The 57,671-nt window shown below is 47.6% G+C and carries 54 protein-coding genes and 1 pseudogene (1 of these 55 running past the window's edge); 31 read left to right on the top strand and 24 right to left on the bottom strand.

Annotated features, from left to right (window positions below; translation table 11 throughout):
• The 20 genes from Q4488_RS13775 to rlmB form a co-directional block, all read left to right on the top strand.
• Positions 1-52 carry the end of a MucB/RseB C-terminal domain-containing protein gene (locus tag Q4488_RS13775; protein WP_303581055.1) on the top strand. It extends 797 nt beyond the left edge of the window, so 52 of the gene's 849 nt are visible here — the last part of the coding sequence; the start codon falls outside the window, past its left edge; the stop codon is at positions 50-52.
• A 6-nt stretch (positions 53-58) separates the two neighbouring features.
• The gene (locus Q4488_RS13770; protein ID WP_303581054.1) at positions 59-493 is read left to right on the top strand and encodes a SoxR reducing system RseC family protein; all 435 of its coding nucleotides are present in this window, start codon (positions 59-61) and stop codon (positions 491-493) included.
• A 37-nt stretch (positions 494-530) separates the two neighbouring features.
• Complete coding sequence (locus tag Q4488_RS13765) at positions 531-1,931, top strand: DegQ family serine endoprotease (RefSeq protein ID WP_303581053.1); 1,401 nt, start codon at positions 531-533, stop codon at positions 1,929-1,931.
• A gap of 160 nt (positions 1,932-2,091) precedes the next feature.
• Positions 2,092-3,891 (top strand): translation elongation factor 4, encoded by a 1,800-nt coding sequence (gene lepA, locus Q4488_RS13760; protein ID WP_303581052.1) that lies wholly within the window; start codon positions 2,092-2,094, stop codon positions 3,889-3,891.
• An 11-nt stretch (positions 3,892-3,902) separates the two neighbouring features.
• A complete protein-coding gene (gene lepB, locus Q4488_RS13755; protein ID WP_303581051.1) occupies positions 3,903-4,712 on the top strand; it encodes a signal peptidase I in 810 nt (269 codons plus the stop codon).
• Between the two features lie 20 nt (positions 4,713-4,732).
• Positions 4,733-5,107, top strand: coding sequence for a DUF4845 domain-containing protein (locus Q4488_RS13750; RefSeq protein WP_303581050.1), 375 nt, complete (start codon positions 4,733-4,735; stop codon positions 5,105-5,107).
• Positions 5,107-5,787, top strand: coding sequence for a ribonuclease III (gene rnc / locus Q4488_RS13745; RefSeq protein ID WP_303581062.1), 681 nt, complete (start codon positions 5,107-5,109; stop codon positions 5,785-5,787). The genes Q4488_RS13750 and rnc overlap by 1 nt, the downstream gene beginning before the upstream one ends.
• The gene (era, locus tag Q4488_RS13740; protein ID WP_303581049.1) at positions 5,784-6,719 is read left to right on the top strand and encodes a GTPase Era; all 936 of its coding nucleotides are present in this window, start codon (positions 5,784-5,786) and stop codon (positions 6,717-6,719) included. Before rnc ends, era begins: the two co-directional genes overlap by 4 nt.
• A 13-nt stretch (positions 6,720-6,732) precedes the next feature.
• Entirely contained in the window at positions 6,733-7,446 is a 714-nt protein-coding gene (recO, locus tag Q4488_RS13735) for a DNA repair protein RecO (protein WP_303581048.1), read from the top strand.
• Positions 7,447-7,498: 52 nt separating this feature from the next.
• The gene (locus tag Q4488_RS13730) at positions 7,499-7,840 is read left to right on the top strand and encodes a DNA repair protein RecO (RefSeq protein ID WP_303581047.1); all 342 of its coding nucleotides are present in this window, start codon (positions 7,499-7,501) and stop codon (positions 7,838-7,840) included.
• Between the two features lie 115 nt (positions 7,841-7,955).
• Positions 7,956-8,726 (top strand): pyridoxine 5'-phosphate synthase, encoded by a 771-nt coding sequence (pdxJ, locus tag Q4488_RS13725; RefSeq protein ID WP_303581061.1) that lies wholly within the window; start codon positions 7,956-7,958, stop codon positions 8,724-8,726.
• Positions 8,723-9,097: a holo-ACP synthase gene (gene acpS, locus Q4488_RS13720; protein ID WP_303581046.1), complete on the top strand. Its 375-nt coding sequence runs from the start codon at positions 8,723-8,725 to the stop codon at positions 9,095-9,097. Before pdxJ ends, acpS begins: the two co-directional genes overlap by 4 nt.
• 165 nt (positions 9,098-9,262) lie before the next feature.
• Complete coding sequence (cysM, locus tag Q4488_RS13715) at positions 9,263-10,159, top strand: cysteine synthase CysM (RefSeq protein WP_303581045.1); 897 nt, start codon at positions 9,263-9,265, stop codon at positions 10,157-10,159.
• A 271-nt stretch (positions 10,160-10,430) separates the two neighbouring features.
• Complete coding sequence (gene relA, locus Q4488_RS13710; RefSeq protein WP_303581044.1) at positions 10,431-12,692, top strand: GTP diphosphokinase; 2,262 nt, start codon at positions 10,431-10,433, stop codon at positions 12,690-12,692.
• Positions 12,692-13,507, top strand: coding sequence for a nucleoside triphosphate pyrophosphohydrolase (gene mazG / locus Q4488_RS13705; protein WP_303581043.1), 816 nt, complete (start codon positions 12,692-12,694; stop codon positions 13,505-13,507). Before relA ends, mazG begins: the two co-directional genes overlap by 1 nt.
• A 48-nt stretch (positions 13,508-13,555) precedes the next feature.
• On the top strand, positions 13,556-13,969 hold the full coding sequence (locus Q4488_RS13700; protein ID WP_303581042.1) for a hypothetical protein: 414 nt from the start codon (positions 13,556-13,558) through the stop codon (positions 13,967-13,969).
• Positions 13,970-14,129: 160 nt separating this feature from the next.
• Positions 14,130-16,736, top strand: a complete 2,607-nt coding sequence (gene ppc / locus Q4488_RS13695) for a phosphoenolpyruvate carboxylase (RefSeq protein ID WP_303581041.1) — start codon at positions 14,130-14,132, stop codon at positions 16,734-16,736.
• Between the two features lie 453 nt (positions 16,737-17,189).
• On the top strand, positions 17,190-17,846 hold the full coding sequence (adk, locus tag Q4488_RS13690; RefSeq protein ID WP_303581040.1) for an adenylate kinase: 657 nt from the start codon (positions 17,190-17,192) through the stop codon (positions 17,844-17,846).
• A gap of 98 nt (positions 17,847-17,944) precedes the next feature.
• Positions 17,945-18,991, top strand: a complete 1,047-nt coding sequence (gene hemH, locus Q4488_RS13685; RefSeq protein WP_303581039.1) for a ferrochelatase — start codon at positions 17,945-17,947, stop codon at positions 18,989-18,991.
• A complete protein-coding gene (rlmB, locus tag Q4488_RS13680; protein WP_303581060.1) occupies positions 18,981-19,721 on the top strand; it encodes a 23S rRNA (guanosine(2251)-2'-O)-methyltransferase RlmB in 741 nt (246 codons plus the stop codon). The genes hemH and rlmB overlap by 11 nt, the downstream gene beginning before the upstream one ends.
• Positions 19,722-19,767: 46 nt before the next feature.
• Here the strand turns inward: rlmB and Q4488_RS13675 are convergent, their stop codons facing one another.
• On the bottom strand, positions 19,768-20,964 hold the full coding sequence (locus Q4488_RS13675; protein WP_303581038.1) for an acetate/propionate family kinase: 1,197 nt from the start codon (positions 20,962-20,964) through the stop codon (positions 19,768-19,770).
• Between the two features lies 1 nt (position 20,965).
• Positions 20,966-21,907, bottom strand: a complete 942-nt coding sequence (locus Q4488_RS13670) for a bifunctional enoyl-CoA hydratase/phosphate acetyltransferase (RefSeq protein WP_303581037.1) — start codon at positions 21,905-21,907, stop codon at positions 20,966-20,968.
• Positions 21,908-22,279: 372 nt separating this feature from the next.
• Between Q4488_RS13670 and Q4488_RS13665 the strand changes: the two genes are divergently transcribed.
• Positions 22,280-22,645, top strand: coding sequence for a histidine triad nucleotide-binding protein (locus Q4488_RS13665; protein WP_303581036.1), 366 nt, complete (start codon positions 22,280-22,282; stop codon positions 22,643-22,645).
• Positions 22,646-22,705: 60 nt separating this feature from the next.
• On the opposite strand, the gene Q4488_RS13660 is transcribed toward Q4488_RS13665, so the two are convergent.
• The 7 genes from Q4488_RS13660 to Q4488_RS13630 form a co-directional block, all read right to left on the bottom strand.
• On the bottom strand, positions 22,706-24,223 hold the full coding sequence (locus Q4488_RS13660; protein WP_303581035.1) for a SpoVR family protein: 1,518 nt from the start codon (positions 24,221-24,223) through the stop codon (positions 22,706-22,708).
• Positions 24,224-24,227: 4 nt separating this feature from the next.
• Positions 24,228-25,502 (bottom strand): YeaH/YhbH family protein, encoded by a 1,275-nt coding sequence (locus Q4488_RS13655; RefSeq protein WP_303581034.1) that lies wholly within the window; start codon positions 25,500-25,502, stop codon positions 24,228-24,230.
• A gap of 39 nt (positions 25,503-25,541) precedes the next feature.
• Positions 25,542-27,464 carry a PrkA family serine protein kinase gene (locus tag Q4488_RS13650; RefSeq protein WP_303581033.1) on the bottom strand — a complete coding sequence of 641 codons (1,923 nt, stop codon included), beginning with the start codon at positions 27,462-27,464 and terminating at the stop codon, positions 25,542-25,544.
• Between the two features lie 178 nt (positions 27,465-27,642).
• Positions 27,643-28,758 carry a dihydrolipoamide acetyltransferase family protein gene (locus Q4488_RS13645; RefSeq protein WP_303581032.1) on the bottom strand — a complete coding sequence of 372 codons (1,116 nt, stop codon included), beginning with the start codon at positions 28,756-28,758 and terminating at the stop codon, positions 27,643-27,645.
• On the bottom strand, positions 28,755-29,738 hold the full coding sequence (locus Q4488_RS13640; RefSeq protein ID WP_303581031.1) for an alpha-ketoacid dehydrogenase subunit beta: 984 nt from the start codon (positions 29,736-29,738) through the stop codon (positions 28,755-28,757). The genes Q4488_RS13645 and Q4488_RS13640 overlap by 4 nt, the downstream gene beginning before the upstream one ends.
• Complete coding sequence (gene pdhA, locus Q4488_RS13635) at positions 29,731-30,819, bottom strand: pyruvate dehydrogenase (acetyl-transferring) E1 component subunit alpha (RefSeq protein WP_303581030.1); 1,089 nt, start codon at positions 30,817-30,819, stop codon at positions 29,731-29,733. The genes Q4488_RS13640 and pdhA overlap by 8 nt, the downstream gene beginning before the upstream one ends.
• 10 nt (positions 30,820-30,829) lie before the next feature.
• The gene (locus Q4488_RS13630) at positions 30,830-31,876 is read right to left on the bottom strand and encodes a Glu/Leu/Phe/Val dehydrogenase dimerization domain-containing protein (protein WP_303581029.1); all 1,047 of its coding nucleotides are present in this window, start codon (positions 31,874-31,876) and stop codon (positions 30,830-30,832) included.
• Positions 31,877-32,453: 577 nt separating this feature from the next.
• Between Q4488_RS13630 and Q4488_RS13625 the strand changes: the two genes are divergently transcribed.
• Positions 32,454-33,677, top strand: a complete 1,224-nt coding sequence (locus Q4488_RS13625; RefSeq protein WP_303581028.1) for a L,D-transpeptidase family protein — start codon at positions 32,454-32,456, stop codon at positions 33,675-33,677.
• 70 nt (positions 33,678-33,747) lie between these two features.
• Here the strand turns inward: Q4488_RS13625 and Q4488_RS13620 are convergent, their stop codons facing one another.
• The 5 genes from Q4488_RS13620 to dusB form a co-directional block, all read right to left on the bottom strand.
• Positions 33,748-35,133 carry a tetratricopeptide repeat protein gene (locus Q4488_RS13620; RefSeq protein ID WP_303581027.1) on the bottom strand — a complete coding sequence of 462 codons (1,386 nt, stop codon included), beginning with the start codon at positions 35,131-35,133 and terminating at the stop codon, positions 33,748-33,750.
• A gap of 155 nt (positions 35,134-35,288) precedes the next feature.
• Positions 35,289-36,572, bottom strand: a complete 1,284-nt coding sequence (gene purD / locus Q4488_RS13615; RefSeq protein ID WP_303581026.1) for a phosphoribosylamine--glycine ligase — start codon at positions 36,570-36,572, stop codon at positions 35,289-35,291.
• Positions 36,573-36,646: 74 nt separating this feature from the next.
• Positions 36,647-38,230, bottom strand: coding sequence for a bifunctional phosphoribosylaminoimidazolecarboxamide formyltransferase/IMP cyclohydrolase (gene purH / locus Q4488_RS13610; protein ID WP_303581025.1), 1,584 nt, complete (start codon positions 38,228-38,230; stop codon positions 36,647-36,649).
• 37 nt (positions 38,231-38,267) lie between these two features.
• Positions 38,268-38,552, bottom strand: coding sequence for a DNA-binding transcriptional regulator Fis (gene fis, locus Q4488_RS13605; protein ID WP_241235033.1), 285 nt, complete (start codon positions 38,550-38,552; stop codon positions 38,268-38,270).
• Positions 38,553-38,582: 30 nt separating this feature from the next.
• Positions 38,583-39,587 (bottom strand): tRNA dihydrouridine synthase DusB, encoded by a 1,005-nt coding sequence (gene dusB / locus Q4488_RS13600; RefSeq protein ID WP_303581024.1) that lies wholly within the window; start codon positions 39,585-39,587, stop codon positions 38,583-38,585.
• Here dusB and Q4488_RS13595 point away from each other — a divergent pair.
• Positions 39,586-39,774 (top strand): hypothetical protein, encoded by a 189-nt coding sequence (locus Q4488_RS13595; RefSeq protein WP_303581023.1) that lies wholly within the window; start codon positions 39,586-39,588, stop codon positions 39,772-39,774. The genes dusB and Q4488_RS13595 overlap by 2 nt on opposite strands.
• 39 nt (positions 39,775-39,813) lie before the next feature.
• Here Q4488_RS13595 and Q4488_RS13590 read toward each other — a convergent pair whose 3' ends face one another.
• From Q4488_RS13590 to aroQ, 5 genes are all read right to left on the bottom strand, one after another.
• Positions 39,814-40,938: a zinc-ribbon and DUF3426 domain-containing protein gene (locus Q4488_RS13590; RefSeq protein WP_303581022.1), complete on the bottom strand. Its 1,125-nt coding sequence runs from the start codon at positions 40,936-40,938 to the stop codon at positions 39,814-39,816.
• A gap of 12 nt (positions 40,939-40,950) precedes the next feature.
• Complete coding sequence (gene prmA, locus Q4488_RS13585) at positions 40,951-41,844, bottom strand: 50S ribosomal protein L11 methyltransferase (RefSeq protein WP_303581021.1); 894 nt, start codon at positions 41,842-41,844, stop codon at positions 40,951-40,953.
• Between the two features lie 101 nt (positions 41,845-41,945).
• Positions 41,946-43,289 (bottom strand): acetyl-CoA carboxylase biotin carboxylase subunit, encoded by a 1,344-nt coding sequence (accC, locus tag Q4488_RS13580; RefSeq protein WP_303581020.1) that lies wholly within the window; start codon positions 43,287-43,289, stop codon positions 41,946-41,948.
• 25 nt (positions 43,290-43,314) lie between these two features.
• Positions 43,315-43,764: an acetyl-CoA carboxylase biotin carboxyl carrier protein gene (gene accB, locus Q4488_RS13575; protein ID WP_303581019.1), complete on the bottom strand. Its 450-nt coding sequence runs from the start codon at positions 43,762-43,764 to the stop codon at positions 43,315-43,317.
• Positions 43,765-43,793: 29 nt separating this feature from the next.
• The gene (aroQ, locus tag Q4488_RS13570) at positions 43,794-44,237 is read right to left on the bottom strand and encodes a type II 3-dehydroquinate dehydratase (RefSeq protein WP_303581018.1); all 444 of its coding nucleotides are present in this window, start codon (positions 44,235-44,237) and stop codon (positions 43,794-43,796) included.
• A 357-nt stretch (positions 44,238-44,594) separates the two neighbouring features.
• On the opposite strand from aroQ, the gene Q4488_RS13565 reads away from it, so the two are divergent.
• From Q4488_RS13565 to Q4488_RS13530, 8 genes are all read left to right on the top strand, one after another.
• The gene (locus Q4488_RS13565; RefSeq protein WP_303581017.1) at positions 44,595-45,638 is read left to right on the top strand and encodes a DUF2333 family protein; all 1,044 of its coding nucleotides are present in this window, start codon (positions 44,595-44,597) and stop codon (positions 45,636-45,638) included.
• Between the two features lie 65 nt (positions 45,639-45,703).
• Positions 45,704-46,468, top strand: coding sequence for a ParA family protein (locus tag Q4488_RS13560; RefSeq protein ID WP_303581016.1), 765 nt, complete (start codon positions 45,704-45,706; stop codon positions 46,466-46,468).
• Positions 46,469-46,704: 236 nt separating this feature from the next.
• Positions 46,705-47,331 (top strand): uracil phosphoribosyltransferase, encoded by a 627-nt coding sequence (gene upp, locus Q4488_RS13555; protein WP_303581015.1) that lies wholly within the window; start codon positions 46,705-46,707, stop codon positions 47,329-47,331.
• Positions 47,332-47,342: 11 nt separating this feature from the next.
• Positions 47,343-48,653 (top strand): uracil-xanthine permease family protein, encoded by a 1,311-nt coding sequence (locus tag Q4488_RS13550; RefSeq protein WP_303581014.1) that lies wholly within the window; start codon positions 47,343-47,345, stop codon positions 48,651-48,653.
• A gap of 179 nt (positions 48,654-48,832) precedes the next feature.
• Positions 48,833-49,684: a 3-hydroxybutyryl-CoA dehydrogenase gene (locus Q4488_RS13545; protein WP_303581013.1), complete on the top strand. Its 852-nt coding sequence runs from the start codon at positions 48,833-48,835 to the stop codon at positions 49,682-49,684.
• A 663-nt stretch (positions 49,685-50,347) separates the two neighbouring features.
• Positions 50,348-51,394, top strand: a complete 1,047-nt coding sequence (locus Q4488_RS13540; protein WP_303581012.1) for a hypothetical protein — start codon at positions 50,348-50,350, stop codon at positions 51,392-51,394.
• Positions 51,379-52,422: a DUF262 domain-containing protein gene (locus Q4488_RS13535; protein ID WP_303581011.1), complete on the top strand. Its 1,044-nt coding sequence runs from the start codon at positions 51,379-51,381 to the stop codon at positions 52,420-52,422. The genes Q4488_RS13540 and Q4488_RS13535 overlap by 16 nt, the downstream gene beginning before the upstream one ends.
• A gap of 68 nt (positions 52,423-52,490) precedes the next feature.
• Complete coding sequence (locus Q4488_RS13530) at positions 52,491-53,141, top strand: hypothetical protein (RefSeq protein WP_303581010.1); 651 nt, start codon at positions 52,491-52,493, stop codon at positions 53,139-53,141.
• 75 nt (positions 53,142-53,216) lie between these two features.
• Here Q4488_RS13530 and Q4488_RS13525 read toward each other — a convergent pair.
• The 5 genes and pseudogenes from Q4488_RS13525 to Q4488_RS13505 form a co-directional block, all read right to left on the bottom strand.
• Positions 53,217-53,683, bottom strand: a pseudogene (locus Q4488_RS13525) (transposase); the annotation flags it as partial.
• Between the two features lie 199 nt (positions 53,684-53,882).
• On the bottom strand, positions 53,883-54,326 hold the full coding sequence (locus tag Q4488_RS13520; protein WP_303581009.1) for a hypothetical protein: 444 nt from the start codon (positions 54,324-54,326) through the stop codon (positions 53,883-53,885).
• Positions 54,327-54,496: 170 nt separating this feature from the next.
• Complete coding sequence (locus Q4488_RS13515) at positions 54,497-55,672, bottom strand: VWA domain-containing protein (protein WP_303581008.1); 1,176 nt, start codon at positions 55,670-55,672, stop codon at positions 54,497-54,499.
• A 17-nt stretch (positions 55,673-55,689) separates the two neighbouring features.
• Complete coding sequence (locus Q4488_RS13510) at positions 55,690-56,535, bottom strand: MoxR family ATPase (RefSeq protein ID WP_303581007.1); 846 nt, start codon at positions 56,533-56,535, stop codon at positions 55,690-55,692.
• Positions 56,536-56,646: 111 nt separating this feature from the next.
• A complete protein-coding gene (locus Q4488_RS13505) occupies positions 56,647-57,561 on the bottom strand; it encodes a DMT family transporter (protein WP_303581006.1) in 915 nt (304 codons plus the stop codon).
• Between the last annotated feature and the right edge of the window lie 110 nt (positions 57,562-57,671).

Genomic DNA, 57,671 nt, shown 5'->3' with positions numbered 1-57,671 from the left:
TCCGCTGATGGTTGCTGACCGTGTGGCAAATTCGTTTGAGAAAATACAGTAATTCAATATGCTTGAAGAAAACGGACGTGTAGTACGTATCGGATCAGGTACTGTCTGGATTGAGATGATCAAGCAAAGTGCTTGCTCTAGTTGCAGTGCACAGAAAGGCTGTGGTCAAAGCCTATTGGCTAAAGTCGGTGACGGTAAAAGGCTAGAGATTCAAGTGGATAATCCTCAACATATTGATGTTAAGCTGGATGATCTGGTAACCCTAGGTGTCGGTGAGCGTTCTTTCTTAACGGCATCCTTACTGGTTTACCTATTGCCGCTGATGATCATGTTTATGCTCGCGGTAGGCACTCAATTATCGGGGTTCTCTGAACCGAAAGTGATTTTAAGTGCTGTTATAGGATTGGCAGGTGGTTTTCTGCTAACCCGCTATATTTCTGGTTTGATAAGCCAGCATTGCAGTTACCGACCGGTACTGCTTCGAAGAGTCTGATTTACTTTAGTCATAAATGAGATACAGGATAAACGATATGAAACTAGTCAGAGCGACTTTTAGCCTGGTTCTTTTCTGGTTGTATGTGAGTAGTGTGCATGCCGCATTGCCAGAATTTAAAGATCTGGTAAAGCAAACATCTCCCGCCGTCGTCAATATTAGTACGGTGCAACAGGTATCCTCTAAGGTTCAGGGGCTGCCTGATCTTCAGTTGCCAGAAGGTCAGCAGATTCCAGATATTTTCCGTCACTTTTTTCGTCTCCCTGAAGGTTATGGTAATTCGCCAAAATATAAAGCACCGCAATCATTGGGATCGGGTTTCATTATTTCCGAAGATGGCTATATTTTAACCAATCATCATGTCGTGGCTGATGCTGATAAAGTCATCGTTCGCTTGAGTGATCGTCGTGAGTTAGACGCTAAGGTCATTGGTTCTGATAAGCGTTCTGATGTGGCTTTGCTAAAAATTGATGCGACGGATTTACCGGTGGTAAAAGTCGGTGACTCGGCTAAGGCAGAAGTAGGTGAGTGGGTACTCGCTATCGGGTCTCCATTCGGCTTTGATCACTCAGTCACCGCGGGTATTATCAGTGCGACTGATCGTAGTCTAGCAAATGAAACCTATGTACCCTTTATTCAAACAGACGTTGCGATCAATCCCGGTAACTCTGGCGGCCCGCTGTTTAATCTGAAGGGCGAGGTGATCGGTATCAACTCACAGATCTATACCCGTTCTGGTGGCTTTATGGGATTATCTTTTTCGATTCCGATGAATGTTGCGATGGAAGTTGTCGATCAGCTTAAAGATAAAGGCAAGGTGAGTCGAGGCTGGTTAGGTGTCATTATTCAGGAAGTCAGTCGCGATCTTGCCGAATCTTTTGGTTTGGATAAGCCCGAAGGCGCATTAGTGGCGACGGTGCTACCTGATAGCCCTGCTGCCGCGGCAGGTATCCGAGAAGGCGATATTATTTATAGCTTTAATGGCCATGCCATCGATCGCTCGGGTGATCTGCCGCATCAAGTGGGTCGGATTCCGCCGCAAACGGATGCTACGGTAGGTATTGTCCGTGGTGGTAAGAAACAGTCGTTGACCGTTACTATCGGTTTATTGCCTTCCTCAGGTGAGGTGATGAAAACCTCCTCGCAGAGTGATAAAGCATCATCTAATCGGCTTAACATACAGTTGAGTGAGTTGGATGATCAACTGCGAGAGCGTCTAAGTGTGACCAGTGGCGTTGTGGTACGTCAAGTTGAAGAGGGCGCGGGTGCCGATGTTGGCTTGATGGTGGGTGATGTGATTACCATGCTTAATGGCGAAGATATTCGCTCTGTCGAACAGTTTGCGGCCGTGGTTGAGAAGTTGCCGAAAAATAGAGCGGTACCGATGAGAATTGTGCGTCGGGGCAGTCCGATGTTTATCCCGCTTAAACTAAAATAGTCTTTTGTGACTCAGGGGGCTATCAGCCCCCTTTTGTTTATTTGTCGAAGCGTTGCTCTTTGATGGTCGTAACGTATGAAATACGGTACACTTGCCGGCTTCAGAATTGCGCCCTCATAACGGGGTAGCATAGTTAAATTTATTAGCTGGTGATTCCGTAGTGAGTAAGCTCGAACACATCCGTAATTTTTCGATTATTGCCCATATTGACCATGGTAAATCCACCTTGGCAGATCGTTTTATCCAGACCTGTGGCGGGTTGTCAGAACGAGAGATGGAAAAGCAAGTGCTTGACTCTATGGATCTAGAGCGTGAGCGTGGAATTACCATTAAAGCTCAGAGTGTTACGTTGAATTACACGGCTAAAGATGGCCAAGTGTATCAGCTAAACTTTATCGATACGCCGGGACATGTTGATTTCAGCTATGAGGTTTCTCGTTCATTAGCGGCGTGTGAAGGGGCATTGTTGGTTGTCGATGCCGCTCAAGGGGTTGAAGCTCAGTCTGTTGCGAACTGCTACACGGCGTTGGAGCAAGGGCTGGAAGTGCTGCCCATATTGAACAAAATGGATCTACCGCAAGCCGAGCCGGAACGAGTACGTACCGAAATTGAAGAAGTGATCGGTATTGATGCTGAAAATGCGGTGGCTTGTAGTGCCAAAAGTGGTTTAGGTATAGACGATGTGCTAGAAGCGCTGGTGACACATATACCTGCCCCTGAGGGTGATCCTGATGCGCCGTTACAGGCGTTAATTATTGACTCATGGTTTGATAACTATCTCGGCGTTGTATCGCTGGTACGAGTCAAACAAGGTACCCTACGGAAGAAAGATAAAATCCTGATTAAATCGAATCGTCAGGTTCAACCGGTTGATGGTGTGGGTATTTTCACCCCAAAACGAACCGAAACGGGTGTCTTGAAGGCTGGCGAAGTAGGTTATGTCGTTGCCGGTATTAAAGATATTCACGGTGCTCCTGTCGGCGATACGATTACTCATGCAAAAACCCCCGATGTTGAAACCCTACCGGGCTTCAAACGCGTTCAGCCTCAGGTTTATGCTGGCCTTTTCCCTACCAGTTCTGATGACTACGAAGATTTTCGTGAAGCGTTGGATAAGTTGACGCTGAATGATGCCTCGTTATTTTTTGAACCTGAGTCTTCAGATGCGCTAGGGTTTGGCTTTCGTTGTGGCTTCCTCGGTATGCTGCACATGGAGATCATTCAGGAGCGTCTAGAACGGGAATATAATCTCGATCTAGTGACCACTGCGCCAACCGTGGTCTACGAATTGGAACTGAATAGCGGTGAGGTCATTCAGATCGATAGCCCGTCTAAGTTGCCAGATCCGGGTTCGATTAAAGAGATGCGTGAACCGATCGTAGAAGCCAATATTCTGGTACCGCAAGAGTTCCTCGGACAAGTGATCGGGCTGTGTGTGGATAAACGCGGTGTGCAAAAAAACATGAACTTTGTCGGTAATCAGGTTCAGGTCTCTTATGAACTACCGATGGCTGAAGTCGTGTTGGACTTCTTTGATCGCCTTAAATCGGTTAGCCGTGGATATGCATCGCTAGAATATAACTTTGTTCGTTTTCAACCCGCTCAGTTAGTGCGCTTAGATATTCTAATTAACGGTGAGAAGGTCGATGCCCTAGCGGTTATTTTGCATAAAGATAATGCGCCATATCGTGGTCGTCTGTTGTGTGAAAAAATGAAAGAGTTGATTCCACGGCAGATGTTTGATGTCGCTATTCAGGCGGCCATCGGCGGCAAGATTATCTCTCGCACCAATGTTAAGGCGCTCCGTAAGAACGTTATTGCTAAGTGTTATGGCGGTGATGTTAGTCGTAAGAAGAAGTTATTGCAGAAACAGAAAGAAGGTAAGAAACGGATGAAACAGGTGGGAAGGGTTGAGATTCCTCAAGATGCCTTCCTCGCAGTTTTGAAGGTTGATGGTTAGGACATATTCGCATGGATTTTGATTTTGCACTGATATTGGTAGTACTTACCTTTTTAGCGGCGTTAGGTTGGGTGTATGACCGTATTGCCTTTGCGAGCGCTCGAAAGGCGCGCATAGCGGCAGCACAGAAGGCGAGTGGCGATTTACCTGAAGCGACCTTGGAACAGTTGAATAAAGAAAATGCGATTGTCGACTTATGTCGCTCGTTGTTCCCGGTCTTATTCGTGGTACTGATTTTACGGTCATTTGTGGTCGAGCCATTTCAGATTCCTTCCGGATCGATGAAGCCAACACTTAAAATTGGCGATTTTATTTTAGTGAATAAATGGCACTACGGTTTTCGTTTACCCGTGATTGGTACTAAAGTTATGCCATTGAATACTCCTCTACGGGGCGATGTCGTGGTCTTTAAATATCCGCAAAACCCGAGTATAAATTATATTAAGCGAGTGGTTGGTTTGCCTGGCGATCGGGTTCGTTATCAAAATAAGACCCTCTATATCAATGGGCAACCACAAGCACAAACGTTGCTAGAACAATTGCCGCCACAAAACCCACGTTTACTGCTCATGGATGAGACATTAGGTGATGTCAGTCATCAGCTTTATCGTGATGTGTCACCACCTCGCAGACCTGGTGAGTGGGTGGTGCCTGAAGGGCAGTATTTTGTTATGGGTGATAATCGTGATAATAGTAACGATAGCCGCTTCTGGGGGTTTGTACCGGATGAATTACTAGTGGGTAAAGCGTTTGCCGTGTGGATGCATTGGCCAGATTTCTTTACTTTGCCTAGTTTTAGTGATGTACGCACTATCCATTAAAAGGAATATTGGGGTAAGTTATGTCGATACGAAATAAGCAGCGAGGTGTGTCTTTTTTCTCTCTGATGATCATCTTGATTGTTGCAGGGGTCTTTTTTGCGGTTGGCATGAAGCTTTTTCCGGTCTATTGGGATCACAGTTTAGTCACCTCGATGATGGAAGAACTGGTTGAAGAGCCTGAAACTAAAAGGGATTCACCAACAGAAACGCGCATGAAAGTATCCAAGCGCCTGCGAATTAATCAGGTATCGTTGCCGGTTAAGGACGCAGTGATTATCGATGAAAAGGAAGGGGTGAAAAATATCACCCTGAAATACGATGTAACTGTACCCATGTTTTACAATGTTGATGCAGTGGTTAAATTCCACGAACAGTATGAAGTGATTATCCGTTGATTATTAAGCCCGCCACCGACCTCGCAAGAAAGCTGGGTTATCAGTTTAAAGACGAGAGCATGATTGAACTCGCTCTTACTCACCGTAGCCATGGAAAACGTAATAATGAACGTTTGGAGTTTCTTGGCGATTCGATTCTGAATTTTGTCATCGCAGAGGCGTTGTTTCGCCGTTTTCCTGATGCCAAAGAGGGACAGCTTAGTCGGCTCAGAGCGCAGTTAGTCAAAGGGGAAACGCTGGCTGAGCTGGCTAGAGAAATGAAGCTTGGCGATTATCTACGGCTTGGGTCGGGAGAGCTGAAAAGCGGCGGTTATCGTCGCGATTCTATTCTGGCTGATGCTGTTGAAGCCATCATCGGCGCGATTTATCTTGATAGTGATATGGATAGTTGCAGGCCTTATATTTTGGGCTGGTATCAATCCCGTCTTGAACAGACCTCATTGCTGGATACCAAAAAAGACTCTAAAACTCGGCTGCAAGAGTTTTTACAGTCTCGTCGAGCGCCATTACCCGATTATGAATTACTGTCTGTGAGTGGCGAAGCGCATCAACAGACGTTTGAAATTCGCTGTGCTGTTTCCTTGTTGGATCAGCCCACGGGAGGTCGGGGAAGTAGCCGCCGTCAGGCCGAACAGAATGCTGCCAAAAAGGCGCTTGATAAACTGAAGGTGGTTAAATGAGTCGTGATTTGAGTTATCTGCTAGATCAGCCCAGTGAGAATCAACATTGTGGCTTTGTGGCTATTATCGGTCGCCCGAATGTGGGTAAATCGACTTTGATGAATAATATCCTAGGTCAGAAGCTCAGCATCACATCGCGAAAACCGCAAACCACGCGTCATCAAATCGTTGGCATAAAAACGCTAGGGGATGTGCAAGCGGTCTATGTGGACACCCCTGGGCTACATAAAGATCAGGATAAAGCGATTAACCGTTATATGAACAAAGCCGCCAGCTCAGCGCTGCGTGATGTTGATGTCGTGGTGTTTATTATTGATCGTACTGCGTGGACCGAAGAAGATGAGATCGTGTTTGAAAAGCTCGGCGGAATTAAATGCCCAGTGATTTTGGTCATCAACAAAATTGATCAGTTAGATGATAAAGAATCACTTCTGCCGCACCTAGAAACCTTATCGCAAAAGATGGACTTTCTGGAGATTATTCCGATTTCGGCTAAAAATGGTACCAGTGTTGATCGCCTTGAAGCGGTGATTAATGAACAGCTACCTAAAAGTATTCATTTCTATCCGGATGATCAGATTACCGATCGTAGTTCGCGTTTTCTCGCGGCAGAGTTGGTACGTGAAAAACTGATGCGTAATCTGGGTGATGAAGTTCCTTACGGTACCACCGTCGAGATTGAAGAGTTTAAGCGTAATGAACGCGGTATTCTAATTATTAGTGCCTTGATTTTGGTCGAACGTGAAGGTCAGAAACGTATCGTTATTGGCGATAAAGGCGACAAGATTAAAGGTATCGGTCGCGATGCACGGCTCGATATGGAAAAAATGTTTGATTCAAAAGTGATGCTAAACCTTTGGGTTAAAGTGCGTAGTAACTGGTCGGATGATGAAAGGGCTTTGCGTAGCCTTGGGTACAACGATATAGAGTGACTGAAGGCCGTCGATGAGTTATCAGCTTGAAGCTCAGGCGGCTTATGTCCTGCATGCCCGTCCTTATCGGGAAACCAGTCTACTGCTTGATCTTTTCACGCTAGAACAAGGAAAAGTCAGCGCAATCGTCAAAGGCGCGCGCAGCCCTCGTTCGCGTATGCGAGCGATGATGCAGCCGTTTACCCCGCTGCAGATCAGTTTGCGTGGGCGTCACGAGCTGAAAACATTGACTCAAGCTGAAGCGGTTGCTGCGCCGATATTCCTAAAAGGGGATGCGCTCATTTGCGGTCTCTATGTCAATGAATTGCTTGAGCGCTTACTACAACCTTACGATCCGCATCCCCGTCTGTATGTTTTCTATCAATATGTTTTGAATGAGTTATTGGCGGCGACTGATATTGAGTTAGCTCTACGCACGTTTGAGCAACAGCTATTGCAGCAATTAGGTTATCAATTTGATGTGCAACACTGTCAGTCAGAGATGATCTACCGTTACCATCCAACACAGGGCTTTAGTCCCGTTAGCCAACTATCGGATGCTTTAAAGCCGCTATGTTTTAGCGGTGATCAGTTAATGGGGGTTGTCGCTGAGGAATATCACCGTCCTGAGATCCGCCGGGCAGCTAAACGGCTGATGCGCTTAGCCTTAGAAACGCAGTTAGGCGGTCGGCCGCTGCGGAGTCGTGAATTACTTCAAGGATTTCGGCCTAAGCATACGCCAGTCTAGTGCGCGACAACCGCTTCAGGCTATTGCTGTCGGCTGGATTCTAGTAAGCTTTGTGGTTATACGTTTTAGCGATGTTTCGCTGTGTTTATATCTATCGCTATTGCAGCAATTAGGTTATCAATTTGATGTGCAACACTGTCAGTCAGAGATGATCTACCGTTACCATCCAACACAGGGCTTTAGTCCCGTTAGCCAACTATCGGATGCTTTAAAGCCGCTATGTTTTAGCGGTGATCAGTTAATGGGGGTTGTCGCTGAGGAATATCACCGTCCTGAGATCCGCCGGGCAGCTAAACGGCTGATGCGCTTAGCCTTAGAAACGCAGTTAGGCGGTCGGCCGCTGCGGAGTCGTGAATTACTTCAAGGATTTCGGCCTAAGCATACGCCAGTCTAGTGCGCGACAACCGCTTCAGGCTATTGCTGTCGGCTGGATTCTAGTAAGCTTTGTGGTTATACGTTTTAGCGATGTTTCGCTGTGTTTATATCTATCATAGAAGAGGTTTATCGTGATTGAGCCAAGCCGTTTATTATTGGGTGTCAATATTGATCATATCGCCACACTGCGTCAGGCGCGGGGCACCCGTTATCCTGATCCGGTACAGGCGGCTGCCGTGGCTGAAGAGGCTGGCGCCGATGGTATCACGGTACATCTACGTGAAGATCGTCGACATATTCAAGATCGTGATATCTATCTGTTAGCGCAAACGCTGCAAACACGGATGAACTTTGAAATGGCGGTGACCGATGAAATGATCTCGATTGCTGAAAAAGTAGGCCCAGGGCATGCTTGCTTAGTGCCCGAGAAGCGGGAAGAGTTAACCACGGAAGGTGGCTTAGATATCGTCGGTCAGCAGTCGAAAATTAAAGCCGCCTGTGATCGTCTAGCCGCTGCGGGCGTTGAAGTGTCGCTGTTCATCGATCCTGAACCGAGTCAAATTGATGCGACGCTGGCCTGTGGCGCTCCGGTGATTGAATTACATACCGGTGCCTATGCTGATGCCGATAACGCAAGCGCCCAACAAGCCGAGTTAGAGCGTATTCGAGATGCCGCCGCCTATGCGTTTAGTAAAGGTCTGATTGTTAATGCAGGGCATGGATTGAATTATCATAATGTTGAACAGATCGCTGAAATTCCTCAGATTAATGAGTTGAATATTGGTCATGGTATTATGGCTAGGGCTGTCTTTGTTGGCTTGAAACAAGCCATTGTTGAAATGCGACAGCTGATGATGGAAACTCAAGTACGAGTACAGTCTCTACGTGATGCTGTGCGGCAATGATACTCGGGGTTGGGACGGATCTGCTGGATATCCGGCGCATTGATAGGGCGTTGAAGCGAACGCCGCGTCTTGCTGAGCGCATTCTCACGGCGGAAGAGTTGCAGCAATTTAAAGCGTCGAAGCAACCGGTTAATTTCTTAGCCAAGCGTTTTGCCGCGAAAGAAGCGGCGGTTAAAGCGCTCGGTACTGGCATCGGTCGAGGTATCAGTTGGCAGCATTTTAGTATTCACTATGATTCGTTAGGTCGACCACTCATTGAGATGAGTGGTGGGGCGCGGGAAAAAGCACAACAGCTCGGTATTCAACATATACATATCTCTTATAGTGATGAAACCGATCATGTGATTGCCTTTGCGGTGGCCGAATCTTGAATACGCGGATGTTGATCGGTTCAGATGCGTTTCTGTGTGTTTTTGATTGAGCTTTTTAGTGGCCCTCGGTATTATTCTGCTTTATCCTTTTTAGATATATAAGACAAACTTTTAATTTCCTTTGGTTATAACTTTATGTTAAATCGAAGCTAGGCGGGCGTGTTGATGAGTATTGATTTTCCAACCATTGAAGATTATGTGGGTAATACCCCTTTGGTGCGCCTGCAGCGATTAGACGTTGGCCGCGGCAATACCGTGTTGTGCAAGCTGGAGGGGAATAATCCGGCGGGTTCGGTTAAAGATCGGCCAGCGATCAGTATGATTCAGTTGGCAGAACAACGCGGGCAGATTACAGCGGGTGATACCCTCATTGAAGCGACGTCAGGCAATACGGGTATTGCGTTAGCGATGGCAGCTGCGATCAAAGGCTACAAGATGATATTGATCATGCCGGATAACAGTAGTGAGGAACGCAAAACATCGATGACGGCTTACGGCGCTAAACTCATCACCGTGACAAAAGAGCAGGGGATGGAAGGTGCGCGGGATCTAGCATTACAGATGCAAGCCGAAGGCAAAGGGATTGTACTTGATCAGTTTGCTAATCAGGATAACCCTGAAGCGCATTATCGAGGCACAGGCCCAGAGCTTTGGCAGCAGACCGATGGTCGAATTACTCATTTTGTGAGTTCCATGGGGACAACGGGTACGATTATGGGCACTTCTCGCTACCTGAAAGAGCAAAATTCAGCGGTGCAAATTGTCGGACTGCAGCCCGCCGAAGGGGCTGCTATTCCCGGTATTCGTCGTTGGCCACAAGCCTATTTACCAAAGATTTTCGAAGCGTCTCGGGTTGATCGGGTCATGGACATCACACAGGAAGAAGCTGAGCAAACGATGCTTGCGATGGCGAGACAAGAGGGTATTTTCTGCGGAGTTTCTTCTGGTGGGGCCGTCGCTGGCGCCCTGCGCTTGGCTCAAGAGGTCGAGAATTCAATTATTGTCTGTATCATCTGCGATCGGGGGGATCGTTATCTCTCTACCGGGGTTTTTAGCCATTAAAACAATTTTTAAAGGAGCTGATGGCTCCTTTTTTTGCCTTTAAACAAGGGGATTACGCACCGCAATAGATCGTTGATGTGGCCTAATTAGGTTGAACTTACTCGCTATTAAAGGTCTGAAATATTAGAATGGGCCGCGGTATGCGCTATGTTTTCAAACACAGGTTTAAAAATAGATCTGTTCCTTGCTATTGTTCAGTGCGGTATTTAGCAGGGAGTTTAGAGCGCAAACGTTTTTCGAGTATCAAGTAACGAAGGAGCGGCGTAGCGCTGTGGTAAAAGTACGCGAAGATCATCCGATCCAGGCTGATGGTAGTGTCGATCTGGAAATGTGGCTGGAACGCTTGCAAGAACAGGTTGAAGTTAAGGATATTGATACAGTTCGTCAGGCGTGTTTGTATGCTCAACAGTTAAAGGACGATGGGGAACCCTCTGAGGATTCATGGAACGATTGTGATAGTTATCTGACCGGCTTAGAGATGGCGCAGATTCTGGTTGAGCTAAATCAGGATCAGGACGCGCTCGTGGCGGCTATTCTGTATCGTAGTGTGCGTGAAAAACGCACCACACTCGAGGATATCCGCCGACGTTTCGGGCCCACCATCGCTACCTTGATTGATGGTGTGTTGCAGATGGCTGCTATCGGTAGTCGTCAGAATCCACGCCGTGAAAATGTTTTGGGACAGAGCGGTAACCCGTTGGACAATGTTCGCAAAATGTTGGTGTCCATGATCGACGATGTCCGCGTTGTGCTGATTAAAATTGCCGAGCGTACCTGTGCCATTCGTCGCGTTAAAGGTGATTCCCGTAAGAAGCGTTACCTCGTTGCTCGAGAAGTTTTTGATGTGTATGCGCCCCTCGCACACCGACTCGGTATTGGCCACATTAAATGGGAGTTGGAAGATCTCTCATTCCGTTATTTAAAACCCAACGATTATAAACAGATAGCGACTCTGCTGGATGAGAAACGTATCGACCGGCAGCAGTTTATCGAAGACGCGGTCAATATTCTCAATACTGAGCTGCAAAAGGTCGATATTGAAGGCGATGTGATGGGGCGAGCCAAACACATCTACAGCATTTGGCGCAAAATGCAGCGTAAGAATATCGCTTTCAATCAGGTGTACGATATTCGTGCCGTTAGGATCTTGGTGCCTGAGATTCGTGATTGCTATACCGTGTTGGGAATTGTGCATGGCTTATGGCGTAATATCCCTCACGAATTTGATGATTATATCGCGTCACCGAAACCCAATGGCTATCGTTCGTTACACACGGCGGTATTCGGTCCATCGGGTAAAGTATTAGAAATTCAGATCCGTACCTTTGCGATGCATGAAGAAGCCGAGTTGGGAGTCTGTGCTCACTGGCTGTATAAAGGCACCGATACTCAGTCTTCCAGTTCGAGCTACGAAGATAAGATCGCATGGTTGCGGCAGGTGCTTGAATGGACCGAAGATCTCAGTGATTCCGAAGCGTTTTCTGAGGTCATTAGTGGTGATGTCGCGCATGATCGGGTGTATGTCTTTACGCCGGATGGTCATGTGGTCGATATGCCGGTTAAATCGACGCCGGTTGATTTTGCTTATCGGGTACATACAGAGGTAGGGCATCGTTGTCGAGGAGCAAAGGTTAACGGTCGGATTGTGCCCTTAACGCGTCAATTGCAAACCGGTGATCAAGTCGAAATTCTAACCGCCAATGAGGAACATCCGCGCCGTGACTGGCTTAACCCTAACCTTGGATATATCACTAGCGCTCGTTCACGTGCCAAGGTTCAGCATTGGTTTAAGTTACAGGATAAAGATAAAAATGCGGCGGCGGGTAAGAAAATTATTGAGCGTGAATTCCGTCGTCTGGCACTAGAGAGTGCCGATCTTAACTTTAAACAGATGGCGAAAGTGGTCAATCACCGTACGGCGGAAGATATGTATGCGGCGTTGGGTGCCGGTGATATTCGTCTATCGCAGGTAATTAATGCGGCGCAACAGCAAGTTGATACCGATCATCACGATGCGCAGCTCGATCTAGCCCTGTTGGGCACTGGCAATCGTACTGCGCGAGACAATCATGTTTCTGATGGCATTAATATCCGTGGGGTCGGTAATCTACTCACCTCGATTGCGCCATGTTGTAAACCGGTGCCGGGTGACCTTATTATTGGTTATATCACCAAGAATCGAGGCGTATCGATACATCGGGAAGATTGCATTAACGTATTTCAGCTACGTCAGCATGAAGGCGAGCGAGTGGTTGAGGTAAGTTGGGGCGAAGAGGCTGAGTCAACGTATCCGGTGGATATTTACGTTGAAGCCTTTGATCGTTCTGGCTTGTTACGCGATCTGATGATGGTGATGGCGAATGAAAATGTCAATCTCGTTGCTGCTCATACTCAGTCGGATAAGAAGAGTAATATTGCGCAGCTAACCCTAACCATTGAGATCAGTCGCCTTGAGTTACTAGGGAAAATTATGGATAAGATTAATCAAATTCCAAATGTGACCGACGTACATCGACAGCGAAGCGGTGCTTGATGGCGGATTATAATCTTAACGATCTGATTGCGCTGATGGCGAGACTGCGAGATCCCGAGGATGGTTGCCCTTGGGATTTGAAGCAAGATTTTGCCAGCATTGTGCCGCATACGCTTGAAGAAGCCTATGAGGTAGCCGATGCCATTGAGCGACAAGATTGGGATCATTTGCAGGGTGAGCTCGGAGATCTATTATTTCAAGTGATTTTCTATGCCCGATTAGCCGAAGAACAGCACGGTTATGGCTTGGCTGAGGTTATCGATACCTTGGTGGCCAAACTGATTCGTCGCCATCCACATGTGTTCCCTGACGGCACATTGACAAGTCGATGTACGACAGAGGCGCTAGATGAACAGCGTATCAAAGATACTTGGGAAGCGATCAAAGCGGATGAGCGAAGCGAAAAGCCACTGCAAGAATCTCGGGTTTTAGATGATATTCCCATGGCGCTGCCTGCGCTTAATCGTGCCGAGAAGCTGCAAAAACGGGCCGCCAGAGTGGGTTTCGATTGGGGTGATGTTTTGCCTGTGCTGGATAAAATCGAAGAGGAAATTGCTGAACTGCGTGAAGCCATTGCCGCCGGCGATGAGCTAGAAATGGAGCATGAACTAGGTGACCTGATGTTTGCGCAGGTGAACTTAGCGCGTCATATGGGGATTAACCCCGAAAGTGCATTGCGCTATACCAACCAGAAATTCACTCAGCGCTTTAGTTATATTGAAGATCAAGTTAAGGCGTCTTCACGACGTTGGGCCGATTTTACTCTGGATGAGCTCGATAGCTGGTGGAATGAAGCTAAACGTAAAGGGCTATAAGCCACGCACGTTATTAATGCATTGTGATGGCACTCGTCAGTGGGTTCGATGAATCAGCCTGAAGGGAGAATTGAGATGGGTTCGTTACAATGGGTTTTGTTGGCACTGCTGATTATGATTGGCTTAGCCTATTGGAATTACCAACGCATTGATGATCAGCGTAAGGCTCTGCAAACGGCAGGTTTTCAGGTATCTGATGATCTTAAAGGTAGTCCGCCTCTGCTTGTTAGTAGCTCGCAGCGTCAAATTGCCGTGCTTCAGCCGAGTGGCTATGTACGCTTCGATTTTGATCAATTGCAACAGTTTGAAGTGCGCTCGAATTCGGGCGCAGAGTCAGAGAGTCATTTTCGTATCGCCTTAGGTTTATCGGGGATGACGGTTGCTGAGATCGAAGTGGGTTATGAAAATGAACATCGAGCGGCGATCGCATTGAAGCAGTTACGTCAGTTAACCGATCACTAAGGTACTACTTTAATACTGCGACTAAGATAGTATTTGTGCTTTGCCCCCTTCCTGTAGTATCAATGTATAGTATCAATGTTATTGTATTTACAGTGTTTTATATCAGAACCTTAGCTTAATGTTTAATTTAAGTACTGTATCGATAGACAGGGGGTGCGGAATGACAACGCTTCATGAAGACCTGCGGGACGATGTTCGGATGCTCGGGGAGTGCCTTGGACAAACGATCGTTTCCCATAAAGGACAGGCATTTCTCGATAAAATCGAAACCATTCGAGCCCTTTCCAAAGCGGGGCGTTCATCTGGCAAGCCAGTCGATGATCAATTACTTAAGACGCTCAGCGAACTCAATGATGACGATTTACTGCCCGTCGCTCGAGCCTTTACTCAGTTTCTTAATTTATCCAATATAGCGGAAGAGCATCATCGAGTACGTCGACGTTCCGGCGTGATGGATGTGTGTACGCAAGATTCTTTTTGTGGATTATTAGGCCGCTTACAACAGCAAGGCGTCAGTAAGCAGCAGATTGCTGAGGCTGTTGGAAATATGGATGTTGAGCTCGTTCTGACGGCTCATCCAACGGAAGTTAATCGTCGCACCCTGATTCAAAAATTCGATTCTATTACTGAATGCTTACAGCGTATCGATCGGGGTGAAGATCTCCGTCACCGCTTACATGATCTAATCAGTCAAGCTTGGCATACCGATGCGATTCGCAAACAACGGCCTACGCCGGTGGATGAAGCTAAGTGGGGATTTGCAGTAATTGAAAACTCGCTGTGGGAAGCGGTGCCGGTGTTTTTACGGCATATTGATCAGCAACTGTTTGATGCAACGGGCATTCACCTGCCCCTGACTCGTTCGCCCGTTCGCTTTGCCTCTTGGATGGGGGGGGATCGTGATGGCAACCCTAATGTGACCTCCGCGACCACCGAAAAGGTGTTGCTACTGTCACGCTGGATGGCCGCCGATCTATATATTAGAGATATCGAACGCTTGCGCTCCGAGCTATCCATGAATCAATGCAGCGATGAGATGCGAGAGCGGGTCGGTGATCATGCAGAGCCCTATCGTGAACTGTTACGCATCGTCAGTCAGACGTTAACGAAGACTAAACACTGGGCGACTGAACGACTTGATGGTCGTCCTGTGGATAAAGAAGATATCTATATTTTACCCGCTCAGTTGCTGGAGCCGTTGCAACTGATCGATACCTCATTGCGTCAGTGTCAGATGGAAGTGATTGCGGACGGCCTGTTAAGCGATACGCTGCGTCGAGTGGGTTGTTTTGGTATGACCTTGGTTAACCTAGATGTTCGTCAGAATGCCGATCGTCATGCTGAAGTGATGGATGAATTGACCGGCTTCTACGGTATAGGTTGTTACAGTGAGTGGAGCGAAACTAACAAACAGATGTTTCTGTTACGTGAGTTACAGGAAAAACGTCCGCTGTTTCCCCGTGATTGGCACCCCAGTGCCGATGTTCAAGAGGTGCTGGATACCTGTCGAGTCGTGGCTTGCGAAGAGCCTAACTCGCTGGGGTCCTATGTTATTTCGATGGCGAGTCAGCCGTCCGATGTTCTTGCCGTTATTCTGCTGCTCAAAGAGAGCGGTATACAGCATAATATTCGTGTGGTGCCCCTGTTTGAAACGCTAGATGATCTGGATAATGCCGAAAACTGTATCCGACAACTATTAGCGATACCTTGGTATAAAAACTATACCGAAGGCCATCAAGAAGTAATGATTGGTTATTCCGATTCATCCAAAGATGCTGGACAGTTAGCGGCGGCTTGGGGGCAGTATCGAGCGCAGGAAGCGCTCACTCAGGTTTGTCGGGAATACGATGTTCATTTGACCTTATTTCACGGTCGTGGCGGGACGGTTGGCCGTGGCGGTGGTCCGAGTCATACGGCTATTTTGGCGCAGCCTCCGGGATCGGTTGCGGGTAGTCTGCGGGTGACAGAGCAGGGCGAGATGATTCGCTTTAAGTTTGGTGTGCCTGAAATTGCGGTACGTAACTTAGAACTGTATACCTCGGCTACGCTTGAGGCGACGCTGGCACCAGCCCCTGGGCCTAAACCTGAATGGCGTCAGTTAATGAATGAGATGGCGCTGGCGGGTTTGACGGCGTATCGGCAAGTAGTGCGCTACGATCCACAGTTTGTGTCTTATTTCCGCTCGGCAACTCCCGAACAAGAGCTGGCTAAGTTACCGTTAGGCAGTCGACCCGCGAAACGTAAAGCCGATGGTGGCGTTGAAAGTCTGCGGGCTATACCGTGGATCTTTGCTTGGACGCAAATTCGGCTAATGTTACCAGCATGGCTTGGCAGTGATGTTGCCTTACAGCAAACCTTGGACAAGGGGCAATTTGAACTGGTGCAGACGATGCGCCGAGATTGGCCTTTTTTCCGCTCCTATATGGATATGTTAGAGATGGTGATGGCCAAAGCGGATGGCAATATTGCTGCATATTATGAAAAGCGCTTGGTGTCTGAAGAATTATCAGTATTAGGTGCGGATCTACGTTGTCGATTAGCGCACACCATCGAACTGGTGAAACAGATTAAACAGCAGGATAGGCTATTAGAGCACAGCCCAGTGATTCGTCAATCGATTGAGGTACGTAACCCCTATATTGATCCATTGCACTTTTTGCAGGCTGAACTGCTCTATCGAGATCGTAATCAACCGGATGAGCGCCTAGAACAGGCATTAATGATTACCATGGCGGGTATATCTGCAGGGATGAGAAACACCGGTTAAGCGGGTTGTTAGGGTTATAGCCTCCGTAACGCGCTAAGCTTTACGCCTACGATGATGAGATAGAGGCTCGATCAAGCATAATAAGTGTCTTCATCGCTTGTTATGCTTGATTATTGATTGATGATTAAGGCCAACAATTGCCGATCTTATCCTTTTGGGGGGTTGCTACCTTAGAGTGTTTTGACTACCCTCGAGCGTTGTTTTTTGTCCTAGTGACGTCAATATTACATGTTTGACTAAAATAGCCTCCCGCCATTGGCCGATTTAATCTGTAGATTGTAGGTCGAATGTCCAATTGTGTGTCGCAGGCATAGGGTTATAGTGTGACATATTACCTTTAAGGAAATGTCAGCAGGTAGCGATCTAATGGGCGCCTGACACTAAGGTCTGAAGTTACAAGCTTTTAAGTTACAAGCTTTTAAATTATAAAATTAGAAACGGAGCAATCCTTACATGCGAATCATTCTTTTAGGTGCGCCAGGTGCTGGTAAAGGCACTCAGGCCCAGTATATCTGCGAAAAATACAGTATTCCTCAGATTTCTACGGGCGATATGTTGCGTGCAGCGGTTAAGGCCGGAACGCCGCTAGGCATTGAAGCTAAAAAAGTAATGGATGCGGGTGGCTTAGTATCCGATGACATCATCATCGGTTTGGTGAAAGAACGTATCACCGAGTCTGATTGCGCCAATGGTTTTTTGTTTGATGGCTTTCCACGCACCATCCCTCAAGCGGATGCGATGAAGGATGCGGGTGTGGCCATCGATGCGGTGGTTGAGATCGATGTTGCTGATGAAGAAATCATTAAGCGGATGGCGGGACGTCGCGTTCATCCGGGATCGGGTCGTACCTACCATGTGATCTTTAACCCACCGGCAAGTGAAGGTAAAGACGATGTGACCGGTGAAGAGCTGGTGCAACGTGAAGATGATAAAGAAGAAACCGTGCGTCAGCGCCTCGATGTCTATCATGAGCAGACCGCTCCTCTGATTAGTTATTATAAGGGTTGGTCTGAGACCGCAGCGGCAGATGCACCGGCATATAACTATATTGCGGGCGTGGGTAGTGTTGAAGATATTCGTGATGCGGTGTTTACTTCACTAAAAAGCTAATTCTTTACCGACTTTATAAAAAACCGCTTGTTAGAGCGGTTTTTTATTGTCTGTGATTCCGCGATAATAGCGCTTTGCTTACAATCGGACATATATTGATGACTCAGCCCAAAACAGCGGTGCTGCTGGTAAACCTCGGTTCGCCAGATCAACCTACGCCGGCGGCCGTTCGCCGGTATCTTAAAGAGTTTTTATCGGATCGCCGAGTCGTTGAAGGTGATGGTATCATGCGGTTGATTTGGCTAACGGTGCTCAACGGTATTATTTTGACTTTTCGTCCGCGTAAAGTAGCTAAACTATACGCCTCGATTTGGCATCAAGATTCGCCGTTGCGATTGATTCTGAATCAACAAGTGGCGGCGCTGCAACTCGCGCTGCAGCAACAGATGCCGGATCAGCAGATTCAGGTTTTTTCGGCTATGACCTATGGTAATCCAGGTTTAACTGCTCGACTTGAGGAGTTGAATGCGGCGGGGTATCGCAAAATTTTGGTGCTCCCGCTTTATCCACAATATTCAGCAACCACCACCGCACCCATCTATGATTTGATCGCTCGCTTTCAGATGAAAACCCGTGATTTCGGCGATATTCGCGTTATTCATGATTATCATGATCATCCGCTTTATATTCGGGCGTTAGCCGAGTCGGTACAGGCGTTTCAAGCAGCCAACCCGCGCAGTGATAAGTTAATATTGTCTTACCATGGTATTCCTCAGGAGTATGCGGCGAAAGGTGATCCCTATCCTGAACATTGTCATCGCACCTCCGAACTCTTGGCGAAAGCGTTGGGGCTCACAACAGATCAATGGCAAACGACTTTTCAGTCTCGTTTTGGGCCGAAGGCGTGGTTACAGCCTTACACCGATAAAACCCTTGCTGCGTTGCCTGGCAGTGGGGTAAAAAAGGTCAATATTATCTGTCCGGCATTTTCTGCCGATTGCCTCGAGACGCTCGAAGAGATTGCGGTTGAAAATCGCGATGTCTTTATGGAGGCAGGAGGCGAACAATATCAGTATATTGCGGCGTTGAATGCCGATCCGGGGATGATTAATCTGCTGGTGGCACTGGTAAAAGACAACAGTTCCGGCTGGTTTAATCGGGCCGATACAACGAATACATTAAATGAGACAAACAATGCGTCCTGAATATATCTTTGGTATCCATGCGGCCACCACCGCTCTACAGCGTGATAGTAAGCGGGTTAAAGGAGTGTGGGTGCTGAAAGGACGGCTTGATGGGCGGATGCAAGCACTGTTAGAGCTGGCCGCTGAGAAGCAACTGAGCGTCGCTAGAGTGAGCCGTAAGGAACTCGATGATATGGCTGAGAATGGCGTACATCAGGGCGTTGTGGTTGCCTGTGAGCCGATTCAGGCGAAAAATGAGCAATTTCTTGATGCGCTGCTTGAGAAACTTGAACAACCGGCGTTTTTATTGGTGCTCGATGGGGTAACCGACCCGCATAACTTAGGGGCTTGTTTACGTACGGCGGATGCGGCCGGTGTTCATGCAGTGATTGCCCCGAAAGATAAATCGGCGCCACTGAATGCTACGGCCAGTAAGGTGGCTTGCGGTGCGGCGGAAGTCATGCCGTATGTGTTAGTCACTAATCTCGCGCGTACCTTAAAAGAGTTACAGCAAAAGGGTATCTGGATTACGGGTACGGCCGGTGAAGCCGATACTTTGGTTTACGATGCGGATCTGAAAGGTCCGATGGCCTTAGTCATGGGAGCCGAGGGGCAGGGGATGCGCCGTCTGACGCGAGAGCATTGTGATTTTTTGGTAAAAATCGATATGGCCGGTGAGGTTTCATCACTGAATGTCTCGGTTGCCACCGGTGTCTGCTTATTTGAAGCCGTTAGACAAAGAAAAGCCTAAGCTTTTCTTTGTCTAGACGTGTAGCCACGAGCCATTGTTGCCGGTATTAACCTTCAGCGGCGGCTAAAATACTCTCTGTATGCCGCGCAATCATGGCTTCTTCATTGGTGGGTATCACCCGCACCGTGACGGGGCTGGTGGCTTTGCTGATAATCGCTTCACTCTCCTGGTTGGCGCTTTTATTTAGTTTTATGCCGAGCCAGTCGAGCTGATCGCAAATTCGTTTACGCAAACTGCTGTCGTTCTCGCCAACGCCCGCGGTAAACACCAATTGATCTAACCCCTGCAGCGCAGCGCTTAGACGACCTATTTCTAGCACAGCACGATAGACGAACATGGCGATGGCTTCTTCGGCTTCGGGCTGATCCGATTGCTTTAGTTCTTGCATATCCGAGCTGATTCCCGAGACGCCTAACCAGCCACAATCTTTATAAATAAAGCGTTCTAATTGGTCTGTATCCATATCATAGTTACGCTGCAGATAGAGCAACACGCCGGGATCAATATTACCGGTACGGGTGCCCATAGGTAGACCTTCAACGGCGGAAAAACCCATGGAAGAGGCGATTGATTTTCCCTCTTTTATCGCACACATGCTGGACCCAGCACCGAGATGACAGACAATGGTTTTATCGCTTTCTGCGCCATGGCCTATTTTTTTCAAACTGTGTTGAATAAATTCATAGGACAGACCATGGAAGCCATATCGATGTATACCCGCTTCGGTGAATTTTCGCGGGATGGCGTAATGCTGTTCTACATCGGGCTGATGGGCGTGAAACATGGTATCAAAACAGAGAATCTGAGGTAGCGCTGGTTTTAGGTGTTGGCAGGCTCGAATCAACTTAAGACTGAAGGGTTGATGTAATGGCGCGAGTGGAATGAGGGATTCAAGATTATTTAAAATGGTGTCGTTGGCGACAACGGGTTCGCTAAACAATTCGCCGCCGTGCACTACTCGGTGACCAAAGGCTTTAATATCGTTGTCAGGTAGATTCTTATCAACCCATTGTATGACTTCATCGAGACAGGATTGATGACGGTGATCAATTGCTATGTCTGTCATATCGAGTTGATGCTGTTCGACTATTTCACCTTGTGGGGAAAGTACCTTCATCGCGGGATGGTTGAGAATATTGCTTAATTTAAACGTATAAATATTATCCGCAATATCGTCATGACGAAAAAATAGAGCACACTTAAGACTGGAAGAGCCGCCATTGACGGTTAAGATCAGACTCATGTTATTTTTTCTCCTGTGGATGCAAAACCATATGTGATGCTAATGCGCAGGACGCTAGACGAGTGAGCGTGCCTTCGGCGCGACTGTTGAGGATGATGGGGGCTCGGGCACCCAATGCAATCCCCGCTGATTTAGCGTCGGCAAGGTAGATGAGCTGCTTAGCGATCATATTAGCGGCTTCAAGGTCGGGCGCTAAGAGAATGTCAGCATCGCCGGAGACAGGCGAAGAGATATGCTTATCGATAGCGGCTTGTAGTGAGATAGCATTATCGAAGGCCAGCGGCCCATCGAGAATAGCGCCGCTAATCTGCCCTCTATCGGCCATTTTACATAAGGATGCCGCGTCAATGGTGCTCTGCATTGAAGGCTTTACTTTCTCGACGGCGGCGAGAATAGCGACTTTAGGTTCTTTGATGCCCAGCGCATGGCAGAAATCGATAGCGTTTTGCACGATATCTTGTTTCGTCAGTAGATCTGGAGCGACGTTAATCGCGGCATCGGTGATCATCAAGGGTTTATGGTAGTTAGGTACATCGAGTACAAATACATGACTTAGACGGCGCTCGGTACGAATGCCCAAGGTTTTATGGACCACGGCACTGAGGAGTTCAGAGGTGCCTAAATCGCCTTTCATGAGGGTTTCTGCGCGGGCCTCACGTATGAGACTGACCGCTGTTTCGGCGGCCGCGTGACTATGTTCAACATCGATCAGTTCATAATTGTCGATATTCAACTCATATTTTTCGGCGGCGGCTTTAATCTTTGCGGCAGGGCCGACGAGAATCGGTACGATCAGTCCTCGTTCAGCCGCTTCAATGGCACCTATCAGTCCGTTATGTTCAACGGGATGCACCACAGCCGTGATGACAGGGCGTGCTTTCACCGCTTCTTCAATAAAAAACTCGAGTTGGTTATGAATGGGAGGCTTGTCAGAAAGAATCATGATGGTACTCCAAGTAATCGGTCCTGATTGTCGGGGTAGATGCTATCTGGTTTATAACATTGACGTGTTATGATAAAAACCGTATATCAAGCACTATGTCTTATTTACCTTATGATATGAGTATGAACATCTTATGGCGCAGTGCAACAATAAAAATTGATAATGTAATAATTTTATAATTAATCCAAATGTTTTTTTATAACGCAGATGCAAAACTAGAGACTCACGCGTTATTTCGCAGCTGAGGGATGCACGTTATCAACATCAATCGTTTATATAAGTGACTCCTTAAGTGTCATAATTTTGCTTGAACTATCTCTGGCTTGGATGATGTAATCAACCGACCAGATTGATGAAAGAAGGGTGGGAATAATGGATTGTCTGTTTTGTAAAATTTTGAATAGTGAAATTCCGGCGGATATTATCTACGAGGATGATAAAGTAATCGCGTTTAATGATATTAATCCTCAGGCTCCGACTCATGCGCTGATTATTCCCCGCAAACATATCACGACGTTAAATGATATTGCCCCTGAAGACTGTGAAGTCGTTGGGCATATGGTCAGCGTGGCCAGTAAGATAGCGAAGCAGCAAGGCTTTGATACTGATGGCTACCGTACGGTATTTAACTGTAATAGCCATGGTGGTCAGACCGTTTATCATATTCATTTACATCTACTTGGCGGTAAACCAATGGGATGGCCGCCTTATCAGGACACCCTGAAAACACCGGTGTGAGCGGTTCTCGATAGATAAAAAACCGCCCATGGCGGTTTTTTTATAGAGTGATCTGTCGAGTTAGGCTACCGCATCGACGTTCATTTTTACAGGACAATGGAGTTTATGTTGCACTTCACCCTCGGGGGTGACGGACTCTAGGTGAATATCGAATCCCCAGAGACGATGAAGGTGTTTAAGTACCTCGTCGGTGTCTGCCGCTAACGGTTGTTCGTTATGAATATAGTGACGTAGCGTGAGGGAACGATCACCCCTGATATCGACATTGTAGATTTGAATATTGGGCTCGCGATTACCAATATTATAGCTAGCAGCAAGGTCTTCACGAACTTGTTGATAGCCTTGTTCATCATGGATTGCGCTAACCTGCATGGTACTGAGCGCGGTATTATCGGTAATGGTAAAGAGTTTGAGTTCCCGCATCATATGGGGTGACAGGTATTGGAGGATAAAACTCTCATCTTTATAGTTGCGCATTGCATGTTGTAACGTCTCATTCCAGTCACTACCCGCAATATCTGGAAACCATTGCCGATCTTCATCGGTAGGGTTTTCACAGATACGACGGATATCCTGCATCATGCCGAACCCCAAGGCATAGGGATTAATACCGTTAAAATAGGGCGAATCAAACGGTGGTTGATAGATAACACTGGTATGGGAGTGGAGGAACTCCATAATAAACCCATCGGTTACTAAACCCTCGTCATGAAGATGATTAAGGATGGTGTAGTGCCAGAAACAGGCCCAGCCTTCATTCATGACCTGTGTTTGTCGTTGTGGATAGTAGTATTGGGAGATTTTACGCACGATACGTACAATTTCCCGTTGCCAAGGTTCGAGTAAGGGGGCATTTTTTTCGATGAAATAGAGCAGGTTTTCTTCTGGATCTTTGGGGAAATGCGGCGTCTTATCTTGAACGACTTCATCCTTTCTCGGGATAGTATTCCAAAGTTGATTGAGATGACGCTGAACGTACTCTTCTCGCTCAAGTAATCGATTCTTCTCTTCTTCCGGGGTGATTGGCTGCGGACGCAGGTAACGATTGACGCCGTAATTCATCAGCGCATGACAAGAATCTAACATCTGTTCGACCGCATCAACCCCATGCCGTTCTTCACATTTCGCGATGTAGTTTTTAGCAAACAGCAGGTAATCGATAATTGCCGAGGCATCGGTCCAGGTTTTGAACAGGTAGTTACCCTTGAAAAATGAGTTATGACCGTAGCAGGCGTGTGCAATCACCAGTGCTTGCATCGTCATGGTATTCTCTTCCATCAAATAGGAGATGCAAGGATTTGAATTGATAACGATCTCATAGGCCAGCCCCATCTGACCTCGCTTATACTGTTGTTCGGTAGAGACAAACTGTTTGCCGAAAGACCAGTGATTGTAGTTGAGTGGCATACCGACCGACGAGTAAGCATCCATCATCTGTTCCGAGGTGATGACCTCGATCTGATTAGGGTAGGTATCTAGGCCGTAATGTTCGGCCACTCGGGCTATCTCTTGATCGTATTTTTGAATCAGTTCGAAGGTCCATTCTGACCCGGTGGAGATAGGCTCTCGCTGTTTCATAGGGTCACTCCTTTTTCTCAAACAGTTTGCGGAATACCGGATAGATATCTGACGCCTCTACGATCGTTTGCATCGCAAAGGTTTCGCCAAATTTTTCCCGTATCTGCTCATACTCTAACCACAGGTTTTGATGCGAACCGGTGGTGATTTCGACATAGGCGAAATATTGCACGAGCGGCAGAATACGTTGCTCAAGTACTTCACGACAGAGATGGGAATCCCCATCCCAGTTATCGCCATCCGATGCTTGAGCAACATAGATATTCCAATCACCCGGTGGGTAACGTTCTTGAATGATATCGGCGCTTAAGTTCAGGGCGCTGGAAACGATGGTGCCACCGGTTTCACGGGAATAGAAAAACTCATCCTCGTCGACCTCTTTCGCGTGAGTATGATGACGGACGAACACCACTTCTATTTTTTTATAGCTACGGGTGAGAAATAGATACAGCAAGATAAAGAACCGTTTAGCGGTATCTTTAATGGTTTGCGTCATCGAACCGGAGACATCCATAACGCAGAACATGACGGCTTTTGAGCTCGGAACGGGGGTACGGATAAGGTTGTTATATTTTAAATCAAACTCATCGATGAAAGGCATTCGTTTGATGCGCAGGTTAAGCGTTTTTATCTCTTCATTGAGGGCGGCGATTTGTAACACCGCTTCTTGATTGGGTAACAGGCCTTCTAAGGTTTTGATTTCAGTTTTGAGCTCGCGAATTCTTCGGCGCTCTTTACCCGATAACGCGATACGACGAGCATTAGCGGCTCGCAAAGAGCGAACCACGTTGAGCTTGTCGGGTGAACCAACACTGGTGAAGCCTGCGCGACGCACCTCAAAGCTGGTGGCATCACGCAGTTGTTTCTTGATCATATTCGGCAGTTCGAGATCCTCAAACATAAAGTCGAGAAACTCTTCTTGATTGATTTGGAAGGTGAACTCATCTTCCCCTTCGCCTTGATTGCTCGCCTGCCCCTGCCCAGAGCCTCCACCGCCCCCACCTTCGGGGCGTTTAATCTCATCTCCGGCGACAAACTCTTGGTTACCGGGGAAAACCCGCTGACGAATGCCGCCATCGCCATGATGAAAGGCCGGTTCGGAAATATCCTTGTTAGGAATACTAACCTCTCCCCCCCGATCAATATCACGGATGCTACGGGTGTTTACCGCGTCCTCAACTGCCCGCTTGATATGTTTCTTATAGCGGCGAAGAAAGCGCTGTCGGTTGACGGTGCTTTTTTTCTTTGCGTTTAGGCGGCGGTCGATGATATAGCTCATACAGCGCTCTCCTGATCAGATCCGACATAGGTAAACCCCTTATTGGGATTTACGCACCCTGATGTACCATTCTGATAACAGTCGGACCTGTTTCTCGGTATAACCGCGTTCGGTCATGCGTTTAACAAACTCACTGTGTTTGTTTTGATCCTCAGTGGAGGCTTTTGGATTAAAGGAGATAACGGGTAGAAGATCCTCTGTATTTGAGAACATTTTCTTCTCAATCACGGTACGCATTTTCTCATAGCTATTCCATGCGGGGTTTTTACCATCATTTTCGGCGCGAGCACGTAAAACAAAGTTAACAATTTCGTGCCTGAAATCTTTCGGGTTACTGATCCCGGCGGGTTTTTCAATTTTCTCAAGCTCTTCACTGATGGACTGACGATTGAGGATATCGCCGGTATCGGGGTCGCGGTATTCTTGATCTTGAATCCAGAAGTCAGCGTAGGTGACATAACGATCAAAAATATTTTGCCCATATTCAGAATAAGATTCTAAATAAGCGGTTTGAATCTCTTTACCGAGATATTCGATATATTTAGGTGAAATATACTCTTTCAGATAGCCAATCAGCCGGTCATGAGTCTCCTGAGGAAACTGCTGTTGTTCGATCTGTTGTTCCAATACATACATGAGATGTACAGGGTTAGCTGCGATTTCGGATGAATCGAAGTTGAATACTTTGGATAGAATCTTAAACGCAAAGCGGGTGGAGATACCCTCCATTCCTTCATCAACACCGGCATTATCTCTATATTCCTGCATTGATTTAGCTTTAGGATCGGTATCCTTTAGGTTTTCGCCATCGTAGATACGCATCTTTGAGAAAACGTTAGAGTTTTCGGGCTCTTTGAGTCGCGATAGCACGGTAAACTGTGCCAGCATATTCAAGGTATCAGGTGCGCAAGGAGATTGAGCCAATGAGCTGTTTTCCAGCAGCTTTTGGTAGATTTTCACTTCCTCCGAGACGCGCATACAGTAAGGCACCTTAACGATATAGACGCGATCGATAAAGGCTTCATTGGTCTTGTTGTTTCTGAAGGTTTGCCACTCGGATTCGTTAGAGTGAGCCATGATGATGCCATCAAAGGGGATAGCAGCCATACCTTCGGTGCTATTGTAGTTACCCTCTTGCGTTGCGGTGAGCAGTGGATGCAGCACCTTGATGGGAGCCTTGAACATCTCAACAAATTCCATCATGCCCTGATTGGCATGACATAAGGCACCAGAAAAACTGTAAGCATCAGGATCGTGTTGGGGAAATTCTTCGAGCATACGAATGTCGACTTTACCCACAAGGCTGGAGATATCCTGATTGTTTTCATCGCCGGGCTCTGTTTTGGCCACGGCAATTTGATTGAGAATCGATGGGTAGAGTTTGACCACTCTGAATTGAGAGATATCCCCGCCAAACTCATGTAGACGTTTGACTGCCCAAGGTGACATTAAGCCTTTAATATATCGCAGTGGAATGTTGTATTCCTCTTCGAGAATGGCGGCATCCTCCTGCGGATTAAACAAGCCTAAGGGCGATTCATGAATAGGGGAGCCCTTGATGGCATAGAAAGGGATATGCTCCATTAATGCTTTTAAACGTTCGGCGAGAGAGGATTTACCGCCACCTACCGGCCCCAGTAGATAGAGAATCTGTTTACGTTCTTCCAATCCCTGAGCAGCATGTTTGAAGTAATCAACGATTTGCTCGATCGCATTTTCCATGCCGTAGAACTCATAAAAAGCCGGATAACGACGGATCATTTTATTGGAAAAAATTCTGCTGAGTTGAGGATCGCGAGAGGTATCGATTAATTCGGGTTCACCAATGGCAGCCAATAAACGCTCAGAGGCGCTCGCATAGGCCATGGGATCATTTTTACAAATTTCGAGGTACTCCTGCAGGGAATATTCCTCTTCCTGCTTGGAGTCATAACGTGCTTTATATCTTTCAAAAATACTCATATGCCACCTTCCTACTATAGTCTGACCCGCTTAGGCTAACCCCGGACACCGCCCAAAATTGATTCAGGGCTTAGATCATCTACTCACTCTAATTCCTTATTTAAGTCTAGTTCATGGATAACTAGTCGGTAGATAATCTGGAATTTTTTTTATCCTCTTTTTGGTGAATTAATTTTAATTAACTAATTGATTCTTTAGCTAAATCGTTTATTATCGCGCGCATGAACCGAGCCGCTTCCCCGCCGGTGGCGGCCCGATGATCAAAGGTGAGAGATAACGGCATAATCCGATGTATCACCACCTTATTTGCTACGGGAACGACCTGATCTCGGATCACTCCAGCACCTAAAATCGCCACGCTAGGTGGCATCACAATAGGGTTGGCATAGCGTCCTGCAATCGTACCGAAATTACTCAGGGTAATGCTTGCGCCCTGAAGTTCACTCGGCGGTATCGTGCGGTTGATAACATCCTCCCTGAGCAGGTTGAGCCCTTTACGTATATCCTGCAAACTCCGATTGCCAATATCTCTAAGCACCGGCACAAACAGTCCCTGCTCAGTGTCGACAGCCACACCGAGGTTAATTTGATCCAGCATTCTTCGTGCCAATTGCTGGCCATCGAACCAGGTATTCAGCGCGGGTTCGGCTTTGCAGCCCGCGGCGATGGCGCTGATGAGGCGCATGGTAATATCTTCGTCGGGGCCCCAGAGATGGATATCTACGTCTTCATTTAGAGTAACAGGCACGACGCTTGCGTGAGCGAGTGCCATATTTCGGGCCATCTGTTTGCGAACGCCCCGTAATGGTTCAGCTTTACCATGAGTGCGATCGGCTTTAGCCAATCGCTCAATATCATCAACGGTTAACTGACCAGCTTGACCGCTGCCTTGGATATCACTGGTTTCAACATTCAGACGTTGAGCTAACGAACGCACCGCTGAGGTCATGTTTTGCTGATAGGCTTGCGTGCTAGGTGCTGCACCGATGAAAAAGTGATCCGAAGTGGTGCAATCTGATGCTTGTTTTAGCTCACCGACAACGGTGCCGCTGTCATCATCTTCCCCGCCAAACTCTAACAGCGGCTCACCGGTGTGAATGGTATCGCCAGCTTGACCAAATAAGTGTGCAATGACGCCATCTTGTGGTGAGGGCAGCTCGATAATCGCTTTTGCGGTTTCAACGGTAGCTAAAATCTGATCCGTTGCAACCTGATCACCTTCTTTGATTTTCCATTCAACGATTTCAGCCTCGGGAAGTCCTTCCCCAAGATCGGGTAGCTTGAAGTATTTCATGAGAACTCCAGTGTGCTGTTAACCGCTTCGAGAATATCAGCAGTATTGGGTAGATAGTGGTTTTCCATGCGATAGTAAGGCATCACGGTGTCATAGCCGGTGACACGCTGGATCGGGGCGCGAAGGTTGAGTAAACCACGTTCGGCTAATGTGGCCGATATTTCTGCACCCACGGCGCAACTTTTCGGGGCTTCATGAATAATGACGCAGCGACCGGTTTTCGCCACAGAGGCGAGCATTGTTTCATGATCAATCGGGTTAAGCGTCACCACATCGATAACTTCGCACTGTACTCCCTGTTCGGCTAATTGATCGGCTGCTTCGAGGGTTTCTTTGATCATCGCTCCCCAGCTAATCAGCGTAATATCGCTTCCTTCTCGGAGGGTGTAACAGCTATCGAGAGGCAAGGCCTTACCGGTATCTTCAACCGTTTGAGCATTCAGCCGGTAGATGCGTTTAGGTTCCATAAACACGACAGGATCTGGATTACGAATAGCGGCTAATAACAGACCGTAGGCGCGGGCCGGCGAGGAGGGGATAACCACTCGGAGTCCAGGAATATGGGCAAACAATGCTTCGGTACTCTCAGAGTGATGTTCAGGGGCATGGATGCCGCCGCCAAAGGGGACTCGCAATACCATTGGACAGTGTAATCGACCTCGGGTGCGATGACGTAAACGCGCGGCGTGACAGATAAGGTGTTCCATGGTGGGAAAGATAAATCCCATGAACTGAATTTCGGCAACGGGTTTCAACCCTTGCGCAGCCATCCCGACAGAGAGCCCCGCGATCATGGTTTCTGCCAGTGGTGTGTCGAGTACCCGTTTAAGGCCAAACTCATCTTTTAGGTCGACGGTCGCACGGAATACGCCGCCGTTAACGCCGACATCTTCGCCCAATATAATAACCGAATCGTCTTGACGCATCTCAGATTTTAAGGCGAGGTTGATCGCTTCGACCATCGTCACAGTATTACTCATGATGATTTCCTCCCGGTTGTGCGTTGCGTATCAGGCGTTCGCGTTGCGGCTTTAAGGCGTCGGGCAGTTCTGCATAGAGAAAATCGATCAGCTGTTCAACCGGCTGATCTGACTGTTGCAGATACTGATCTATCCCTTGTTGGATCATCTGACGTGTTTCAGTTTGCCACGCGGATTCCTGTTCTTCATCCCACCATCCTTGCTGATGTAAAAAGGTTTGCAGTCGTTTGATGGGCTCCCGTTCCCATGCGGATTTTAATTCATCATGGCGACGATAACGGGTGGCATCATCGGCGGTGGTATGATCAGACAATCGATAGCTGATGGCTTCGATCAAGGTTGGCCCTTTGCCCTCTCGAGCATGCTGCAGTGCACGGCTGATCGATTGATGTAAGGCAATCACATCATTGCCGTCGACCTGCTCACCACGGATACCCGCGCCGATTGCCTTTTGTGCTAGGGTAGGCGCGGCACATTGAAGTGCCCGAGGGACGGAGATCGCCCATTGATTATTATTGACCATAAATATGACGGGTAACTGCCAGACACCGGCGATATTCAGTGCTTCCAGAAAGTCACCTTTAGAGGTCGCGCCATCGCCGCATACGGTGACCACGGCACGTTTTTCGCCTCGGATTTTGATCGCCGTTGCCACGCCTGTGGCATGTAGAGCCTGAGTGGCGATCGGTACCGCATTAGGAAAGTCTTCGCCCATAGCTGGCGCGGCGTTCCCCCGCTCATCACCACCCCAGTAGCTGAGCATATCGGCGAGTGATAAGCCTCTGAGCATCTGTAGGGCATGGTTACGGTAGTAGGGGACTAACACATCGCTTGTCTGCATCAAGTCGCCGAGTACGATTTCAATGGCTTCCGCCCCCAGTAACGAGGCGTAAGTGCCCATTTGACCGGTACGTTGAAGGGCAATGATTTTGTTATCGAGCTGCCGTGCTAATACCATATTACGATAATAACGAACCAAAGTTTCTGGTGTCTCTGTCCAGCTGGGCAGCGCTTGTAAAGCTTGACCGTCGGCGGACAGAAAGCGGCTTAAATTGATATGAGCCTGATAGATGGTTTCCATCGTTGATCTCCTATGTTGCCTGTGACGCCGCTAGACGGGCTTGCTGGATAAGCGCTTCGGCTCTGATATCGGCAATCGTGCTGGTGGATTGTTGCTCGGCATCGGCATGCTGATAAAGTTCGCTCAATGAGGTGTGAATTTGAGCGACCTTTTGTCGGATAGCCGAGTTCGATTGACCGTTATGTTTTAACGCCACGAAAATCAGCCCACCGGCATTAATCAGATAATCTGGCGCGTAGAGAATGTTACGGCGATAAAGCAGATCGCCTTGTTGAGGATCGGCGAGTTGATTGTTGGCCGAACCCGCCACAATCGCACACTTTAATCGTCCAATGGTGTCTGATGAGAGTATCGCGCCAAGCCCACAGGGACAGAAAATATCGGCCTCGACATCGTAGATATCATGCGCAGCAACGGCACTGGCATTGAATTCGAGGACGGCCTGAGCGACTTTATCCGCATCAATATCGGTGATTGTGAGCCGCGCACCTGCGGCGTGAAGTTGTTTGGCCAGGGCATAACCGACGTGGCCTAGGCCCTGTAAAGCGATATGAATATTGGCCAGTGAGGCCGAGCCAAAACGGAACTGAGCGCTGGCGAGAATACCTTCAAACACACCTTGTGCGGTGGCGGGTGATGGATCTCCCATCGCCTGAGTGCAAGTGACATAGGCTGTGCTGTTGGCGATATCATCCATATCACTGACCTGAGTGCCGCTATCCATCGCGGTGATGTATCGCCCCCCTAAACTATCGATAAAACGACCAAAGCTGTGCATAAGTTGAGTGCGACTGCTCAGTTTAACGGGTTTTATAATCACCGATTTACCGCCGCCGTAGGGTAGGCCTGCGAGGGCCGCTTTATAACTCATGCCTTTGGCGAGCCGGATAGCATCGGTAATGGCTGCCGATGTATCGGGATAGGAGATAAAACGACAACCGCCGATGGCGGGGCCACGAAACGTATCATGGATGGCGATAATCGCCTGCAATCCGGTGGTGGAATCTTGCCAGAAATGGAGATCCTGTAAACCGGTGCTTTCCATCTGTTTAAACATGACGGGATCCTCCGTACGCGTTTCAAACGTTGGAACGAGCTAATGTATCGGTGTGAGAGGTGCTTTTAGCTACCAGCTCAACCATTTATGAGCGTCAACTGTCGATCAATGGGGTGACATGTTGGGTTCATTTTTTCTGTTCATGCTTTTTGGATAGCACAGTCTGAAGTAAAGTTCAGCTTGCCCAATAGGAGAGGAAAACGTTTATCACCATCGACGAACAGGGTTTGAAAATTTGTTGCAGTGCATTAACATCAGTAATGATGTAGGTTTAGAGAGAGTATGGCTCTCCTTGGTAGGCATTATTCATCGGTTAAAAAAAAATCGAAAAAATAGTACTTGAATAAAACTAAAACCTTGCTAGTAATAGACGCAAAGCAAGCGGTATGTCTAGCGTCGAGTAAAACAAATAAAGGGTTATGACGGTTCGTTAGCCGGTATAAAAGGTTATTTGAAAGCACGTGCGATGTAATATAATGGTTTATTTTTGAGCGATATCAGCTGCAAAACCTTGTTGTATCGGTATAATTCGATTAATTTCATACATTTTCAGTGTTAAGGATTACCTATCAGCGTTATGAAAAGCCTGCCTGTTATATATTTGCTTAAGCCGCTTAGAAAAGCCGTACTGGTGTCTCTTTGTGGTTTGTTGCCGTTGAGTGTGCAGGCCGATACTGAGAATTTCAGTCTCGATCAAGAGAGCCTGTTGTTGGCTAGTTTAGGCGATTTGCAGCAGAATCAGATGACTGGCGCGATGGATAAGTTACGTGCTTTGATAAAAGAACAGCCGGATTTTAGGCTGGCGCAACTGATTTATGCGGATCTGATGGCGGCTCAGGGAGGCGCCCTCAGTACCGTCGGTAATAATGGCCGTAGCGATAAAAAAACCTTGCAGGGGCTGATTTCAGAAGCACGTGCGCGCATGAGTGTCGATCGTTATAAGCCTCAGCCGGACACGATCCCAGGCAGTCTTTTGCAGATGTCGCCCAAGCAAAAACATGTCATCGTTATCGATACCAATTTGTCGCGTTTATACCTGTTTGAAAATCATAACGGCTTACCCAAGTTGATTAAAGACTACTACGTTTCGTATGGTCGGGGTGGTGTTGATAAGCGTAAGCGTGGTGATCTTAAGACTCCTTTAGGCGTTTATTTTACTACCGGACGATTAACCGATGAGCAGTTACCACCGCGCTATGGTTCGGGGGCGTTACCGATTAATTATCCGAATGCTTGGGATCAACGTCTTGGTAATACTGGTAGTGGCATTTGGGTGCATGGTTCACCGAAAGATACCTTTAGTCGCCCACCACAGGCCAGTGAGGGTTGTCTCTCGTTGAGTAACAATCACTTTACTGAGCTGGATAACATTGTCGATTTTGCTGCAACACCGGTCTTGATTGGTACTCATTTTGAGTGGCTGGATGCGCAGCGCTGGCAGCAAAAAAAGCAAGCGTTTGCTGCCGTTGTGGATAACTGGCGTGCCGCTTGGGAAAGTCGAAATTCCGATACTTATCTGGGCTATTATTCAACAAGCTTCAATAACGGTAAAATGGGCTATAACCGTTTTTCCGAGCACAAGCGACGAGTGAATGAGAGCAAAACGTTTATTGAGGTCGATATTGAAAACCTGAGTATTTATCAACACCCTGATAATGCAGAGCTGTTTGTGGCAACGTTTACGCAAAATTATAAAAGCGATAACTACAGTGGCAGCAGCTTAAAGCGGCAGTATTGGGTGAATGAAGAGGGGCAGTGGCGGATCGCTTATGAAGGTGATCCGCAGAAGGGCAAGCCCTAGGCCTAAATCGCGTGATAATCACTCAATAAAAAAAACCGCCATCGGCGGTTTTTTTGCGTTTATGACGCTGTTATAGCGTTGTTTCTGTCTGAATTTTCCATGCCCCGTTTTGCTGTGTCAGGGTCAAGGTTTTATACACGTCATCTTGATAAGTGTTGGATTGATACCGCTGCCGGAATACGGCACGAATTTTATCCTCACCCGCCTCTGCCAGCGAGACATCAGTAATCACGACTTTAATGAAGGATGGCTTGCTGAGGCGTTGTTGACGGCCCCATACCCATTGTCTATGAGTAATATTCGTTGCATCGGGTGTATAGCTATCGGTATAGAAGTTCAGATAGGCTGACACATCCTGAGCAGACCAACTGCTTGCCCAGTTGCTAATGATCTGTTGAATTTCAGCACGAACCGGTTCGCTTAAACCAGCCACAACGTTGCTGTGTGACTCAGGCTTAACCTCACGGTTAGGTGTGATAGGTTGTTTAGCTGATACAATTGCCGGTTCGGTGGTGATCGTTGCAGGCACGGTGCCTTGCGACTTATCTCGCTCTTCGATGATCAACTCGCTCGGGGTTGTGACCGTCACGCTCGGTTGGCTGGTCACTGATGTTGTTGCCACCGCGACGGTTTGTGGGGCTGCTTGAGGCGTTGATTGAGGCGCTGCCGCCACTAGCGTTTGAGCAGAGAGCGGCTGATATACCTGATCCAAGATGCCGAGATCCGCTCGTGCCGGTTGTTTATTATCTAAATCGAGCGCTCGATTGTAGGCTTGTGTGGCGAGGGCTGAATAAACCGCTTTGAGGTTGGTCTGAACCTGGGCGTAACTCGGGTGAGTTTCAAAGGCCTCTAATAGCACTTCAACGGCTTGATCATTATCGCCTTGTCGTGCGTAAACGACCGCGAGATTATTGTAGGGTTCGGGGGCATCGGGATACAGATGGCTAAGCTTACTGAAGATATCGGCTGCTTCTTTTAGCTTGTTCTGATTGATCAGTGAAATGCCGTAGAGTAACCAACCGTTGGGGTCTTTTGGATTAGAGACTAGATAGTCATTGACCTGATCAAAGGCGCCTTTTAGATCACCTTTATCTTGTAGTGTTTTAGCGTGTTTTAGCTCGCTGGCCAACAGTTCGGCATTGAACTCTATTTTTTGGCGGAGCTTATCCGATTCGGGTAAATTCTTTTTGATGGGAGAAGCATTCTGAACTTTTTCCTCATCGGCCATCCAACGATTAAGCTCTTTTAGTTTGGCTTCTATATCCAGCTGACTTGCTTGGAAGGTCTGTGATTTCTGACAGTCGTAACCGTTTTTAGCACCGGCACTCTGACAGAAGCTGTCCTTTTGATCTGCAGCGCTAACAGAAACAGAGCCTGTTAATAGGCCGATGGCCAAGGCGAGGGTAAGCTTTTGGGTGGTAGCGGAACGTATTGTTTTAATACCGTTCTTTGTCATTGGGCAGATCCATTGTGGCATAATCAGGTACTATCATTTTATATAGCGTCTGATTATAACTGGAAAAAAGTTATGAGAAAGCCCTCATTGGTAAAATTGGTGATATAAAAAAACAGCCACTGAACGTGACTGTTTTAGCATGATTTGAGAATCGCTTAGTGTTGTTCTCGAGCAATGGCTCGGTAAGCAATATCATCGCGGTAATACACACCCTTCCAATCGATCTGTTTGACCAACTGATAAGCACGTTGCTGTGCTTCGGTGACGCTATTGCCAAGTGCCGTTGCACAGAGTACTCGGCCACCACTGGTAACCACTTGACCGTCTTTAACAGCCGTGCCCGCGTGGAATACCTTCGTGTCATCTGCGGTGCTTTGCGGCAGGCTAATCACATCGCCTTTAGTATAATCACCGGGATAGCCGCCAGCGGCTAACACAACACCGACAGCGCAGCGCGTATCCCAATCGGCGCTAGTTTGATCCAGTTTACCATCGAGTGCCGCATCACATAGTTCGACGATACTGGATTTCAGGCGCAGCATAATCGGTTGAGTTTCAGGATCACCGAAGCGGCAGTTGTATTCAATGACTTTCGGCGTACCGTCCGCCATGATCATCAGTCCAGCGTAGAGGAAGCCTACATAGGTGTTACCCTCGTCAGCCATCCCTTTAACTGTCGGCAGAATGACCTCATCCATAATGCGTTGATCGATCTCGGGGGTTACCACGGGGGCAGGAGAATAGGCACCCATACCGCCAGTGTTTAGACCGGTATCACCGTTACCCGCGCGTTTATGATCTTGGCTGGTGGCCATTGGCAGTACATGAGTGCCATCAACCATGACGATAAAGCTGGCTTCTTCGCCGTCAAGAAACTCTTCGATCACCACACGATGACCCGCTTCACCGAAAGCGTTACCCGCCAGCATATCCTGCACCGCGTCTTCTGCTTCTTGCAGTGTCATGGCTACAATCACGCCTTTACCGGCGGCCAGACCATCGGCTTTGACGACAATCGGTGCGCCTTTTTCACGCAGATAAGCTAAGGCAGGCTCAATCTCGGTGAAGTTCTGATAATCGGCAGTCGGGATCTGTTGGCGTTCGAGGAAGTCTTTGGTGAAGGCTTTCGAGCCTTCCAGTTGTGCCGCACCTTGGGATGGGCCAAAACAACGGAGACCTTCGCTGCTGAAACGATCGACAATGCCTTCAACCAGCGGGGCTTCTGGGCCGACGATGGTTAACGCCACTTGATTCGCTTTAGCGAAAGCAACCAAGGCATCTTGATCCATCACATCGATGGCGACGTTTTCCAGTTTTGGCTCAATTGTCGTCCCAGCGTTTCCTGGTGCAACGAATACTTTGCTTACCTTGCTATCTTTGGCTGCGTGCCATGCTAAAGCGTGTTCACGACCGCCAGAGCCAATCACTAATATGTTCATATCTCTACCCTTATTCTAATATCGTCCGATAACAAAAGAGCCAGATAAACTGGCTCTTGCTGTTGTCGTTGTGCTTAGTGGCGGAAATGCCGCATACCGGTAAAGACCATGGCCATACCGTGCTCGTTAGCCGCATCAATGACTTCCTGATCGCGCATAGAACCGCCTGGCTGAATCACGGCTTTAATACCGGCTGCAGCAGCAGAATCGATACCGTCGCGGAACGGGAAGAATGCATCGGAGGCCATTACAGAGCCTTTAACTTCCAGTCCTTCATCCGCCGCTTTGATGCCGGCGATTTTAGCACTGTAGACACGGCTCATCTGACCCGCGCCGATACCGATGGTTTGACCTTCTTTGGCATAGACAATGGCATTCGATTTAACATACTTAGCCACTTCCCAGCAGAACAATAGATCACGAATTTCTTGTTCGGTTGGTTGCAGTGTGGTGACGACTTTCAGTTCACTGACATCGACCATACCGAGGTCTTGATCCTGAACCAATAAACCACCATTGACGCGTTTGTAATCAAAGCGTTTGCTGCGTTCAGTTGACCATTCGCCACAAGCGAGTAAGCGAACATTAGGCTTAGCGGCAACGATATCGGAGGCAGCCTGAGTAACCGAAGGTGCAATAATGACTTCAACAAACTGACGATCAACGATCGCTTTAGCCGTTTCTGCATCCAGTTCACGGTTGAAGGCAATGATGCCACCGAAGGCTGAGGTTGGATCAGTTTGGAAGGCTTTGTTATACGCTTCAAGAAGATTGTCGCCAATGGCTACGCCACAAGGGTTAGCGTGTTTAACGATAACGCAGGCAGGCTCTTTGAAGGGTTTAACGCATTCTAGCGCGGCATCAGTATCGGCAACATTGTTGAATGATAGCGCTTTACCCTGTAATTGACGGGCGGTGGATACGCTCGCTTCACTCGGATTAGATTCGACATAAAATGCCGCTTTCTGATGTGGGTTTTCGCCGTAACGCATCTCCTGCGCTTTAACAAACTGAGTGTTAAAGGTGCGCGGGAAGTCAGCGGGTTCATCCACGCTACCATCGGTAATCGCGCCGAGGTAGTTAGCAATCATGCCATCGTAAGCCGCAGTATGTTCAAATGCCTGAACCGCTAGATCGAAACGAGTTGGGTGAGTCAGACCCTGGTTGCCATCCAGTTCAGCAATGATGCGGTCATAATTAGTTGCAGAAACAACGATAGCCACATCTTTATGGTTTTTAGCCGCAGAGCGAACCATGGTCGGTCCACCGATATCGATGTTTTCGATAGCCAGTGGCAGATCGCAGTCGGGACGCGCGATGGTTTGTTCGAATGGATAGAGGTTGACGACTACCATATCAATCGGGGTAATGCCGTGCTCATTCATAATGGCATCATCGATGCCTCGACGACCCAAGATACCACCGTGTACTTTGGGGTGGAGGGTCTTAACGCGTCCATCCATCATTTCCGGGAAACCGGTATAGTCAGATACTTCTATAGCCGGAATATCGTTTTCTTTCAGTAGCTTGTATGTGCCGCCAGTGGAAAGGATCTCAACACCGCGCTGGCTAAGTGCCTGGGCGAATTCAACGATACCTGATTTATCAGACACGCTGATCAGTGCGCGACGTACCGGAGTGATTTTCTGCTCTGCCATGGTTTTGTCTTCTGAGTTAAGGTTAAGAAATAGGTGTTTACAGCAGGCCGTACTGCTTTAGTTTTTTCCGCAGGGTACCTCGGTTCAAACCCAACAGCTCAGAGGCTTTGGTTTGATTATCCCGCGTGTAGGTCATCACGGCTTCAAACAAAGGGGCTTCGATCTCAGCCAGTACCATTTGATATACGTCGGTAACAGGCTGCCCATCCAATTGGCGAAAGTAGTTATGCATAGATACTTGTACGCTATCTCGCAAAGTGCGTTCCTGCACATCGATGTTTTCTATATGTGTTACTTGAGTATTCAATGTTTTGTTATCCACTTGCATCAACCTAAAAAATTGAACCGTTACTTAGGCAGCAGCGTTAGCTTTACCCGGTACGATAAAAAATGACCGGATCGCATCTTGCTGAAGTTCGGTTTCTTCTATCTGATTAAACTCTTTTCTGAATAGCGCTGAGTTTTGTAATAGCTCTGTGCCCTGATTGTTTTTGAGGTACCAGCCAACATGTTTGCGGGCAATGCGTACCCCGGCAAAATCACCATAAAAATGATACAAGGCAGACAGATGTTCCAAGAGCGTGTCTCTGACTTCAATAGCGGTCGGGGAGGGTAGCACTTTGCCCGTCTTAAGGTAATGACTTATCTCACGGAAAATCCATGGATTCCCCTGAGCAGGCCGGCCTAACATCACGGCATCCGCGCCGGTGTATTCGAGTACTTGACGGGCTTTTTCTGGGCTATGAATATCGCCATTGGCAAACAACGGGATATCGATGGCTTGACGAATACGGGCGATGGTGTCGTATTCCGCCTCACCTTTATAGCCACAAGCGCGTGTCCGACCATGGACGGCGAGCGCCTGAATTCCCGCGTCTTCAGCAATCCGTGCGATCGATTCTCCGTTACGGCTGTGACAATCCCAGCCGGTACGAATCTTGAGAGTGACCGGCACATCAACCGCCGCGACGGTTGCTTGAAGAATATCCTTGACCAGTGCTTCATCTTTCAATAAGGCGGATCCCGCTGCCTTATTGCAGACTTTTTTCGCCGGGCAACCCATATTGATATCAATGATATGGGCGCCATTGGCAGCATTGACGCTAGCTGCCTCAGCCATCATCTCCGGATCGCCACCGGCAATCTGAACGACGTTCAGGCTGTTATCCGGATCTTTCTGCAGTCGATAGCTGGATTTGCGACTATGCCACAGACGCGTATCTGAGGTTACCATTTCGGAGACCACCATGCCGGCGCCCAATCGTTTACACAATCGGCGGAATGGCAGGTCAGTTACACCCGCCATTGGTGCCAAGATGACTTGACTGTCAATGGTGTGCTGTCCGATTTGAAACATGACCGACCCCGAATTTAGAGAAATAGCTGCCCGTGGCTATCAAAATGACAACCTCGGTACCGCTGTTTGGAAGGCGGACAATGATACTCTTTCAGATGAAGAGGGCCAAGGGGTTTTTGATGGTTTTTTGATCATATTGTTGTTGCAAAATGTGTTACAAAATGATCAGAAAGGATTATTAAAATAGCCTGAAGCGCTTATCTATAGGCGTAAAACACGGCTTTGGCTAGGGTCGTGTCGCGTTATGCGGAAGCGGTTCTTGTAACGTAACTTCATAGCTAAGCGCTCTACGACCAGGATCGAGGATTTCGAATTCAATCTGTACCGGATGCCTTGGAGTCATATTGACGGGCATCATGTGCGTCGCTTGAGAGGTATTAAGGTAGTCGTTGGGTTGGAAAGCGCGTTGACTGATGAGGTGTCCGAGACGATCGGAGAATGATAGACGAATCGCGGGAAAAGGTTGTGATGTATGCGCTTGGTTTTCCAGTAATAGGTTAACGATAAGCGCGCCTTGATACTCAGGGTGGGGGCGAACTACAAATTTAAGCGTGTGAATTTGGTCAAGCATAATCGCTGTATCAAGCTGACAGGGAAGCTGTTGACAGGCCGTTTGGTAAATTGAAGATAGTGCCGGGTGGGCGCTGAGTTGCTGACGATTAAACCATAAATATTGGCCCGCTAATAATAGCGCGGCTATCAGCGAGAGTACTGTCCAGCCTCGCCAGGCAGACGACTTATTTAGCTGATGATTAATAAAGATAGGTTCGGCGCGAAAGCCATTAAAGGCTGCAGCTGTTGCTGCTGGCGTTACTGGTGTTGCAGGCACAGGCTGTGCGAGAGTCTTTGTCGCGACAGTGTCTGCGGTGGCTTTTTTTACCGTGAGGGGCTCATCTACGTTCATGGGAAGGCGAATAGTGACGCTGGAATTCAGCGGTGTCTCAAGGGCATCATCTGCATCAGGGGCCGATTGAGTGGCTGGCGAGCTAGAGGCTGATGAGGTGAAGGTCGAGGTTGCGAACGGTTCAAGCTGCGGACCGATCAGTGCGTGGTGATGCAGCGCCTCAGCCGCAATATGATCGTCGTTCATCGCTGCATTATCAGGCCGATGGATAGGCAGCTCGGCGGTATCCATGGCCTGACTCACATCATCATCGGCAGGATCTAATAGGCTGGCTTGTATCAGCTCTTCTAGAGGGTCACTGAGGTGATCGCAGCGATAGACTTCGGCATTGAATACTTCTAGGCATTCGCCACAACGCACCTTACCATGGGCAATTTTTAACTGCCCTGGGGTCACCTTAAACCGTGTGGCACAGGTGGGACACTCGGTAATCGTGTTGTGGCTCATGATAGCATCAGCTTATCGTTTAAGGCCGGTCATCCGAATCCAGCCTTCCTGTTCTGCGGCGGGGTCCAGTGCAAAATCCTGTCCGTAGGCTGCTCGTAATTCCTCCTCTTGATCCGCCAGTAAGCCGGATAAAATCAATTGTCCGCCAGGTTTACACAGGCTGCTTAGGGTAGGTGCCAGCTGTACCAATGGTCCAGCAAGGATATTGGCAACCACGAGGTCGGCTTGTACTTGCGGTGTTTTCTCAGGGAAATATACCTGTAGACGCTCTTTAGGTAAGTGATTGCGTTGCAGGTTATCCACGCTGGCGTCCAGTGCTTGCGGATCGATATCCACGGCAGTCACATGATCTGCACCCAGTAGTAAAGCGGCAATACCTAAAATGCCTGAGCCACAGCCGTAATCGATAACCTGCTGATTCTCTAGCGATAACGAATCGAGAAACTCTAAACACAGTGCGGTGGTTGGGTGAGTACCGGTACCAAAGGCTAATCCGGGATCAAGCATTAGATTAATCGCGTCGGGCTCGGGGACGGGCTTCCAGCTTGGGCAGACCCAGAGGCGCTGACCAAATTTCATGGGATGATAATTTTCCATCCACTCTCTTTCCCAGTCCTTATCCTCGACAATCTCGGTTTTCATCGGTGGGAAGGGGGTGTTGGGGAAAAGTTGCTTGTGTGACGTGTGTAAGAAAGCTTGTGTTGCGTCTAAGTCATGATCGGCGGAAAACAAGCCAGTTAATACGGTGTTTCTCCATAACGGAGTGGTTCCCAGTTCTGGCTCAAAGATAGGGGTATCTTCTTTGTCCTGCAGGGTGACGGCGGCACAGCCAGCGGCGAGCAGCAGATCTTCATACTGTTCGGCGTTATCTGGCATTACATCCAGTTTTATCTGTAACCAGGGCATGATGTTTTCCTTATAACCAGCGATATCTGTTCTTTATAGCAAGAGGATCAAACGAAAAAAAGCCTCCGTTGGGAGGCTTTTTCGTTTGCGGGACGTTTAAATCAGTCCAGACCCAGTTTCTTTTCCAAATAATGGATATTCACTCCGCCCTCGGCGAAGTTACTATCACGCACAATGATTTGGTGAAGTGGGATATTACAACGAATCCCATCGACAACCATTTCATCCAGCGCGATTTCCATTCTGCGCAAGGCTGTTGCTCGATCTTCACCGTAGGTGATGAGCTTAGCAATCAGCGAATCATAGTGAGGTGGCACGCTGTAACCATTGTATAGATGAGAATCAACTCGAACGCCTATGCCGCCGGGAGCATGGAAATGATTCACGGTGCCAGGGCAAGGCATGAAGGTTTTTGGATCTTCAGCATTGATACGACACTCGATGGAGTGACCCAGCAATTTGACATCTTCCTGCTTGAACGACAACGGCATGCCAGAGGCAATACGCAGTTGTTCTTTAACGATATCGATACCGGTTACCATTTCAGATACGGGATGTTCAACCTGAACGCGGGTGTTCATTTCGATAAAGTAGAAACGACCATTTTCGTACAAGAACTCGAAGGTGCCAGCACCGCGATAGTTAATCTCTAGGCAGGCATCGACGCAGCTTTTGAGTACTTCTGCACGAGCGGTAGGATCAATATCAGGAGCCGGCGCTTCTTCAACGACCTTCTGATGGCGACGCTGCATCGAGCAATCACGATCATACAGGTGAATCGCATTACCCTGTCCGTCAGAGAGCACCTGAACCTCGACATGACGAGGATTTTCGAGGAACTTCTCCATATACACGGTTTCATCACCAAAAGCTGATTTTGCTTCTGATTTGGTCACGTAAACGGCGTTTAATAGGCTGGCTTCACTGTGAACCACGCGCATACCGCGGCCACCACCACCGGCGGCGGCCTTGATAATAACCGGATAGCCGATCTTGCGTGCGATTTCGATCACTTTGTCGCCGTCTTCTGGCAACTCACCATCGGAACCCGGTACGGTCGGTACGCCAGCTTTTTGCATCGCCTCAATCGCCGCAACTTTATCGCCCATAATGCGGATGGTTTCCGCTTTAGGGCCGATAAAGGCAAAACCGCTTTGTTCAACACGTTCCGCAAAATCGGCATTTTCTGCCAAGAAACCATAGCCGGGATGAATACCCATGGCATCGGTTACTTCGGCTGCCGCGATAATAGCGGGAATATTGAGGTAGCTCTGAGTCGATGGGGGTGGGCCAATACACACCGCTTCGTCTGCAAGGCGGACGTGCATTAGATCACGATCCGCCGTGGAGTGGATTGCAACCGTTTTGATGCCGAGTTCCTTGCAGGCCCGTAGGATACGCAGGGCGATCTCTCCACGGTTAGCAATAACAACTTTTTCTAACATGTTGTAAACCTGTCTGGTGAATAGCTTATACGATGATAACCAGGGGCTGATCAAATTCAACCGGCTGACCATCTTCGACCAAAATGGCTTCGACTACACCGGAACGGTCGGCTTCGATTTGGTTCATCATCTTCATCGCTTCGACGATGCAGATAGGGTCGCCCTCTTTAACCGTTTGACCTACTTCAACAAATGCTGCTGAGCTAGGTGATGGTGAACGGTAGAAAGTACCCACCATCGGTGAGAGAACCGCTTGACCGTTATGGGCCGGAGCGGCAGCAACAGGCGCGGCAGCGACAGGAGCAGCAACCGGCGCCGCGACAGGTGCCGGAGCGGCAGCAACGGGAGCAGGTGCCGCTAAAACGGTTGAGCCGCGACTGATGCGTACAGACTCTTCGCCTTCTTTAATCTCAATCTCGTTGATGTTGGATTCTTCCAACAGCTCAATTAATTTTTTTACTTTGCGAATATCCATACGAATGAAATTCTCTATAAATTCAGATGTTAAAGTTGTTCAATCCGGCTAATGGCGGACTGTAATGCAAATTCATAACCCTGGACACCCAAACCACAGATCACGCCCACGGCCACATCCGAAAGATAGGAATGATGGCGAAATGCTTCACGGGCATGCACATTGGAGATGTGGATCTCTATAAAAGGGATGGCCACGCCTAACAGTGCATCACGTAATGCGACACTGGTGTGAGTGAAAGCGGCTGGGTTAATCAATATAAAATCCACCTGTTCGACACGGGCCTGATGGATCCGTTCAATCAATATATGCTCGGCATTACTTTGCAGGCACGAAAGCTGGTGGCCGGCTTGCTGAGCAAGGGTGGTCAGGCGATGGTTAATATCCTGCAACGTTGCTGCACCATAAACATCGGGCTCGCGGGTGCCGAGCAAATTCAGGTTAGGGCCGTTAAGAAGCAGTATTTTAGCCATTAAAAAAGCCTATAATGACGTAGTATTACGTCCAATGGGTATAAAAGAGAGTAGTTTGCCGGAAAAGCTAAACAGTGTAAACAGCTTTGCTATTTATTGTGTTTTATCATCAGTTTTGGCGACGTTGTACTGGGTTTCACCTCATGATTTGATTTCGTTTCGACTTTTCGGTGTCGTAACTGATACGGTTAACAAGATTAATAGCAAGATGCGATGACGGGTTTCGCCGGTTGCATAAAGACGGCGGCATCAATGCTAGTATAATGATTGATTATTTACAGTGGGCGGGCATTGACCCTACCGATCTAATCGGCCATATTGCGGTGCAATAAGCGCGTTTACGTTAAAGGAAATAGCATGGATATGTTACAGCGGTTGTGGTTCACATTTTGGGATAAACTGACAGGCACGCTAGGCCGTGTGAAGTTGTTACGGCCAATATTAGCGATTGTTGGTCTCTACTTATTGGTCAGTGTGGGTGTCGGAATTTGGTGGAGTCAAGAACCCGACGCGTTTGCTATTGAGCCGCTTGTGCTGCAAACGGCAGAAGGTAAAGAGCAGAAAGTGATAGGTTCTGCGACGGTTGCAACGCTGATTACTATCACCGATACCTTACTGCAAAAGCCGGGAGGCTATCTGTCTAATGATCGCACGCCTCCAGGCATCTGGTTAGATAATATTCCTAATTGGGAGTTTGGCGTGCTGGTGCAAGCGCGGGATATGTCCCGTGCTATGCGTAAAGATTTTAGTCGCTCGCAGTCGCAGTCTACCGAAGATGTTGATCTAAAAGCCGCAGAGCCACTGTTGCACTTCGATAGTGATAGCTGGATGTTGCCCTCCAGTGAAGGTGAATATAAAAAAGCGCTGAAATATCTGCGTGTCTATGAGGCTCGCCTCGCTGATCCACAACAGCAGGACGCTCAGTTTTATGCTCGCGCGGATAATTTACGCGGCTGGCTAGCCGATGTATCAACTCGACTGGGTAGCTTATCGCAACGCCTCAGTGCCAGTGTGGGACAGAAGCGAATCAATACCGATTTAGCCGGTGAAGCGACGGCGCGTCAGTCTACCGATAATGCCGCGGACCTCGAAGTTAAAACCGGTTTCCTAGAAATTGATGATGTTTTTTATGAAGCGCGGGGAACGGCTTGGGCGTTGATTCATCTGCTGCAAGCGGTTGAGGTTGATTTTTCTGAAGCCTTGGAAAAGAAAAATGCCTTGATCAGTTTGCGTCAGATTATTCGCGAACTAGAAGCCACGCAGGGAACCGTCTGGAGTCCAATGATTCTCAATGGGAGTGAGTTTGGTCTACTGGCGAACCATTCGTTGGTGATGGCTTCCTATATATCACGGGCTAACGCCGCGATTATTGATTTACGGACACTGTTAGAGCAGGGTTAATACAGCGCTAAGGCGGACAGAGTGTGGTATTTAGCGCTTAAGGCGCTTAGAGAAAGGGAATAGCTATGATCCGAGTTGTCTTTAATCAGAAAGGCGGTGTAGGTAAATCGAGTATTAGTACTAACTTGGCGGCCATCAGTGCCAGCCGAGGTAAGCGGACGCTAGTGATTGATTTAGACTCGCAGTGTAATACCAGCCATTATCTGCTGGGTGAACAGGTCAATGATACGGAAGGTGATATCAATGATTTCTTCGCGCAAATGCTGAGTTTTCAGGTGCGGCCTAAGGCGATTACCGATTTTATTCACTCAACCGCCTATGACAACCTGCATCTGTTGCCCTCCAATCCAGAGCTGGGCGATCTGCATGCAAAGCTGGAAGCGAAACATAAAATCTATAAACTACGCGATGCGTTACACGCGCTGGATCAGTACGATGCAATCTATATCGATACGCCGCCAGCCTTCAATTTCTACACCCTCTCGGCGCTCTGTGCTGCCGATAGCTGTTTGATCCCGTTTGACTGCGATGAGTTCTCACGTCAGGCACTCTATAGCCTGATGTACAATGTTCAGGAAACACAGCAGGATCATAACGCTAAATTAGCGATTGAAGGGATTGTGGTTAATCAGTATCAACCTCGCGCGAATGCCTCAAAATCGATTGTTGAAACACTGCTGGAAGATAACCTGCCGGTGTTGAATTCAAAGATATCCTCATCGGTTAAAATGAAAGAATCTCATAACGAGAGCATGCCGTTGATTCACTTTGCCCCCAAGCATAAGCTTACGCTGGAATATTTGGCGCTGTATGACGAACTGAACGGCTAAGATTTTTGGCTTTATCGTCACTGAAATGGCGCATCGTCGATGCGCTTTTTGGCAGCGCTAACACCGCTTTACTGCTTAAATCACTCGGCCATGACTTGCCCCGCTTATTTTATGGCGTCTGTCTAAGACATTCTGTTTAGCTCAAGGTATTATGCATTAAGTTTTCAGGCTCAGTGAGATGGTGCGGCCATCGGCTGACGCTTGCGTTTTTCGTCGCTTTAAAAAGAGACTTCAGTATGCGTATACATGAAATTAAGCACCCTTTAGTAAAACATAAGATTAGCCTGATGCGGGCGGCTGATATCAGCACCCGAGCATTCCGTCAGTTGGCCGCAGAAGTGGGCGCGTTGTTGACCTATGAAGCGACCAAAGATCTGAAAACCGAGGTCTATCAGTTCGAAGGCTGGTGTGGTGAGATGACGGGTGAGCAGATCAAAGGTAAAAAAGTAACGGTGGTGCCTATTCTGCGGGCGGGTATCGGTATGCTCGATGGTGTGCTGGATCTGATTCCTAGCGCAAAGATCAGTGTCGTCGGCCTATATCGTGATGAAGAGACGCTGCAACCGGTGACGTATTTTGAACGCTTGACCAGTGATATGGAAGAACGTCTCGCGCTGGTGATTGATCCGATGCTGGCAACCGGTGGTTCGATGAATGCGACTATCGAAATGCTTAAGCAATCGGGTTGTAACGATATTAAAGCCTTAGTGTTAGTCGCGGCGCCTGAGGGGATAAAAGCAGTCAATGATGCTCACCCCGATGTTGAGTTATATACTGCATCGGTGGATAGTCACCTCAATGAAAATGGTTATATTATTCCGGGCTTGGGCGATGCCGGTGATAAGATCTTTGGTACTAAATAGAGGATGCTCTGATGAGCCAAAAGATAAGCGAGACGTTAGACGGTAACGAACCGCTTTGGCGGACGATTCTGGCGGGGTCGCAGATGTTGTTTGTGGCCTTTGGTGCCTTGGTGCTGATGCCATTGCTCACCGGGATGGACCCGAGTGTGGCGCTGTTTACCGCAGGCTTTGGTACGTTGTTGTTTCAGTTTGTCACTAAGGGACAGGTGCCGGTGTTTCTGGCATCGTCATTTGCCTTTATTGCGCCGATTATTTACAGCACCACCACCTGGGGCATGCCCGCGACCTTAGGGGCGCTGTTCTGTGCGGGCGTGGTGTATATGATGTTGGCCGTGGCGGTGAAGTTCCGCGGCGTTGGCTTTTTGCACCGCGTCTTGCCCCCCGTTGTGGTTGGCCCCGTGATCATGGTGATTGGTTTGGGGCTGGCTCCGGTGGCGGTGAATATGGCCATGGGTAAAGCCGGGGATGGCAGTATCGAGCTGTTTCCCTATGTCGATTCGATGATCGTATCGATGTCAGCATTGGCGACCACCCTGTTGGTGGCGACTTTTGGCAAAGGGATCTTCCGCTTGCTACCGATCATGGCGGGAGTGGTGGTTGGCTATCTGATGGCTAATTTCTTTGGCATGGTGAATTATCAAATCGTGGCCGATGCCGCCTTTATCGCGGTGCCAGCGTTCGTACTCCCCGAATTTAACTGGCAAGCAATTCTGTTTATGATTCCGGTGGCGATTGCACCGGCGGTTGAACATGTGGGCGATCTATTAGCCATTGGCCATGTCACCGGTAAAGACTATATCAAAAAGCCGGGCTTACACCGCACATTGTTTGGTGATGGCTTAGCCACCTCGGCAGCGGCACTGTTTGGTGGGCCACCGAATACCACCTATTCGGAAGTCACCGGTGCGGTGATGCTCACCCGTTCATTCAATCCCATGATTATGGTGTGGGCGGCGGTGTTCGCTATTTTACTGGCGTTTGTGGCGAAGTTCGGTATTTTGCTACAAACCATTCCATCCCCAGTGATGGGCGGTATTCTGATCCTGTTGTTCGGTTCTATTGCGGCGGTCGGTTTGAATACCCTGATTAAAGCCCGTGTCGATCTAGCCGAGCAGCGCAATCTGGTGATCGTCGCAACCACCCTCGTGTTTGGTATTGGCGGTATGGTGGTCGGTCAAGGCGAATTCAGCATGCAGGGCGTCAGCCTGTGTGGTGTTGTGGCGATATTGCTTAACCTGTTATTGCCGGGTCATAAGCCTGAAGCGGATGATTTGCATGAAGAACAAGCGGTGGTGGATGATCTGATAGATCATACGAAATAGGCCGTTTTAAGCGGTTCTTAGGGCCTCGTTGTGACCGCGGCTCTGCTGAAAAGGAAAAACCGGCTTTTGTCGGTTTTTTTGTTAATAATAGCAGTATACGGGTATTCCCTTATTTTGTGATTGAAATTATGCCGCGATGATGGAACACTGTGAGCTGATTTTAAGAGGAAATAGTCGATATGAAGATTAATAGCTTTGGTGTGGTGGGTGCCGGACAGATGGGGGGCGGTATCGCTCAAGTAGCGGCCTGCGCAGGTTTTGAGGTGATTTTATATGATCTCAATGATCCCGCTTTGGAACGAGGCATTAAGGCGATCAGTTCCAGTTTGGCGCGAATGGTGAAGAAAGAGAAGCTGACGCAGGCGGAAGCGGATCAGACGCTGGCACGCATCAAGCTAACAACGGATATGGCAGATATGGCTGCCACCGATATTGTGGTCGAAGCCGCCAGTGAAGATGAAGCGATTAAAAAAACCATCTTCCGCAAGCTCGATGAAGTCTGTCAGCCAGAAACGATTCTGGCGACTAACACTTCGTCTATCTCTATTACTCGCCTAGCAGCAGTCACCTCCCGCCCGAGTAAAGTGATCGGTATGCACTTTATGAACCCCGTGCCGATGATGCAGTTAGTGGAAATCATCCGCGCACTGCAAACCGATGATGCGGTGTTTGACGCGGTACAACAGTTGTCACTAGACATGAGCAAAGTGCCGGTGGATGTGAATGATGCGCCGGGCTTTGTGTCCAACCGTATTCTGATGCCGATGATCAACGAAGCGGTATTTTGCCGTTATGAAAATATCGCCTCGGCAGAAGAGATCGATACCGTGATGAAACTAGGCATGAGCCATCCGATGGGGCCGCTGGCACTGGCGGATCTGATCGGTCTAGATACCTGTTTGAGCATCATGAATGTGCTCTATGATAACTTTAAAGATTCCAAATACCGACCTTGTCCACTGCTGGTGCAGATGGTCGATGCTGGTTATATGGGCCGTAAAAGCGGTCGCGGGTTTTATACCTACGACTGAATCTTTGGCGGTATCAACGGGCAGACAGAGATAGACGTCTGATCGATAGAATAAACAAAAGGCTGATGTGAAGACATCGGTCTTTTTGGTTTGTATCGCTATAGCGCATCTTGGTGCTGTGTTTATCTGCACTCTATTTCGGCTTTGCAGAAAATCATGCTTGGTCGTTTGATTTAATGCGCGGTTCACCTGTGTGTAGAAATTGGAGAAGCCCGTTACTGCCTTAATTGAGAGATTCTGCTGATTAACCATCCAGAATAAAAAACAGTTTTACCCGCTCCGCTCTCATCTCAGCAGGGGATGACATAAAATTAAAAATTTGATCCAAGAATATCGGCTTTTTAGTTGACCATTACACACAGTATGATTTGAACTTTTCAAGGAAAGGGAGCACCCTTAGTTTTCGTGCTTGCCTGTTTATTCGGTTGGTGATATTTTGAACATCAATAAAATCAATAGGTTATTGATTTACACGTTTATAGGCCACTCGTCAGCGAAATAGTGTGCATGCACGCTTTTCTGGAAGGGAATCGTCAAACTAGGGAAGGTTTCAGAATGAAATCAGTTGGTTACAAGCAGAAACCCGGTGAGTTCTCGCCAGCATATCAGGCACGCACACGAACAAGCTGTTAGCTCCCCGTACTGAAACTTGGAGAATCACTTTTGGGAAAAAAACTATTCATAGCTCTAGGAAATGGATTTACTGTTGACTTTCTCCATCATATAGACAGAAAGGACGAGATTGATGTTGTAAACCTATTTAGGCGTGGAGCTGAAGTCCCATGGCCAACAACGCGCATGCCTGGCTTTTTATCGTTCAAACACTGCCCCCATCTTTGGAATCTAGGTGCTAGGCCGAACATGGATGCTGACAGCGCAATGCAGTTAATTGAAGATATAATCACCTGTGTGAATGTTTACGCATCAAAAGAGAAACGCAATCCAGTTGGCCATGAATATAGACCTAATGATATATACATTTATGCTTACAAAGAGTTGCTTCAATATTTGAAGCATTTGTTCATATTTTATGATCGAATAATTGAGGATATCCCAGAATCAGCTGAGAATTGGTCATGGCTACAGTTTATAAAGCATGCAAATGAGAGCGACTATTACAGTGAAATAGTTATAGTTACCTATAACTATGACATATGGCTTGAGCGCATTTTACAGAAGTTCGATATTCCTTTTAACGTTGGAATGATTGGCGAAAATGATCCCCAAGTGAAAATCAATATATTGAAGCCTCATGGTTCTATAAGCTTCACACACAAACAAAAAATGGATAAAGATTCATATTCCATTAAGCTCGACAATGAGCTTTTAGATGGGTCAACAGACGAGTTTTCGGTTAGCTACGAAAACCTAGATGATAATTATCTAGTGAGCGCTCTAATTCCACCTGCTGGAGAATCCTCTAGATTTAATCATACTTGGGCTTCGCAAATCAGAGGAACTGCAAAACACAAGGCTACGCGATTAGAAGCAAACGACGAAATGATAATTTGCGGCCTTTCGTATTGGCATGTAGACCGAGCCGAGCTGGATGAGCTTATTGTAAGCTGTGATCCACTCCTAAACGTTACTATGATAAACCCAAATCCAAAGCGTACAATAAATGCCGTATTAACCAGTATATTTAGCAATTTTGTAACGTATTCTGGCTCTGCCACATTGAAGGAGAAAGTTACATGTCAAGCATCCTGAGCCGAGAAACAAACACCATCACAGTTGCAAGTTTTTGGGAAAACTTCCTCCTTAATAAATACGATTTTGATCCTGCTTATCAGCGAAGAAGCGTGTGGAGTGATGAGAAGCAATCTTTCTTCATAGATAGTGTCCTGAAAAACTTTCCAATGCCTCCGATATTTCTTCATCAAAAGATCGATGATGATACGGGTAAAACAAAGTATGACATCATTGATGGGAAGCAAAGGTTAACCTCTCTAATACGTTTTTTAAAAAATGAAATTCCTGCATCTGATGAGTTTGAAAATAGCCCTTTTTATGATGAAAAAATTGCAGGCGTGTATTTTAGTGAGTTAGATGAAAAAGGGCTTACAGAGTACAAGAGGAAGCTTTGGAGATATGTAATACCCATTGAATATATTGACACATCAGATAGGAATGTTATCGATAACATCTTTGATAGACTAAATCGTAATGGGGAGCCGCTTAATGGCCAAGAATTAAGAAAATCTGTATACCACGGAACAGATTTGTTATTGCTTGTAGAAAAAATTGCAGATGGCCCCTTTTGGAAGGATAGGCTCTCAAAAACTGATGCGGCAAGAATGGAGCACTATGAGTTTGTATCAGAACTATTATTTCAGTTAATCGAGGACACACCGTTACACGCAAATCAGCAAGAACTTGACGCGTTGTATGAAAAGTATGCTAAGGAAACTCTAGATTGGAATGGACTAGAATCTAAATTCCTTGATGTGACAAATTATATTGCAAAACTTGATATCGACTTTGACTCTTATCGAGTAGGCGGTGTTTCTCACTTGTATGGCATTTGGTGCTTTGCAAATAAATGTGTTCAAGAACGTATACCTGTTGAAGATGTTAAGCAACACTTGAATGATTTTTTTACAGAGTTACGATCCAGTAATATTGAAAATGAACACATAGATATTTATAAGAAAAGCATGTCAGCGAGAACTAAAGATCAAGGCCAAAGAAAGCGCAGATCTAAAGCGCTTTGGGATTATGTGATTCTACAGAGCTAACAAATCAAAGCACTCGGACGCAGCAAAGCTGCGCCGGTGTTTGAGGCGTTATACGTAAAGGATAGATCGTGCCAAGCATCGAATCTGAAAGCTTTTCCGAAAGAATGAGAGCAGCGGTAAATCTGAGTTGGATTATGTTCTCTCGGAAAGTTGGAAATGGGCTTGTACCAATAAATAAAGAAGCTTCAATGCAGCTTCAGTACGCTTACGTCCTACAACAACTGTTACCGCTGATCACATTTCATGAAAATGAGAATTTTGAAATTGAGTTAGAAACTGGCGTTCAGGTAAACGGGCGTAGCCGGGAAATTGATTTACTCTTCAAGGGTGAACTTGGAGAGGAAAAACATTCTATAGCAATAGAAATGAAATGCTACCGCACCTTGGCTGCTTCTGGTGGTGCCCGAGGCGCTACAGATATTTTTATGAAAGATGTGTACGAAGATTTCTATCTTCTAGAGCAATACGTCTTATCTGGAATCGCCCAGGAAGGCGTCTCTCTGGTAATGAATGATTTGCCAAGATTGGTGAATCCAAAGAATAAAAATGCTAAGTGCTGGGATTACGATATTTCAAATGGTGTAAGCTTTGGCCCAATAAATCTCACTACGCCCATCGGCGGTAAACCAGTGAATATTAGCCTTGGAAAATCATACACCCTGAGTTGGGTGCAGTACGGAGATTTTTGGTTCATGGAGGCGCAAGGTGTTCACGTATAACAAGCTGGCACTTGTTTTGATGATTTTAACCACTAAACAAGCTTATTTAACCTTGTTTAGTGGATTTTAAACGGATTAATCTCTTGCCGCTCGCACCATTCGATCAATTCTAGATACGTTGGCTAAGGCAAACAGCATCGCCAGTTTGTTGTCGTTTTTCGCCAGATCTCGATAGATTACTTTCCTAAAACCAAACTGACGCTTTATGCTCCGAAACGGGTGCTCTACTTTTGCTCGGTCACTGGCTTTGAGGCATTCGGTTCGAATGGGTTGCTTGTTTATTCTCGGGTGTTTCTTGAGAAGACGCACCTTGCGTGGCGCTTTCTTTTTATAAAGAGTGCAATTAGCCCGTCCGCCTCGATGTCTTTTAGTTCCTCTCGTTTTTGTGCGTCTCGATAACCTGAATCCGCCGTGATAAAGGCTTCCTCGCCAAGCAGCAGATTTTCCGTTTCTGTGATGTTGTGTACTTTGGCGGCTGTCGTGCTTAAGCTGTGGGTTAACCCTGTTCTGGCGTCGATACCAATATGGGTTTTTAACCCAAAAACCACTGCTTGGATACCCGACAGTCTTGGAGAAAAAAGAAGTCAGGTTTAATCTACGGCACAGCATCTAAGTGCTAAGGGTGCAGCCAAACGGACTGACTTCTTTGCAATGGAGATAGCGAATCATCTATTGCTGAGAGATACAGGGGTGCGGTGAAGCATGAACCGCACCTGTGTTTACCTTAAACGATGGTGCGTTTTACGGCGTAAAAGCCTGTTTGATTTTTGCCTGATCCACATGCTTGGCTGAATCTGAGATGGCCGATCGGACGTTGGTATTGGCGACGACATCTTTAATGGGGAGTTTGACGATTTGCGCGATGGCTTGCTGTATTGCTTGAGGCTCGGTGCGCAGCGCCGCTTGAGTTTCGTGATAGCAGTCTTCAACCATCAATCGGGTAATGAGAGCCCCAAACTCCTGTTTAGCTATCTGTAGGTTCTCTGGAGTCACCTTGCTATAGGCTTTGAGTTCTGGATGGGTCGACATGGATAAAAACATCCACTTCATCAGTGTTTTCCGTTCTTTACCGGTTAAGGAATCGATGAAGCAGGTATCGAGTGCTTGAGCATGAGCGGTGAGCGGCAGCATCATACATAGGCTAGTCATCAGTGTTAACGTTAATGTTGCTATGATGTGTTTCAAAGTAATAACCCCCTGTTGATCAATCAATGTCGCATCTATTTTAAGCTAACGCGTGGTTCATCGAGCCTGTGGATAAGATAGTCAGCATACCCGCACGGTGGCTGCAAAGAAAGCCGGTTTAACGACAGACCGGCGGCTTTAGAGTATCCACATGCATGATGTCGCGGTTGTTATTTAGATAGATAGCGGATGCCGTCTTCCAGCCCTTCGAGGGTCAGGGGATACATCTTATTATCGACGATTGTTTTAATCATCTGGGTACTGGCGGTGTATTCCCAATAACGCTGATGGCTGGGGTTGAGCCAGATCGCTTTATTCCAGCTATCGAGAATACGCTTGAGCCAAACCTCACCCGGTTCGGGGTTGCGGTGCTCGATACTGCCAAAGCGTTCGGTGACCTCATAGGGGGCCATCGCCGCATCACCGACAAAGATGACGCGATAATCTCGGCCATAGGTATGCAGCAGATCGAAGGTGTCGATATGTTCGTTCCAGCGACGTTTATTATCTTTCCATACCCGTTCATAAACACAGTTATGAAAATAGAAATACTCTAGGTGTTTAAACTCGCTGCGGGCCGCGGAAAACAGCTGTTCACATTGACGAATGTACGGGTCCATCGAGCCTCCGACATCAAAAAATATCAGTACTTTAGCGGCGTTATGCCGCTCTGGTACCATTTTTAGATCGAGATAACCGGCATTATTGGCGGTAGAGCGGATCGTGTCATCGAGATCGAGTTGATCGGCAGCACCGGTGCGGGCAAATTTACGCAGTTTACGGAGGGCGACTTTAAGGTTACGTGTGCCTAGCTCGACACTGTCATCGAGATCACGAAATTGACGTTTTTCCCAGACTTTGACCGCTTGCTTATGTTTGCTCTCGCCGCCGATTCTGACCCCTTCGGGGTTATAACCGCTATGACCAAAGGGTGAAGTGCCGCCGGTACCGATCCATTTATTGCCGCCGGCATGACGCTCTTTTTGTTCTTCAAAGCGTTGCGCGAGGGTTTCCATCAGCTTATCGAGTCCGCCGAGTTTCTCTATTTCGGCTTTATCTGCATCGCTGAGATTGCGAATGAAATCCGTTTCGAGCCATTGCTCCGGTATCAGGTTGTTAAATGGGTCGGGGAGTTCGGCTAAGCCTTTAAAGTAATGACTGAAGGCGAGATCGAAGCGGTCGAAATATTTCTCATCTTTGATCATGCAGGTGCGCGCCAGCAGGTAAAAATCATCCCAGTTGGCGAACGTGAGATGATTCTCTAAGGCTTCTAATAACGTCAGCAGCTCATTGATGGAAACCGGTATCTGAGCTTTACGTAGGGTATAGAAAAAATCGACTAACATCGGTCACTCCCGCCTACTTATCGGTTTTCTCGGCGGGCCATAAACGCCAGACGTTGCAGCATGTGAACATCCTGCTCATTTTTCAGCAAGGCGCCATAGAGGGGCGGAATCGCTTGGCTGGAATCACGATTTTGCAGCAGTTCGGGGGATATATTATCGGCTAGTAGCAGTTTCAGCCAGTCGATGAGTTCCGACGTCGAAGGCTTTTTCTTCAAGCCGTTGACCTCCCGTACCTGAAAGAAAATCTCTAATGCTTCATTCACTAGCGACTTTTGGATATCTGGGAAGTGGACATCAACGATCTGCTTCATGGTCTCGGTATCGGGAAAGTTGATGTAATGGAAGAAGCAGCGGCGCAAAAAAGCATCGGGTAGTTCTTTTTCGTTATTACTGGTGATGATAATAATGGGACGTTGCTTGGCGATGACGGTTTCACCGGTTTCGTAAACGCTGAACTCCATCTTGTCGAGTTCAACCAGTAGATCGTTGGGAAACTCAATATCGGCTTTATCGATCTCATCGATCAATAACACGACCTGTTCATCGTTATCAAAGGCTTTCCACAGCATCCCTTGACGGATGTAGTTGTTAATATCATGCACTCGATCATCACCAAGCTGAGAATCCCTTAAGCGGGAAACCGCATCATATTCATATAATCCCTGCTGCGCCTTAGTGGTGGATTTGATATGCCAGCGAAGTAGCTTTTTACCAAAGGCTTGAGCCACCTCTTCTGCCAGCATGGTTTTTCCGGTGCCAGGTTCACCTTTGATCAGTAGGGGGCGTTGCAATGTGGCGGCAGCATTGACGGCCATCCGCAGATCATCCGTCGCAACATAGCGCTCTGTACCTTCAAATTTCATCTGACTTAACCTCTGCAGAAACTGTTACCAAAGAGGGTTATCTTAGCAGAAAAAAAGTATCAGGATATGCGCTGAAATTGACTATTTAGGACAATTGATTGGCTATCCACATTAGGCGTTACGCGGTGAGACCGGTTCTTTTTGTACTAGCAGCATGGCAATAATGACCAATATTATGCCGGGTAGTAATGACCATTGCAGCGACATAGCGCCGATGAGTATATTCAAAATCAGCACAAACATCGGCGTTAGAAAGCTATAGGCGGCCACTTGAGTTGCACCCAAGATCAGTGTGCCGAGTTGTAATAAGAAAAAACTGATCAGCGTGGTAAAGATGGCGAGATATAAGATACCCAGATAAACTTTCAGATCGACCGCGTGCCACGCGATGCCATTCAAGCTTGGCAGTGATAGTAATAGCAACCAGAAACTGCCAATCGTGATGACCCAGAATGTCATCACTTCCATCGGCTCGTCAGCATAGAATTTTCTGATAAGCGGGTTATAGGCCGCCATAAAGAGGCAACCGAGTATAAATAGTAAGTCGCCACGATTCAGTTGCAGTTGTAACAGACTGTTGATGTCTCCCCGCACGATAATCCACAGAGCGCCGAGTGTGCCCAGCAGTAAACCGAAGGCTCGACGTTTGCTGGTTTTTTCTCGATTGATCATAAACACATAGCAGGCCGTCATCGCGGGCATCATAGTATAGATAGCACCGGTATTGAGTGCGCTGGTATAGCGAAGCGCTGCAAACATACACCAGAAAAACACCACCAGGGGGATGCTTAAAATGGCATAGCCCATTAGTTGTTTAGCGTTAGGGAGGTGCCAGCCGTTTTTAATGAAAACGTAGGGCGCAAACATGATCGCAGCCAATAAAAAACGCATAAACATCATCACTGCGGGAGGCAGGGCCGTGGTAATGAGAGCACCCACGGGAAACGAGCTGGCGATCAGCGCGACCATTAATAGCATCAGTAAGTGAATGAGACGGCGAGGTGTTTGTTGGCGTTGCTTATTCATGGTGGTGTTCTATATCGGGCTATCTAAGGGTGGCTAGGGAAGGTGCGAATAAGTCCGTTATATTCTCTGCGGACATTAGAATGGCCAGATACGCGAAAGCCAGTGCAGCG

The organism is Amphritea sp. 1_MG-2023 (genome assembly GCF_030547545.1).
In the GTDB taxonomy this organism is placed as follows: domain Bacteria; phylum Pseudomonadota; class Gammaproteobacteria; order Pseudomonadales; family Balneatricaceae; genus Amphritea.
This window is presented reverse-complemented; position numbering and strand designations above follow the sequence as displayed.

Coding starts and splice junctions, on each gene's coding strand:
- Q4488_RS13770 (WP_303581054.1), top strand. CDS start 59: ATGCTTGAAGAAAACGGACGTGTAGTACGTATCGGATCAGGTACTGTC.
- Q4488_RS13765 (WP_303581053.1), top strand. CDS start 531: ATGAAACTAGTCAGAGCGACTTTTAGCCTGGTTCTTTTCTGGTTGTAT.
- lepB (WP_303581051.1), top strand. CDS start 3,903: ATGGATTTTGATTTTGCACTGATATTGGTAGTACTTACCTTTTTAGCG.
- Q4488_RS13750 (WP_303581050.1), top strand. CDS start 4,733: ATGTCGATACGAAATAAGCAGCGAGGTGTGTCTTTTTTCTCTCTGATG.
- era (WP_303581049.1), top strand. CDS start 5,784: ATGAGTCGTGATTTGAGTTATCTGCTAGATCAGCCCAGTGAGAATCAA.
- recO (WP_303581048.1), top strand. CDS start 6,733: ATGAGTTATCAGCTTGAAGCTCAGGCGGCTTATGTCCTGCATGCCCGT.
- acpS (WP_303581046.1), top strand. CDS start 8,723: ATGATACTCGGGGTTGGGACGGATCTGCTGGATATCCGGCGCATTGAT.
- cysM (WP_303581045.1), top strand. CDS start 9,263: ATGAGTATTGATTTTCCAACCATTGAAGATTATGTGGGTAATACCCCT.
- mazG (WP_303581043.1), top strand. CDS start 12,692: ATGGCGGATTATAATCTTAACGATCTGATTGCGCTGATGGCGAGACTG.
- Q4488_RS13700 (WP_303581042.1), top strand. CDS start 13,556: ATGAATCAGCCTGAAGGGAGAATTGAGATGGGTTCGTTACAATGGGTT.
- ppc (WP_303581041.1), top strand. CDS start 14,130: ATGACAACGCTTCATGAAGACCTGCGGGACGATGTTCGGATGCTCGGG.
- adk (WP_303581040.1), top strand. CDS start 17,190: ATGCGAATCATTCTTTTAGGTGCGCCAGGTGCTGGTAAAGGCACTCAG.
- hemH (WP_303581039.1), top strand. CDS start 17,945: ATGACTCAGCCCAAAACAGCGGTGCTGCTGGTAAACCTCGGTTCGCCA.
- rlmB (WP_303581060.1), top strand. CDS start 18,981: ATGCGTCCTGAATATATCTTTGGTATCCATGCGGCCACCACCGCTCTA.
- Q4488_RS13675 (WP_303581038.1), bottom strand. CDS start 20,964: ATGAGTCTGATCTTAACCGTCAATGGCGGCTCTTCCAGTCTTAAGTGT.
- Q4488_RS13670 (WP_303581037.1), bottom strand. CDS start 21,907: ATGATTCTTTCTGACAAGCCTCCCATTCATAACCAACTCGAGTTTTTT.
- Q4488_RS13665 (WP_303581036.1), top strand. CDS start 22,280: ATGGATTGTCTGTTTTGTAAAATTTTGAATAGTGAAATTCCGGCGGAT.
- Q4488_RS13660 (WP_303581035.1), bottom strand. CDS start 24,223: ATGAAACAGCGAGAGCCTATCTCCACCGGGTCAGAATGGACCTTCGAA.
- Q4488_RS13655 (WP_303581034.1), bottom strand. CDS start 25,502: ATGAGCTATATCATCGACCGCCGCCTAAACGCAAAGAAAAAAAGCACC.
- Q4488_RS13650 (WP_303581033.1), bottom strand. CDS start 27,464: ATGAGTATTTTTGAAAGATATAAAGCACGTTATGACTCCAAGCAGGAA.
- Q4488_RS13645 (WP_303581032.1), bottom strand. CDS start 28,758: ATGAAATACTTCAAGCTACCCGATCTTGGGGAAGGACTTCCCGAGGCT.
- Q4488_RS13640 (WP_303581031.1), bottom strand. CDS start 29,738: ATGAGTAATACTGTGACGATGGTCGAAGCGATCAACCTCGCCTTAAAA.
- pdhA (WP_303581030.1), bottom strand. CDS start 30,819: ATGGAAACCATCTATCAGGCTCATATCAATTTAAGCCGCTTTCTGTCC.
- Q4488_RS13630 (WP_303581029.1), bottom strand. CDS start 31,876: ATGTTTAAACAGATGGAAAGCACCGGTTTACAGGATCTCCATTTCTGG.
- Q4488_RS13625 (WP_303581028.1), top strand. CDS start 32,454: ATGAAAAGCCTGCCTGTTATATATTTGCTTAAGCCGCTTAGAAAAGCC.
- Q4488_RS13620 (WP_303581027.1), bottom strand. CDS start 35,133: ATGACAAAGAACGGTATTAAAACAATACGTTCCGCTACCACCCAAAAG.
- purD (WP_303581026.1), bottom strand. CDS start 36,572: ATGAACATATTAGTGATTGGCTCTGGCGGTCGTGAACACGCTTTAGCA.
- purH (WP_303581025.1), bottom strand. CDS start 38,230: ATGGCAGAGCAGAAAATCACTCCGGTACGTCGCGCACTGATCAGCGTG.
- Q4488_RS13595 (WP_303581023.1), top strand. CDS start 39,586: ATGACCGACCCCGAATTTAGAGAAATAGCTGCCCGTGGCTATCAAAAT.
- dusB (WP_303581024.1), bottom strand. CDS start 39,587: ATGTTTCAAATCGGACAGCACACCATTGACAGTCAAGTCATCTTGGCA.
- Q4488_RS13590 (WP_303581022.1), bottom strand. CDS start 40,938: ATGAGCCACAACACGATTACCGAGTGTCCCACCTGTGCCACACGGTTT.
- prmA (WP_303581021.1), bottom strand. CDS start 41,844: ATGCCCTGGTTACAGATAAAACTGGATGTAATGCCAGATAACGCCGAA.
- accC (WP_303581020.1), bottom strand. CDS start 43,289: ATGTTAGAAAAAGTTGTTATTGCTAACCGTGGAGAGATCGCCCTGCGT.
- accB (WP_303581019.1), bottom strand. CDS start 43,764: ATGGATATTCGCAAAGTAAAAAAATTAATTGAGCTGTTGGAAGAATCC.
- aroQ (WP_303581018.1), bottom strand. CDS start 44,237: ATGGCTAAAATACTGCTTCTTAACGGCCCTAACCTGAATTTGCTCGGC.
- Q4488_RS13565 (WP_303581017.1), top strand. CDS start 44,595: ATGGATATGTTACAGCGGTTGTGGTTCACATTTTGGGATAAACTGACA.
- Q4488_RS13560 (WP_303581016.1), top strand. CDS start 45,704: ATGATCCGAGTTGTCTTTAATCAGAAAGGCGGTGTAGGTAAATCGAGT.
- upp (WP_303581015.1), top strand. CDS start 46,705: ATGCGTATACATGAAATTAAGCACCCTTTAGTAAAACATAAGATTAGC.
- Q4488_RS13550 (WP_303581014.1), top strand. CDS start 47,343: ATGAGCCAAAAGATAAGCGAGACGTTAGACGGTAACGAACCGCTTTGG.
- Q4488_RS13545 (WP_303581013.1), top strand. CDS start 48,833: ATGAAGATTAATAGCTTTGGTGTGGTGGGTGCCGGACAGATGGGGGGC.
- Q4488_RS13535 (WP_303581011.1), top strand. CDS start 51,379: ATGTCAAGCATCCTGAGCCGAGAAACAAACACCATCACAGTTGCAAGT.
- Q4488_RS13515 (WP_303581008.1), bottom strand. CDS start 55,672: ATGTTAGTCGATTTTTTCTATACCCTACGTAAAGCTCAGATACCGGTT.
- Q4488_RS13510 (WP_303581007.1), bottom strand. CDS start 56,535: ATGAAATTTGAAGGTACAGAGCGCTATGTTGCGACGGATGATCTGCGG.
- Q4488_RS13505 (WP_303581006.1), bottom strand. CDS start 57,561: ATGAATAAGCAACGCCAACAAACACCTCGCCGTCTCATTCACTTACTG.